The 57,042-nt window shown below is 62.3% G+C and carries 54 protein-coding genes (2 of these 54 cut by a window edge); 16 read left to right on the top strand and 38 right to left on the bottom strand.

Features of this window, described 5'->3' with window-relative positions; genetic code table 11:
- The 5 genes from G365_RS0101650 to G365_RS0101630 all read right to left on the bottom strand — a co-directional run.
- A protein-coding gene (locus G365_RS0101650) for a sensor histidine kinase NtrY-like (protein ID WP_019643758.1) crosses the window boundary here: on the bottom strand, positions 1-2,181 show its 5' portion. Its footprint begins 96 nt before the window's first position; the window shows 2,181 of its 2,277 coding nt (coding positions 1-2,181); the start codon lies at positions 2,179-2,181; its stop codon lies off the left edge, out of view.
- Between the two features lie 4 nt (positions 2,182-2,185).
- Positions 2,186-3,622: a nitrogen regulation protein NR(I) gene (gene ntrC / locus G365_RS0101645; RefSeq protein WP_019643757.1), complete on the bottom strand. Its 1,437-nt coding sequence runs from the start codon at positions 3,620-3,622 to the stop codon at positions 2,186-2,188.
- On the bottom strand, positions 3,619-4,764 hold the full coding sequence (locus tag G365_RS0101640) for a two-component system sensor histidine kinase NtrB (RefSeq protein ID WP_155976081.1): 1,146 nt from the start codon (positions 4,762-4,764) through the stop codon (positions 3,619-3,621). The genes ntrC and G365_RS0101640 overlap by 4 nt, the downstream gene beginning before the upstream one ends.
- Before the next feature lie 14 nt (positions 4,765-4,778).
- Positions 4,779-5,792: a tRNA dihydrouridine synthase DusB gene (gene dusB / locus G365_RS19860; RefSeq protein ID WP_019643755.1), complete on the bottom strand. Its 1,014-nt coding sequence runs from the start codon at positions 5,790-5,792 to the stop codon at positions 4,779-4,781.
- A 120-nt stretch (positions 5,793-5,912) separates the two neighbouring features.
- Positions 5,913-6,719 (bottom strand): cytochrome C assembly family protein, encoded by an 807-nt coding sequence (locus G365_RS0101630; protein WP_019643754.1) that lies wholly within the window; start codon positions 6,717-6,719, stop codon positions 5,913-5,915.
- A 294-nt stretch (positions 6,720-7,013) separates the two neighbouring features.
- Between G365_RS0101630 and G365_RS0101625 the strand changes: the two genes are divergently transcribed.
- Positions 7,014-8,171 (top strand): bifunctional 2-C-methyl-D-erythritol 4-phosphate cytidylyltransferase/2-C-methyl-D-erythritol 2,4-cyclodiphosphate synthase, encoded by a 1,158-nt coding sequence (locus tag G365_RS0101625; RefSeq protein WP_026345008.1) that lies wholly within the window; start codon positions 7,014-7,016, stop codon positions 8,169-8,171.
- A gap of 138 nt (positions 8,172-8,309) precedes the next feature.
- On the opposite strand, the gene clpB is transcribed toward G365_RS0101625, so the two are convergent.
- Positions 8,310-10,937 (bottom strand): ATP-dependent chaperone ClpB, encoded by a 2,628-nt coding sequence (clpB, locus tag G365_RS19855; RefSeq protein ID WP_019643752.1) that lies wholly within the window; start codon positions 10,935-10,937, stop codon positions 8,310-8,312.
- Between the two features lie 229 nt (positions 10,938-11,166).
- Here clpB and G365_RS0101615 point away from each other — a divergent pair, with 229 nt between their 5' ends.
- On the top strand, positions 11,167-11,940 hold the full coding sequence (locus tag G365_RS0101615; protein WP_019643751.1) for an MOSC domain-containing protein: 774 nt from the start codon (positions 11,167-11,169) through the stop codon (positions 11,938-11,940).
- 80 nt (positions 11,941-12,020) lie between these two features.
- Here the strand turns inward: G365_RS0101615 and G365_RS22565 are convergent, their stop codons facing one another.
- The 10 genes from G365_RS22565 to G365_RS0101565 form a co-directional block, all read right to left on the bottom strand.
- Entirely contained in the window at positions 12,021-13,262 is a 1,242-nt protein-coding gene (locus G365_RS22565) for a DUF4167 domain-containing protein (protein ID WP_019643750.1), read from the bottom strand.
- A 361-nt stretch (positions 13,263-13,623) separates the two neighbouring features.
- Positions 13,624-14,475: a peptide chain release factor N(5)-glutamine methyltransferase gene (gene prmC, locus G365_RS0101605; protein ID WP_019643749.1), complete on the bottom strand. Its 852-nt coding sequence runs from the start codon at positions 14,473-14,475 to the stop codon at positions 13,624-13,626.
- Positions 14,475-15,530 carry a peptide chain release factor 1 gene (gene prfA, locus G365_RS0101600; protein ID WP_019643748.1) on the bottom strand — a complete coding sequence of 352 codons (1,056 nt, stop codon included), beginning with the start codon at positions 15,528-15,530 and terminating at the stop codon, positions 14,475-14,477. Before prfA ends, prmC begins: the two co-directional genes overlap by 1 nt.
- A gap of 6 nt (positions 15,531-15,536) precedes the next feature.
- A complete protein-coding gene (hemA, locus tag G365_RS0101595) occupies positions 15,537-16,850 on the bottom strand; it encodes a glutamyl-tRNA reductase (RefSeq protein WP_019643747.1) in 1,314 nt (437 codons plus the stop codon).
- 21 nt (positions 16,851-16,871) lie between these two features.
- On the bottom strand, positions 16,872-18,113 hold the full coding sequence (gene hisS / locus G365_RS0101590; protein ID WP_026345007.1) for a histidine--tRNA ligase: 1,242 nt from the start codon (positions 18,111-18,113) through the stop codon (positions 16,872-16,874).
- A gap of 39 nt (positions 18,114-18,152) precedes the next feature.
- A complete protein-coding gene (gene ispG / locus G365_RS0101585; protein ID WP_019643745.1) occupies positions 18,153-19,298 on the bottom strand; it encodes a flavodoxin-dependent (E)-4-hydroxy-3-methylbut-2-enyl-diphosphate synthase in 1,146 nt (381 codons plus the stop codon).
- Between the two features lie 135 nt (positions 19,299-19,433).
- Positions 19,434-20,963: a helix-turn-helix domain-containing protein gene (locus G365_RS22560; protein ID WP_019643744.1), complete on the bottom strand. Its 1,530-nt coding sequence runs from the start codon at positions 20,961-20,963 to the stop codon at positions 19,434-19,436.
- Positions 20,964-21,127: 164 nt separating this feature from the next.
- A complete protein-coding gene (gene ptsP / locus G365_RS0101575; RefSeq protein ID WP_019643743.1) occupies positions 21,128-23,389 on the bottom strand; it encodes a phosphoenolpyruvate--protein phosphotransferase in 2,262 nt (753 codons plus the stop codon).
- Between the two features lie 52 nt (positions 23,390-23,441).
- A complete protein-coding gene (locus tag G365_RS0101570) occupies positions 23,442-24,458 on the bottom strand; it encodes an NAD(P)H-dependent flavin oxidoreductase (protein ID WP_019643742.1) in 1,017 nt (338 codons plus the stop codon).
- A 49-nt stretch (positions 24,459-24,507) separates the two neighbouring features.
- Positions 24,508-25,728 (bottom strand): aspartate kinase, encoded by a 1,221-nt coding sequence (locus G365_RS0101565; RefSeq protein ID WP_026345006.1) that lies wholly within the window; start codon positions 25,726-25,728, stop codon positions 24,508-24,510.
- Positions 25,729-25,869: 141 nt separating this feature from the next.
- On the opposite strand from G365_RS0101565, the gene ubiG reads away from it, so the two are divergent.
- The gene (ubiG, locus tag G365_RS0101560) at positions 25,870-26,616 is read left to right on the top strand and encodes a bifunctional 2-polyprenyl-6-hydroxyphenol methylase/3-demethylubiquinol 3-O-methyltransferase UbiG (RefSeq protein WP_407635432.1); all 747 of its coding nucleotides are present in this window, start codon (positions 25,870-25,872) and stop codon (positions 26,614-26,616) included.
- An 87-nt stretch (positions 26,617-26,703) separates the two neighbouring features.
- Here ubiG and G365_RS0101555 read toward each other — a convergent pair whose 3' ends face one another.
- The 14 genes from G365_RS0101555 to G365_RS23725 form a co-directional block, all read right to left on the bottom strand.
- The gene (locus tag G365_RS0101555; protein WP_019643739.1) at positions 26,704-27,528 is read right to left on the bottom strand and encodes a carbon-nitrogen hydrolase family protein; all 825 of its coding nucleotides are present in this window, start codon (positions 27,526-27,528) and stop codon (positions 26,704-26,706) included.
- Positions 27,529-27,531: 3 nt separating this feature from the next.
- Complete coding sequence (gene grxC, locus G365_RS0101550; protein ID WP_019643738.1) at positions 27,532-27,786, bottom strand: glutaredoxin 3; 255 nt, start codon at positions 27,784-27,786, stop codon at positions 27,532-27,534.
- A 90-nt stretch (positions 27,787-27,876) separates the two neighbouring features.
- On the bottom strand, positions 27,877-28,551 hold the full coding sequence (locus tag G365_RS0101545; RefSeq protein ID WP_245554675.1) for a ComF family protein: 675 nt from the start codon (positions 28,549-28,551) through the stop codon (positions 27,877-27,879).
- A 57-nt stretch (positions 28,552-28,608) separates the two neighbouring features.
- On the bottom strand, positions 28,609-29,073 hold the full coding sequence (locus G365_RS0101540) for a MarR family winged helix-turn-helix transcriptional regulator (RefSeq protein WP_019643736.1): 465 nt from the start codon (positions 29,071-29,073) through the stop codon (positions 28,609-28,611).
- A gap of 88 nt (positions 29,074-29,161) precedes the next feature.
- Positions 29,162-29,854, bottom strand: coding sequence for a RadC family protein (radC, locus tag G365_RS0101535; RefSeq protein ID WP_019643735.1), 693 nt, complete (start codon positions 29,852-29,854; stop codon positions 29,162-29,164).
- Between the two features lie 19 nt (positions 29,855-29,873).
- Positions 29,874-30,674, bottom strand: coding sequence for a type I methionyl aminopeptidase (map, locus tag G365_RS0101530; RefSeq protein ID WP_019643734.1), 801 nt, complete (start codon positions 30,672-30,674; stop codon positions 29,874-29,876).
- Positions 30,675-30,711: 37 nt separating this feature from the next.
- Positions 30,712-31,431, bottom strand: coding sequence for a DNA/RNA nuclease SfsA (sfsA, locus tag G365_RS0101525; protein WP_019643733.1), 720 nt, complete (start codon positions 31,429-31,431; stop codon positions 30,712-30,714).
- 18 nt (positions 31,432-31,449) lie between these two features.
- Entirely contained in the window at positions 31,450-32,361 is a 912-nt protein-coding gene (locus G365_RS0101520) for a methyltransferase domain-containing protein (protein WP_019643732.1), read from the bottom strand.
- Between the two features lie 121 nt (positions 32,362-32,482).
- Positions 32,483-32,716, bottom strand: a complete 234-nt coding sequence (locus G365_RS0101515) for a BolA family protein (RefSeq protein ID WP_026345005.1) — start codon at positions 32,714-32,716, stop codon at positions 32,483-32,485.
- A 230-nt stretch (positions 32,717-32,946) separates the two neighbouring features.
- Complete coding sequence (gene purL / locus G365_RS0101510) at positions 32,947-35,145, bottom strand: phosphoribosylformylglycinamidine synthase subunit PurL (RefSeq protein ID WP_019643730.1); 2,199 nt, start codon at positions 35,143-35,145, stop codon at positions 32,947-32,949.
- Positions 35,145-35,837: a phosphoribosylformylglycinamidine synthase subunit PurQ gene (gene purQ / locus G365_RS0101505; protein ID WP_019643729.1), complete on the bottom strand. Its 693-nt coding sequence runs from the start codon at positions 35,835-35,837 to the stop codon at positions 35,145-35,147. The genes purL and purQ overlap by 1 nt, the downstream gene beginning before the upstream one ends.
- A 97-nt stretch (positions 35,838-35,934) precedes the next feature.
- Positions 35,935-36,177, bottom strand: a complete 243-nt coding sequence (purS, locus tag G365_RS0101500; RefSeq protein WP_019643728.1) for a phosphoribosylformylglycinamidine synthase subunit PurS — start codon at positions 36,175-36,177, stop codon at positions 35,935-35,937.
- A gap of 101 nt (positions 36,178-36,278) precedes the next feature.
- Positions 36,279-37,046 (bottom strand): phosphoribosylaminoimidazolesuccinocarboxamide synthase, encoded by a 768-nt coding sequence (purC, locus tag G365_RS0101495; protein ID WP_019643727.1) that lies wholly within the window; start codon positions 37,044-37,046, stop codon positions 36,279-36,281.
- A 224-nt stretch (positions 37,047-37,270) separates the two neighbouring features.
- On the bottom strand, positions 37,271-37,684 hold the full coding sequence (locus G365_RS23725) for a helix-turn-helix domain-containing protein (protein ID WP_019643726.1): 414 nt from the start codon (positions 37,682-37,684) through the stop codon (positions 37,271-37,273).
- A 277-nt stretch (positions 37,685-37,961) separates the two neighbouring features.
- Here G365_RS23725 and G365_RS0101485 point away from each other — a divergent pair, with 277 nt between their 5' ends.
- Positions 37,962-38,186, top strand: coding sequence for a hypothetical protein (locus G365_RS0101485; protein ID WP_019643725.1), 225 nt, complete (start codon positions 37,962-37,964; stop codon positions 38,184-38,186).
- Positions 38,187-38,220: 34 nt separating this feature from the next.
- Here the strand turns inward: G365_RS0101485 and G365_RS0101480 are convergent, their stop codons facing one another.
- Positions 38,221-38,985 carry an NRDE family protein gene (locus G365_RS0101480; RefSeq protein ID WP_019643724.1) on the bottom strand — a complete coding sequence of 255 codons (765 nt, stop codon included), beginning with the start codon at positions 38,983-38,985 and terminating at the stop codon, positions 38,221-38,223.
- A gap of 159 nt (positions 38,986-39,144) precedes the next feature.
- Between G365_RS0101480 and G365_RS0101475 the strand changes: the two genes are divergently transcribed.
- Positions 39,145-39,471 carry a DUF1476 domain-containing protein gene (locus G365_RS0101475; RefSeq protein WP_019643723.1) on the top strand — a complete coding sequence of 109 codons (327 nt, stop codon included), beginning with the start codon at positions 39,145-39,147 and terminating at the stop codon, positions 39,469-39,471.
- A 143-nt stretch (positions 39,472-39,614) separates the two neighbouring features.
- On the opposite strand, the gene purB is transcribed toward G365_RS0101475, so the two are convergent.
- A complete protein-coding gene (purB, locus tag G365_RS0101470; protein ID WP_019643722.1) occupies positions 39,615-40,928 on the bottom strand; it encodes an adenylosuccinate lyase in 1,314 nt (437 codons plus the stop codon).
- 160 nt (positions 40,929-41,088) lie between these two features.
- Here purB and G365_RS0101465 point away from each other — a divergent pair, with 160 nt between their 5' ends.
- Positions 41,089-41,460: a pilus assembly protein N-terminal domain-containing protein gene (locus G365_RS0101465; RefSeq protein ID WP_019643721.1), complete on the top strand. Its 372-nt coding sequence runs from the start codon at positions 41,089-41,091 to the stop codon at positions 41,458-41,460.
- 45 nt (positions 41,461-41,505) lie between these two features.
- Here the strand turns inward: G365_RS0101465 and G365_RS0101460 are convergent, their stop codons facing one another.
- Together G365_RS0101460 and G365_RS0101455 are read right to left on the bottom strand one after the other, a co-directional pair.
- Complete coding sequence (locus G365_RS0101460) at positions 41,506-42,966, bottom strand: TrkH family potassium uptake protein (RefSeq protein ID WP_019643720.1); 1,461 nt, start codon at positions 42,964-42,966, stop codon at positions 41,506-41,508.
- Positions 42,967-43,127: 161 nt separating this feature from the next.
- The gene (locus G365_RS0101455) at positions 43,128-43,649 is read right to left on the bottom strand and encodes a DUF1178 family protein (protein WP_019643719.1); all 522 of its coding nucleotides are present in this window, start codon (positions 43,647-43,649) and stop codon (positions 43,128-43,130) included.
- Between the two features lie 78 nt (positions 43,650-43,727).
- Between G365_RS0101455 and G365_RS19825 the strand changes: the two genes are divergently transcribed.
- From G365_RS19825 to grxD, 3 genes are all read left to right on the top strand, one after another.
- Complete coding sequence (locus tag G365_RS19825) at positions 43,728-44,351, top strand: class I SAM-dependent methyltransferase (RefSeq protein WP_019643718.1); 624 nt, start codon at positions 43,728-43,730, stop codon at positions 44,349-44,351.
- 135 nt (positions 44,352-44,486) lie between these two features.
- A complete protein-coding gene (gene rarD / locus G365_RS0101445; RefSeq protein ID WP_081628395.1) occupies positions 44,487-45,410 on the top strand; it encodes an EamA family transporter RarD in 924 nt (307 codons plus the stop codon).
- 125 nt (positions 45,411-45,535) lie between these two features.
- Positions 45,536-45,871 (top strand): Grx4 family monothiol glutaredoxin, encoded by a 336-nt coding sequence (grxD, locus tag G365_RS0101440; protein WP_019643716.1) that lies wholly within the window; start codon positions 45,536-45,538, stop codon positions 45,869-45,871.
- Between the two features lie 92 nt (positions 45,872-45,963).
- Here grxD and G365_RS0101435 read toward each other — a convergent pair whose 3' ends face one another.
- Positions 45,964-46,668: a Crp/Fnr family transcriptional regulator gene (locus G365_RS0101435; protein WP_019643715.1), complete on the bottom strand. Its 705-nt coding sequence runs from the start codon at positions 46,666-46,668 to the stop codon at positions 45,964-45,966.
- 154 nt (positions 46,669-46,822) lie between these two features.
- Between G365_RS0101435 and G365_RS0101430 the strand changes: the two genes are divergently transcribed.
- Positions 46,823-47,662, top strand: a complete 840-nt coding sequence (locus G365_RS0101430; protein WP_026345003.1) for a sterol desaturase family protein — start codon at positions 46,823-46,825, stop codon at positions 47,660-47,662.
- Here G365_RS0101430 and G365_RS0101425 read toward each other — a convergent pair.
- A complete protein-coding gene (locus G365_RS0101425) occupies positions 47,659-47,997 on the bottom strand; it encodes a P-II family nitrogen regulator (protein WP_019643713.1) in 339 nt (112 codons plus the stop codon). The genes G365_RS0101430 and G365_RS0101425 overlap by 4 nt on opposite strands.
- 188 nt (positions 47,998-48,185) lie before the next feature.
- Positions 48,186-49,097 (bottom strand): RNA polymerase sigma factor RpoH, encoded by a 912-nt coding sequence (gene rpoH / locus G365_RS19820; RefSeq protein WP_043741068.1) that lies wholly within the window; start codon positions 49,095-49,097, stop codon positions 48,186-48,188.
- A 646-nt stretch (positions 49,098-49,743) separates the two neighbouring features.
- On the opposite strand from rpoH, the gene G365_RS0101415 reads away from it, so the two are divergent.
- The 4 genes from G365_RS0101415 (at position 49,744) to malQ (ending at position 55,113) form a co-directional block, all read left to right on the top strand.
- Positions 49,744-50,148 (top strand): c-type cytochrome, encoded by a 405-nt coding sequence (locus tag G365_RS0101415; protein WP_019643711.1) that lies wholly within the window; start codon positions 49,744-49,746, stop codon positions 50,146-50,148.
- 82 nt (positions 50,149-50,230) lie between these two features.
- Positions 50,231-50,710, top strand: coding sequence for a DUF2934 domain-containing protein (locus G365_RS24270; protein ID WP_081628394.1), 480 nt, complete (start codon positions 50,231-50,233; stop codon positions 50,708-50,710).
- Positions 50,711-50,752: 42 nt separating this feature from the next.
- Positions 50,753-52,906 (top strand): glycogen debranching protein GlgX, encoded by a 2,154-nt coding sequence (glgX, locus tag G365_RS0101405; RefSeq protein ID WP_019643709.1) that lies wholly within the window; start codon positions 50,753-50,755, stop codon positions 52,904-52,906.
- Positions 52,903-55,113, top strand: coding sequence for a 4-alpha-glucanotransferase (malQ, locus tag G365_RS0101400; RefSeq protein WP_019643708.1), 2,211 nt, complete (start codon positions 52,903-52,905; stop codon positions 55,111-55,113). The genes glgX and malQ overlap by 4 nt, the downstream gene beginning before the upstream one ends.
- A gap of 73 nt (positions 55,114-55,186) precedes the next feature.
- Here malQ and G365_RS0101395 read toward each other — a convergent pair whose 3' ends face one another.
- A complete protein-coding gene (locus G365_RS0101395) occupies positions 55,187-55,432 on the bottom strand; it encodes a YfhL family 4Fe-4S dicluster ferredoxin (protein ID WP_019643707.1) in 246 nt (81 codons plus the stop codon).
- 300 nt (positions 55,433-55,732) lie between these two features.
- Here G365_RS0101395 and G365_RS19810 point away from each other — a divergent pair, with 300 nt between their 5' ends.
- Together G365_RS19810 and parA are read left to right on the top strand one after the other, a co-directional pair.
- Entirely contained in the window at positions 55,733-56,212 is a 480-nt protein-coding gene (locus G365_RS19810) for a ferritin-like domain-containing protein (protein ID WP_019643706.1), read from the top strand.
- Positions 56,213-56,425: 213 nt separating this feature from the next.
- On the top strand, positions 56,426-57,042 hold the 5' portion of the coding sequence (parA, locus tag G365_RS0101385; RefSeq protein WP_281163839.1) for a ParA family partition ATPase. The gene runs 55 nt beyond the window's last position; only the first 617 of its 672 coding nucleotides appear in the window; the start codon lies at positions 56,426-56,428; the stop codon falls past the right edge of the window.

The following is a 57,042-nucleotide window of genomic DNA, read 5'->3' as shown; positions in this document are numbered from 1 at the left end:
CCCTTCCGCATCTTCAAGTATCAGATCAGCCCCATGGTCTTCCATAACTTTCTTGACGATCGCCAGCCCAAGACCGGTCCCCTTGGCACGGGTGGTGACATAGGGTTCGGTCAGACGGTTGCGGTTTTCCTTCGGCAGCCCCTTGCCGTTATCGGTGATGGAAATGCGGATCTGGCGCATCCCCTGGGCTTCCTGCCGCTCTTCCTGCAGGACAACGGCAATTCGCCCCGGCTCTGCCGGGTCCTCGCGGCCATCAATGGCCTCCACCGCATTTTTCAGCAGATTGGTGAACGCCTGCACCAGCAGACGGCCATCACAGGAAAGGTACACCGGACTGACCGGCTGATCGAGACTGAACGTGATTGCCGGATAGGCCGTGCGCTGTAAAAACACCGACTGATACAGCAGTTCATTCAGGTTCTCCCGCCGCATCACCGGCTGGGGCATCCGCGAAAACGACGAAAACTCATCGACCATCCGCCCGATATCACCGACGTGGCGGATAATCGTCTGGGTACACAGCGAAAACGTCTCCGGGTCCTCGGCAATCTGACGCAGGTACTTGCGCTGGAGCCGTTCCGCCGAAAGCTGGATCGGGGTCAGCGGATTTTTGATTTCGTGGGCAATGCGCCGCGCCACATCGGCCCAGGCGGCGGTACGCTGGGCGGCCTGCAGGGCGGTGATGTCATCAAAGGTGAAAACCGTGCCGATCACCTCTCCCGACAGACTTTCCCCCGCCGCGCGCACCAGCAGGGTGCTTTTATTGCCATCCCGGGTCAGTTCCATCTGGGTCTGGGCCGTCAGATCTTCGCGCCGCCCGGCCTGCTCCAGCAACTCGACAAATTCCGGCAGGCAGTCTGACAGCGGGCAACCGATCAGCGCTTCCGGCTCGACATGCAGAAGCTGCGCCGCAGACCGGTTGACCAGCGTGACAGTTCCATCCGGCGCGGTGGAGATCACCCCCGCCGTCACCCCGGCCAGTACCGTTTCGGTGAAGCGGTTCCGTTCATCCAGCGCCCGGTTGGTGTTCAGCAGATCCTGCTGCTGCGATGAAATCTGACGGGTCATGCGGTTAAAGGCCCGTGACAGCGCCGCCACCTCGTCGGTGGCGGTGATTTCAGACACCCGGACAGACAGGTCGCCGGTGCGCATCCGCTCTGATGCATCAATCAGCTCGCCGATCGGGCGGGTCAGACGGGTGGCGATGCTCAGGCCGACCCACACCGCCGCAAACAGCAGCAGCAGGGCCACCACCACGAAAATCAGGGAAAACTTGATGACCAGATCAGACCGGCCGGTCTGAAGCGAGTGATAGTCCTTCACCGCCCGGTTGGTACGGGAAATATGCTGGATGACAGAGGGGTCAACAAACCGCCCGACATACAGATACAGCTCGGGGAAAGTATCAAGCTTCATCAGCGCGCGGACACGGTCATCGTTCTCGCTGGTCAGCACCGCGACTTCACCGTTCTGCGCCCGCTCCATCGCCCAGAACGGCACATCCTCAAACTGCAGGGAGAACGTATACCCGGCACGGGACTGCACTTTGCCCGAGGTGTCGAAGACCACAATCTCCGTCAGGCCGCGCAGGTTGGCCTGACTGGCCAGAAACCGTTCAAGATTCTGCTGCGACAGCGAAAGGCGGGCCCAGTTGCGCTGCAGATCGTTGGCCACCACCAGCGCCTGCCCGGCGATCTGCTGCTGGTGTTCCCGCAGATAAGACTGTGCCACGGCCTGCGATTCCGACAGGGCCGTGCGGACCCGTTCGCCAAACCATGACTGGATGGAGATATCAAAAAACAGCGCCGAAAAGACAGCCATCAGAATCGCCGGTGTGACCGCCACCGCACTGAACAGGCCGACAAAGCGCAGGTGCAGCCGCGTTCCGGCCCCGCCGCTGCGGCGGTCAAGCCACAGGCGGATCAGCCGCCGCGCCACCACCGCCGCCAGCACCAGCAGCAGCACCAGATCAAGATTGATCAACACCAGCAGGGCGTTGGAATCCGGGTTAGACGGGGCCCACACCCCGGTCATCACCCCATAGGTGGCGATGCCCGACAGCAGCGCGGCCAGTGTCAGCGCAATCGCCAGCTTCCGGCCCAGATGCACACGCCGTCCCCATACCCCGATGCGCATCAGCACACGGGGGGACTTCATCAACTGGCCGAGCGCCTGCAGCATCTGTTTATTTCAGGCCCTTCAGCCCGGAAATTTCGAGGTCCTTGATCTTCTTCCGCAATGTGTTGCGATTCAAGCCCAAAACCTGCGCCGCCCGGATCTGGTTCCCCCGTGTCGCCTCCAGCGTCAGGGCGATCAGCGGGCGTTCCATCTCCCGCAGGATGCGGTCATACAGGCCGCTGGGCGGCAGACTGCCCGGATGGGCATCAAAATAAGCACGCAGGTGACGCTCGATCGTTTCCGACAGGCCCTCGTTGACGTCGCCCTGCTGCGGGGGCGGCGCTTCCAGATTGACCAGCTCCATCTCCACCGCATCCAGCGGAATCACTTCTTCCACATGCAGGGCCGCCAGACGCCGGATCAGATTTTCCAGCTCGCGGACGTTGCCGGGCCAGCGGTGGCGCTTCAGACGCTCCATCGCCGCACTGTCCATCGCCTTCAGCGGCAATCCTTCCTCCGCCACCCGGCTGAGGAAGTGACGGGCCAGCTCGGGGATGTCCTCTGACCGCTCGCGCAGCGGCGGCAGGCGGATCGGCACCACGTTCAGGCGGTAATAAAGATCTTCACGGAACAGACCCTGCCGGATCAGCTGGGTCAAATCCCGGTGGGTGGCGGCAACAATACGCACGTTGGTCTTGATGGCAGACCGCCCGCCGACCGTGGTGTATTCCCCCTGCTGCAGCACACGCAGCAGGCGGGTCTGCGCCTCAATCGGCATATCCCCGATTTCGTCAAGGAACAGCGTACCGCCCTCAGCCTGCTCAAAACGGCCCTGCGCCCGGGCCGTGGCCCCGGTGAAGGCCCCGCGCTCATGGCCAAACAGTTCTGACTCGATCAGCTCGCGCGGAATGGCCGCCATGTTGAGAGCGACAAACGGCCCGTTGCGGCGCTTGCCGTATTCGTGCAGGGCGCGGGCGACCAGCTCCTTCCCGGTCCCGGACTCCCCGGTGATCATCACCGTCAGATCGGTGTTCATCAGGCGGGCCAGCGTCCGGTAAATATCCTGCATCGCCGTTGAGCGGCCGATCAGCGGCAGGCGTTCCTCATCCTCTGCCGTTGCTGCCGATGACGGCGCCGATTTCGGCAGCGACAGGCCCCGGCGGACCACCGCCACCAGCTCCTGCAGATCAAAGGGCTTGGGCAGATATTCAAACGCACCGCGCTCGTTGGCTTTAACCGCCGTCAGCAGGGTATTCTGCGCGCTCATCACGATCACCCGCAGATCCGGGCGCAGCTTTTTAATCCGCGGCAGAAGGTCCAGCCCGTTTTCATCGGGCATCACCACATCGGTGATCACCAGATCGCCATCGCCGTCGCTGACCCAGCGCCACAGGGTCGCCGCGTTGCCGGTGGTGCGCACGTCATATCCGGCGCGGGTCAGGGCCTGCGTCAGAACGGTCCGGATCCCGTGGTCGTCATCGGCAACGAGAATGGTGCTGCTCATCGGGGGGCATTTCCAGTGGATGTGGAGGCGGCTGCCCAGTCGGGCGCGGGGCGGCTGCGCACAATCGGCAGCATCACCTTAAACACGGTACGGCGGGGCATGCTCTCGAACTCAACGATACCGCCATGATCGTTGATCAGCTTGGCCACCAGCGGCAGCCCAAGGCCGGAACCTTTCGGCTTACTGGTGATAAACGGGTCAAACAGGTTTTCCCGCAGGTCTTCGGGGATGCCGCTGCCGTTATCCTGCACCGCCACCACCAGCGGCAGGCTCATCATGGTGCGGGCCCCCGGCAGGGCAACACGGACCCCGTGCTGATAGGCGGTGCTGATCACCACCTCCCCCCCTTCATCCGGGCAGGCTTCGGCAGCGTTTTTAACCAGATTCAGAAACACCTGAATCAGCTGGTCGCGGTTGCCTGACACCGGCGGCAGCGACGGGTCGTAACGCTCAATAAAGCGGACCGACCGGCCAAAGCCATTCTCGGCCACCCGGCGCACATGCTCCAGCACTTCATGAATGTTCACCGGGGTCCGCTCCAGCGGACGCTCATCAGAGAACACCTCCATCCGGTCAACCAGCTTGACGATGCGGTCGGTTTCATCGCGGATCAGTTTGGTCAGGGTCTTATCCTCGTCCCCGACCACCATTTCCAGCAGCTGCGCCGCCCCCCGGATGCCCGACAGCGGGTTTTTGATCTCATGTGCCAGCATTGCCGCCATCGCGGTGACGGACCGCGCTGCCCCACGGTGTACCAGTTGCTGACCGATCTTCATCGCCAGCGTATGTTCGACGATTGACAGCACCACCCAGCCGGAACGGTCCACCATCGGCGAAACCTGCAGCGTCACTTCCCGCTGCCCGGTCCGCAGGGAATCCAGAACCGCACCATGCTGCGAGACCGGACTGCGGGTTTCCAGCGACTGCCGCACCAGGGCGCAGACGATAGAATCGGGGGGTAAAAGCTCGTCAAGGCGGCGATCCCGCAGCATCGGGGCGCTGGCCTCGAACAGCTGCTCCGCCGACAGATTGGCATCGCGGATGACATTAGCGTCATCAATCACCAGAATGGCGTTGGGCAGGGTGGACAACACCGCCCCCAGATCGGCCCCGCTGCGGGGCTGTGGTGATCTGTCACTCATGTTCCCGCCCCCCATCAGGCTGCCTGCTTCCGGTCATCGTCATCCCCACTGCGGGCAGACAGGAACGCAACGATCTTGCGGCGGGCCGTCTCAGCACAGTCTTCGGTCTGGAACGTCTCGCGGAACTCCTTACTGCCCGCCAGACCGTGAATCCCCCAGGCCACATGCTTACGGGCAACCCGCAGGCCCTTTTCCCGGCCGTAATGGGTCAGGATCTCGTCAAAATGCTCCAGCAATATCTCAAGGCGCTCGGCCACGCCGGGCTCCTGCGGTGCGGTGCCATGCCGCAGAAAGGCCCCGATCTGCCCCAGAAGCCACGGCCGCCCCTGCGCACCGCGCCCGATCATCACCGCATCAGCCCCGGACTGTGCCAGCGCCTGACAGGCACTGTCGGTATCGAGGATATCGCCGTTAACGGTCACGGGCAGCGAGATCGCCTGCTTCACCGCCCGCACCTGCGCCCAGTCTGCCGTGCCGGTATACATCTGGCAGCGGGTCCGTCCATGCACGGTCACCATCTGCATCCCGCTGTTTTCGGCAATGCGGGCCAGCGCGGGGGCGTTCAGGTGATCAGCATCCCAGCCCAGGCGCATCTTGACGGTTACCGGCACCGACACGGCCCTGGCCACCGCTTCCATAATCCGTCCGGCAAGGATCTCATCCTTCATCAGCGCAGAACCGGCATACCCCTTGACCACCTTTTTGACCGGACAGCCCATATTGATGTCAATCAGGGCCGCGCCACGGTCAGCATTCATCTTTGCCGCTTCAGCCATCACATCCGGCTCATTTCCCGCCAGCTGGACTGCCATCGGGAATTCGTCATCGCAGGGTGTGCTCATCCGCAGGGTATCGGCATGGGCCCGGATCATCTGACTGCTGGCGATCATCTCTGAATACACCAGTCCGGCCCCGAAACGACGCGCCAGCCGCCGGAACGGCCGGTCCGTCACCCCCGACATGGGGGCCATCAGGGCAGGATGTTCGATCACCAACGGACCGATATGCAGGGCGGACAAAAGGGGCATGGCCGAAAACAGTATCCGTCAGAAGGCTGAGGCCTGCATGATAATTAGGCAGGCCTGTCAGGAGCAATCAAAAACGGTCTGACGCGCCCAAAAAAACGGCATCCCCGTCATATTCTGTGATTATGCGCGGTTCAGGAGAACTTCGCTGACAAATTTCACCCCTGGATAAGCAAGGGTGAGCAGAAGATACGCAAATAAGACCATTCGCGCCGCCATCTGCCCCCGGGTGCCGACAAGCCGTTTTGCCGCCAGCAACGCACCGATCACCACAAAGGCCAGAATGCTGAGGGTGGTTTTATGATCCAGCGCCAGCAGCCGGTGCCGCTCCATCCATTCCACCGCCATCCCTGACAGCAGGCCAATGCCCAGAACCACCTCAGAATGAATCAGCATGGAGGTGGACAGATGCTCGCTGTCGGCCACCGACGGCAACTGACGGCTGAATGCGTTCGGGCGCTTCTGCTTCAGGGCCCGTTCCTGCAGAAAGGCCGCGCAGGCCGCGACAGCCGAAAAGGTCAGGAAGGCATAGGTCATCACCCCGACGGCGATATGCAGCACCACCCAGCCGGTGGGAAATTCCACGGCCAGCGGCTTGCCGACCGCATGCTGCCACACCGTGGCAAACAGCCCCAGCAGCAGCAGATAGGGGGCCAGCAGCGGCATCAGCCGCCAGCCCTGCCGCAGCAGCACAGCCCCGATCAGGAACATCCCCCAGGTGATGGCAATCACCACCCACAGGGCAGGCGCCAGCCCGCTGACCCATCCGGCCCGCAACACAAAGGCACTCTGCGCTGCGCTGCCCCCCAACGCCAGAAGCAGGCTGGCCCAAAACGCATGCCCCCGTTTCGCCCCGGGGCGAAACGTCAGCAGGACGGCGGGGATCAGGGTGGCAAGCGCCGTCAGGGAATGGAGTGTTTCTGCGGACATGGCGCGATCATACCCAGTTCCCACATAAAGACAACAACCTGACGACACCCCTTCCAAGTCCGGGCTTACGCCCGGATGGCCCAGTTCCCGCATAAAGACAACAACCTGACGACACCCCTTCCAAGTCCGGGCTTACGCCCGGATGGCCCAGTTCCCGCATAAAGACAACAGCCCGCCGATACTGCCGGGTCACTCCCCGCACAGACCCCGATGCGGAACACCGGCCTTGCCCGCCCCGGCGAAGGCGCTAAAGTGGCGACCTTCATCCCCGCCTTTTTCACCGGATGCCCCACCATGAAAGTTGCCGTTGTCGTTGTTGCCGCCGGGCGTGGCTCCCGCTTCGGATCGACCATCCCGAAGCAGTATCTGCCCCTGAACGGTCAACCCCTGCTGCGTCACAGTCTGGCCACCTTCTGCGCCCATCCGGCCGTGCGCGGAGTGGTGACGGTGATCCATCCCGACGATCGCGCCCTGTATGATGCCGCCGCCGACGGGCTCACGGTTCTTCCCCCGGTCCATGGCGGGGCCGAACGGCAGGACAGTGTCAGGATGGGACTGGAAGCCCTTGATGGAAAAGGCTTCGATGCTGTCCTGATCCACGATGCGGCCCGCCCCTTTGTCAGCCGCCGGGTGATCGACAGCCTGCTGAACGCCCTGCTGACTGATGCCGGGGCAATCCCCGGTCTGCCGGTGGTCGATACCGTCAAAAAGGTCAATGCCGACCGCCGCATCCTGTCTACACAGCCCCGCGACGGTCTGTGGCGGGCACAGACCCCGCAGGCCTTCCGGTTTACCGAGATCCTTGATGCCCACCGCCGCTTTGCGGACCGCGCGCTGACAGACGATGCCGCCGTTCTGGAAGCCGCAGGCGGTTCCGTCGTCATGGTGGAAGGTGATGCCACAACCCTGAAAGTCACAACCCGCGATGACCTGTCCGGCCTTGGTCAGTCCCCTCAGACCCTGCTGGAACCCCGGACCGGCAGCGGCTTTGACGTGCATGCGTTTTGTGAAGGAACCTTCGTAACTCTTTGCGGTATAGAAGTTCCACACACCCACGGCCTTGCCGGACATTCCGACGCCGACGTCGGCATTCATGCGCTGGCCGATGCCCTGTACGGGGCGATCGGGGCCGGCGATATCGGCAAGCATTTTCCCCCCACGGACATGCGCTGGAAAGGCGCCCCGTCCGATATTTTCCTCCGCCATGCCGCCACCCTGATCTCGGCCTGCGGCGGGCGGATCAGCAACGTCGATCTGACCCTGATCTGCGAAACCCCCAAGGTTGGCCCGCACCGGCTGGCGATGGTACAGCGCCTTGCCGAAATCATGGGTATTTCCGCCGCCCGGGTCAGCGTTAAAGCCACCACCACCGAACAGCTCGGCTTCACCGGCAGAAAAGAAGGCATCGCCTGTCAGGCCACCGCCACGGTTATGCTGCCGCCCTGCGACTGACGGCCCTGCCTTGTCTGAAAAAACGGGAGCAGAGACAAAGCCCTGCTCCCGTTTTTTCATCGTCTGCTGTTCAGTCGGTCTGTCAGAAAGTGCCCGCAGAAAAAGCAGGCAAAGGTTTTGCCGCGGACAGAGACTGACTTAATGAACGGCCCGGGTCGGTGGGGTCGGTGCTGCATCCAGATCGACCACAACCGGGGTACCGTTGATGGTCAGCCGCCCATCCTGCGCACTGACATGAATGGTTCCCCCATCGCGGATCGCCCCTTCCAGCAGCAGCATCGCCAGCGGATTTTCCAGATGGCGCTGGATCACACGCTTGAGCGGGCGCGCCCCGTAAACCGGGTCATACCCCTTATCCGCCAGCCAGTGCAGGCCTTTTTCGTCGATTTCCAGCTCCATCTTACGGTCAACCAGCCGCTGACGCAGACGGGCAAGCTGAATATCAACGATGCCGGACATATGGCTTCGGCCAAGACGATGGAACAGCAGCACCTCATCCAGACGGTTCAGGAATTCCGGCCGGAACGAGGCCCGCACCACCTCCATTACCTCCCCCCGCACCGCAGAGGAATCCTGTCCTTCCGGCTGGTGGGCCAGAATATCAGCCCCAAGATTAGACGTCAGGATGATCAGCGTATTGCGGAAATCAACCGTATGCCCCTGCCCGTCGGTCAGGCGGCCATCATCCAGCACCTGCAACAACACGTTGAAAACATCCGGGTGCGCTTTTTCCACCTCGTCAAACAGCACAACCTGATAGGGCCGCCGCCGTACCGCTTCTGACAGGGTGCCTCCTTCCTCATAACCGACATAACCGGGAGGGGCCCCGATCAGGCGGGAAACAGCATGTTTTTCCATAAACTCCGACATATCAATGCGGACCATGGCCGTTTCATCATCGAACAGGAACGCGGCAAGCGCCTTGGTCAGTTCGGTTTTGCCGACACCGGTCGGCCCGAGGAACAGGAAGGAGCCGATCGGGCGGTTGGGATCCCCCAATCCGGCCCGCGACCGCCGGACGGCATTGGCCACCGCAGTCACCGCCTCCGACTGGCCGATCACCCGGCGCGCCAGCGCCTCTTCCATCCGCAGCAGCTTATCGCGTTCACCTTCCAGCATTTTATCCACCGGAATACCGGTCCAGCGGGAGACAACCGCCGCGATCAGCTCCGGCGTTACGGTTTCCTGCACCAGCCCGCCCTTGCCCTGCCGGTTTTCAGCGATATCCAGCTTCCGTTGCAGAGCCGGAATAACGGCATACTGCAATTCCCCGGCGCGCTCATACTGGCTGTTGCGCAGGGCCTGATCCAGTTCCTGACGGGCCTGATCAAGGCTTTCCTTCAACCGGGTTGCCCCGGCCAGAACGTCTTTCTCCGCCTTCCAGCGGGCCGTCAGGGCGGTGGATTTTTCTTCCAGCTCAGCAAGCTCTTTCTCCAGCTTTTCCAGCCGGTCGCGGGAGGCTTCGTCCGTTTCCCGCTTCAGGGCCTCACGCTCGATCTTCAGCTGGATCACCCGACGGTCGAGTTCATCCAGATCCTCGGGCTTGGAGTCCACCTCCATCCGCAGGCGGCTGGCGGCCTCATCGACAAGGTCAATCGCCTTGTCCGGCAGAAAACGGTCTGCGATGTAACGGTTAGACAGCGTCGCGGCGGAAACCAGCGCCGCGTCGGCAATCCGCACCCCATGATGCAGTTCGTACTTTTCCTTAATCCCGCGCAGGATCGAGACCGTATCCTCGACGCTTGGCTCATTAACGAACACCGGCTGAAACCGGCGCGCCAGAGCGGCATCTTTTTCAACATGCTTGCGGTATTCGTCCAGCGTGGTCGCCCCGACGCAGTGCAGCTCGCCACGGGCGAGAGCCGGTTTGATCAGATTGGCGGCATCCATCGCGCCGTCGCCCTTCCCGGCCCCGACCAGCGTGTGCATCTCGTCAATAAACAGAACGATGCCGCCTTCGGCTGCCGTCACTTCGTTCAGCACCGCCTTCAGGCGTTCCTCGAACTCACCACGGAACTTAGCACCGGCAATCAACGCCCCCAGATCCAGCACCATCAGGGTTTTGCCGACCAGCGATTCCGGGACGTCACCATTGACGATGCGCAGGGCCAGACCTTCCACCACGGCAGTCTTACCGACACCGGGCTCCCCGATCAGCACCGGGTTGTTCTTGGTCCGGCGCGACAGCACCTGAATCGCCCGCCGGATCTCTTCATCACGGCCAATCACCGGATCCAGCTTGCCATCCCGGGCCGCCTGCGTCAGATCGCGGGCATACTTTTTCAGGGCATCATACTGCCCCTCGGCCCCGGCGGAATCCGCCGTGCGGCCCTTGCGCATCTCTTTAATCGCAGCGTTCAGGCCGTTGACGGTGACACCGGCCTGTTTCATCGCCGTACCGGCGTCGGTGCCGGGGTAAGAGGCCAGCGCCAGCAGCAGATATTCAGCGGTGACAAAGCTGTCCCCGGCTTTTTCCGCCATGTCCTGCGCCATAACCAGCACCCGCGACAGCGCCTGCGCATAATACATCTGACTGGCACCTTCCACCTTCGGCAGGCGGTTGACGGTGTCATCATTCTTCTGGCGCAGGGTATCGACCGAGGCCCCGGCTTTGCCCAGCAGGCCAGAGGCCACCCCTTCACGGTCATCCAGCAGGGCCTTCAGCAGATGTTCGGGCGTAACCTGCTGGTGGCCTTCGCGCAGGGCAATGGTCTGCGCCGCCTGAATGAACCCTTTGGCCCGGTCAGTGAAAGTCTCAAAGTTCATAATCTGATGTCCTCGGAATGAGCGACAGGGAAAGGGGGCCCCGTCAGCGGCAGCCCCGGTTTTCTATCAACTGTGGCATTATACCACAGACATCGACATAAGCGGTCCCCCTTAACCTGCAAGGGGTATTTGCAGAATTTCGCAGGCTTGCCGAAAATGGCATTTTTTCCTGTCTGGAATCGGTGTAAGCCGTTGACTTGTGCTGCGGCGCGGAAAATGATCGGTCATCATGAAGACTGTCACGCACCTCTATCGCCACCCCGTCAAGGGGCTGAGCCCGGAAGCCCTCTCCGTCGCCACCCTGCGCCCCGGTCAGGGGCTGGTCGGCGACCGACGTTTTGCCATCGCCCACGGATCGACACCGATTGATGCGGGCGTACCGGAATGGCTGGCCAAGAAAAACTTTCTGATGCTGGCGAAAAACCCACGTCTGGCAGCCCTGACCACCCGGTGGGATGAGGCAACCACCACCCTGACCATCGAGCGTGATGGCCGCAAGGTGGCCTCGGCCAATATCGGCAGCCCCATCGGGCGGACCCGGCTGTCTGATTTTCTGGCGGCCTATCTCAAGGATGAGGTCCGCGGCACCCCCAAGGTGATCGACGGCGGCGACAGTGTGGTCTTTTCCGACCATGACGAGCCGGTGGTGGCCCTGCTGAATTCCGCCAGTCTGGCAGATCTGGAACGGGTCGCCGGACGCCCGCTGGACATGCGCCGTTTCCGGGGTAACATCATCATCAACGGCCCGGCGGCCTGGGATGAATTCAACTGGATCGGCCGCGATATCAGCATCGGCTCCACCCGCCTGTGGGTGAAGGAAAAGATCGGTCGCTGCTCCGCCACCAGCGTTGACCTCGACAGCGGGGCCGTTGACATCAACGTTCCGCTGACCCTGAAGAAGGGATTTGGTCATAGCTGCTTTGGCGTTTATGCCCGTGTGCTGGAAGGGGGAGACATCCGCCTGGGTGATCCGGTGGAAGTCCACGGATCTGTCGAACGCTAAAGGCCTTTTCCCGGACAAAGAACCGGCTGGCCCAATACAAAGCGGGCCGGAGAATATCTCCGGCCCGTTTCGTTTTTCACTCAGCCTTCAGTGCTGTCGGCGTTGTCGGCTGCGGCAGCGGTCCGGCGCCGACGCGGCTTTTTGGCCGGTTCCCCAGCCTCAGCCTCTGCAACCGGGGCCGGAGCGGCCTCAGCAGCCGGAGCGTCTTCGGCAGCAGGGGCCGCAGCAGCGGTGCGGCGGCGGCGCGGTGCCTTGGCCGGGGCAGCTTCAGCCTCTGCGGCCGGGGCCGGGGCGGCCTCAGCAGCCGGGGCCGCTTCCTTGACCACATCTTTGGCTTTTGCGCGAGTTTCCTTGACCGGGGCCGGTGCGGCGTCAACCACAGCCACCGGGGCCTCGACGACCGGACTGGCGACCACCGGGGCAGATACCACAGCATCGGCAACCGGGGCGGCAGCCACCGGCATCTCAGTCACAGGCACGGCGTCGGTGACACCCTCGGTGCCCTCAGCCGGCTGCTGGTCGCGGCGGTTGCGGTTGCGGTCGCGGCGGCGTTCGAAATCACGGCTATCGCCCCGCTCGCCCCGGTCACGGGTGTTGTCGCGGTCACGGGTATCGCGGTTACCATCACGGTCGCGGTTATCCCGGCGGCCATCGCGGTTGTCGCCGCCTTCGCCGCGCTGGCGGTTGCGATCCCGGCGGTCACCCCGGTTATCGCGGTCGCCGCCCTGACGGTCCCCACCCTGACGGTCGTTATTCTGACGGTCACCACGGTCGCGGTATTCGCCCCGGTTCCCCCGGTTGTCCCGGCGATAGCCTTCATCGGCTTCATAGCCGTCAGCATCACCATAAGACCCGTCATCGCTGACAGTATGGGACTGACCTGCCGCCATCAACGAGGCCGTGGCCGCGCCGATCGGCTCCACCACCGCTTCTTCGTTTTCATCGTAGAAGTCATCCGGGCTATCGCCCAGCTGGGCCTGATCGACCAGATGAATCACCCGCTGCGGGTTGTTCTGGTTCATCGCCACGATGATGCGATAGTAGTGCTCGGCGTGCTGCAGGTAGTTTTCCATCAGAACGCGGTCGCCCTGCGCTGCCGCATCGCGGGCCAGCGCCTGATATTTCTCGACCACCTGATGGGCGTTGCCACGCACCCGGATCCCCGGACCGTTGCTGTCGTAAACCTGATTGCGGGACGGACCGCGCCCCTTTTGGGGCGGATTGTTGTTGTTACGGCCGCGCATGCGGCCTTTATTGTTCGGGCCTGACTTCATGACTCCGTCAACATTATGCAGGCGGTCGCCAAAACTGACGGACCGCATTAACACAGCCGTTCCCCGCCGGTTTCCTCGCGGAATCCTGAACCTGCTGCATTCCACAGCAGGGGGCGATCTCACAGGGAGATGATTACGTGACGCCGCAGCAGGGGCTTTGTGTCCTGAAGCCGTCCCGGCAGAAAACGGATGATCCGCCTGCCCAGAACACCCATCCGATCATGACATCTCTGTCATTGGGGTTATCTGTCTGTATGGAGTTGGCTTGGGTGCGCGCCCCTGTCGGTTTTGGCGCCGCATTTCGCTACCCTAAGCGGCTGCGCACGCGGTTCCAAGCTCTTTTTGCATCCACGGTTCTTTTTTTTAGCAGGCAGACTTTCCCGCCACACCGCAGGATGCCGCCCGCAGGCTATTCCCGTTCCAGCAGGCCGGAAACACAGCGGTCAACCCCGCCCAGATCGGCCCGGACGCGGATATGACTGAACCCCGCCAGCGCCAGCAGATCAGCCACCGCCGCCGCCTGCCCGATCCCGACCTCAAGGGCGAGAAGACCGCCCGGCGACAGCAGGGATTTCGCCTGCGGAATCAGCACCCTGTAACACCCCAGACCATCATGGTCATCGCCTACCAGCGCTGTCAGCGGATCATGATTCCGCACCTCGGGGGCCAAAGCGGCGATATCGGCTGCCGGAATATAGGGCGGATTAGAGACAATCACATCAAACGGCCCGCTGATCCCGGCAGCCCAGCTTGCCTGCACAAAGGTCGCCCGCTGCGCCAGACCACAGCGCACCGCGTTACGCGCCGCCAGCCCCACCGCCTCTTCCATCAGGTCGGTCCCGACCCCCTGCGCCTGCGGATATTCACTCAGCAATGCCAGCAGAATAGCCCCGGTGCCGGTACCAAGATCGAGGATACGGCCCGGTGGAGTGACGCAGCGGTCCAGCACGTCCTCGACCACCGTCTCGGTATCCGGGCGGGGATCAAGGGTAGAGGTCCCGACCTCCAGATCCAGCGTCCAGAAACCGCGCACGCCGAGGATACGGCTGACCGGCTCCCGCGCCTCCCGGCGTCGGGCGTACTCATCAAGCCGCAGCCGGGCAAGCTCTGACAGCGGCAGATCGGGGCGCAGCAGAATATCCTGCGGGCGGATCCCCGCCACGGCGGCCACCAGCAACCGCGCATCCAGACGGGCGGTGTCTATTCCGGCAGCGGCAAAGCGTGGGGTCAGGGCCGCAACCGCGGCTGCCACGGTTTCCATCAGTCCAGTTCCGCCAGACGGCTGGCCTGATCCTCGGCGGTCAGGGCATCGACAAATTCATCCAGACCGTCGCCCTGCATCACCCGTTCAATGGTGTAGCTGGTCAGGCCGATCCGGTGATCCGTCACCCGCCCCTGCGGAAAATTATAGGTCCTGATCCGTTCGGAACGGTCGCCGGAACCGACCTGTGACCGGCGGTCCGCCGCCCGTTCGTCATCCAGCCGCCGCCGCTGCTCGTCATACAGTTTGGCCCGCAGCATCGCCATCGCCTTGGCGCGGTTTTTGATCTGGCTCCGCTCTTCCTGACAGGCAACCACCACCCCAGTGGGAATATGGGTGATCCGGACGGCGGAATCGGTGGTGTTGACGTGCTGCCCCCCGGCCCCCTGCGAGCGGTAGGTATCAATCCGCAGGTCATTTTCGTTGATCTGCACATCAACATCCTGTGCCTCCGGCAGCACCGCCACCGTCGCCGCCGAGGTATGAATACGCCCGCCGGACTCCGTCTCCGGTACCCGCTGCACCCGGTGGACCCCGGATTCATACTTCAGGCGGCCGAACACATTGCGCCCGCTGATCTGGGCCACCGCTTCCTTATAGCCACCCAGCCCGGTTTCGTTGACGTCCATCACCTCAAAGCGCCAGCCCTTGACGGCGGCATAGCGTTCGTACATCCGCAGCAGGCTGGCGGCAAACAGGGCGGCTTCCTCACCGCCGGTTCCGGCCCGCACTTCCAGAATGGCGTTGCGTTCATCGGCCTCATCCTTCGGCAACAGGGCCAGACGCACCGCCTGCTCCATCTCCGGGATCAGCTTTTTCAGCCGGTGGAACTCTTCCTCGGCCAGATCCTTCATCTCGGGATCAGCCATCAGGGCACCGGCCTCGGCAAAATCGGCCTGAACCTTCCGGAAGGCGCGGATCTGCTCCACGACCGGATCAAGCTCCGCCAGTTCCTTAGACAGCCGGGGGATGTCGGCCTTCGGATCATGGGCCAGAAGGTCACTCAGTTCGTCATGCCGGGCCAGAACCCGGCTTAGTTTTTCATCCAGAGACACGGGGTGTCATCCTTCGTCATTCTTTTCGGACGGGGCAGAACCGCCCCGCTGTTTTAAAGAGCCCGATGGCTGAAACAGCCGCAGCAGCAGGGCTTCGGCCTGTGCCGCCTGCGCCCGCTCCGCCTCGGTGCCTGCCGCCAGATGGCGCAGCACCTCTGACGGGCCGTGCAGCAGGCGGGCCACCAGCAGATGCGTTGCCTTTTCCGCATCCGGGTGGCCATCGTGCAAAATACGCTGGCGTTCGGCCTCAAACAGCCGGTGAAGGGCCGCAATGGCCGGAACCGCCGCCCGTTCAGCCTGCGCCTTCAGAAAGGCCTCAACCTCTGCCGTGACAATTTCCCATGCCGCCGAGGTCGCGGCCTCCCGCCGGGACAAGCCCTGATGCGCCACCCGCTCCAGATCTTCCAGATCATAGAGAAAAGCGTTGGAAATACGGTTGACCGCCGGTTCAACATCCCCCGGGACCCCGACATCAAGAAACAGGATCGGTTTTTGCCGCCGTTGCTTCAGGGCGGCGGTCACCGCCTCAGCCGTCACCGCCGGGGTGCGGCTGCCGATAGAGGTCACCACCACATCAGCCTCGGCAATCAGCCGGGAAATCTGATCAAAAGGCACGCCCTGACCATTCAGGGTCCGGGCCATCTGCTCCGCCCGCACCGGGCGGCGGGCCGTGACCATCAGCCGTTCCAGCCCGGCGGCCTGCAGGGCTTCCACCGTCAGCGGGCCGATATCAGCCCCACCGGCCAGCAGAAGCGAGCACCGCTTCAGGTCACCGAACAGATCGCGGGCAGTCTGCACCGCAGAAGAGGTGACGGAGACCGGCCCTTCGGCAATCGTGGTTTCGTTCCGCACCCGCTTGGCCGCCGAAAACGCGGCCTGAACACAGGTGTCAAGGTCACCGCCCAGCACCCCCGCATCACGGGCCATCCGGTGGGCGGCCTTGACCTGCCCCAGCACATGAGGCTCCCCCACGATCATGCTGTCCAGCGACGCCGCCACCGCAAACAGGTGACGCAGGGCATCCACCCCGCTCAGGGCATAGACCTGAGCGGCCATCTCAGCCTCGGTACGGCCGGCACGGACGGCAAAGAAACGGGTCATTGCGGCCAGCACTGCCGCGCTGTCATCGCCACAGCCGATCAGCTCCACCCGGTCACAGGTGGACAGCAACATCACATCGGTCAGGCCAAGGGCCCGCGCCTCCGACAGGGCCTGCGGCATCACCGGGTCATCCACCGCCAGCGCGTCCCGCAGGGACAGGGCGCTGGACCGGTGGTTGAGACCAAGGATACAGAGTCGGGTGGCGGCGCGGTGGGTCATCCCTCCGGCCCCTGCCCGATCCTAGCGGAACCGGGCGAGGTCCGTTTCCAGAGCCGCCAGCGGCACCAGAACCTGCTCGCCGCTGTCAAGATCACGGACTGCCGCCGCATTCTGCTTCAGCTCATCCTCGCCCAGGATCACCGCAACGCGGGCGTTGACGGTGTTGGCACGCTTCATCCGCTTTTTCATATTGCCGGAATAGGCGATATCCACCGCATATCCGGCCCGGCGCAGACGGGCGGATACGGCGTCAGCCTCTGCCTCTGCCGTATCCCCCATCGGGATGACCGCCACCGGGCGGGCCTTGCCCGGCGCATCGGCCAGCAGCAGGGCCAGACGCTCGATGCCGCCGGCCCAGCCGACGCCGGGGGTGGACGGGCCGCCCATGGCCTCGATCAGACCGTCATAGCGACCGCCGGCCAGAACCGTCCCCTGCGCGCCAAGGGCGGTCGTCACGAACTCAAAAGCAGTGTGACAATAGTAATCAAGCCCGCGCACCAGCTTGGGGTTGATGACATAAGGAATGCCATGCGCCGTCAGCCCGGACTGTACCGCATCGAAGAACGCGCGCGACTCAGCGTTCAGGCTCTCCTCCATCTTCGGGGCCCCGGCGATCAGACGGCGGTCGCCTTCGTCCTTAGAATCGAGAATGCGCAGGGGGTTCTTTTCCAGCCGCACCTTGCTGTCTTCTGACAGATCATTGCGGTACGGGGTCAGGAACTCCACCAGACGGTCACGGTAGGCGGCACGGCTGGCGGTATCCCCCAGCGTATTCAGCTCCAGCGTCACCTGCCCCTTCAGGCCAAGGGCGTCAAGAATGTGCGCGGCCAGCACCAGCACTTCCACGTCCGCTTTCGGGGTGTCGGCACCGATCAGTTCCACCCCGATCTGGTGGAACTGGCGCTGACGGCCCTTCTGTGGCCGCTCGTAACGGAACATCGGACCGGCATAAAATGCCTTGAACGGCACCTGCTGCTGCAGGCCGTTGGAAACAAAGGCACGGCAGACGCCCGCTGTCCCTTCAGGGCGCAGGCAGAGGTTATCGCCTGACCGTTCAAAGGCGTACATTTCCTTCGAAACGATGTCAGAGGTTTCACCGATGGTGCGGGTAAACACTTCGGTGAATTCAAAGATGGGGGTAATGACCTCTTCAAAGCCGTACAGACCGGCAATACCTTTTGCCCGTTCGATCACGGCGTGATGGCGGCGCATGTCTTCGAACAGGAGGTCATGCGTGCCACGAACAGGTTGCAGGGAAGCCACGATCCGTACTCCGTTATGTAAGAAACAGGAAAAATGATGTTATTCCGCCGCTCCGGCGGTGTCAGCCGCTTTTGCAGCCTCGGCCTTGGCAGCCTCAACCGCCGCAGCCTTTTTTTCGATCAGCTCAACCAGATGATCAACCATCTGTTCGGTGCTGATCTGGTGATCCTGCCGTCCGGCCATATAGACCATGTGGGTGCCATTGCCACCGCCGGTCAGGCCGATATCGGTTTCCCGCGCCTCCCCCGGGCCGTTGACGATGCAACCGATGATCGACAGCGTGATCGGGGTCTGGATATGGGCAACCCGGTCTTCAACCATCGCGACAGTCTTGATCACGTCAAACCCTTGCCGGGCACACGACGGGCAGGATACCACCCGCACGCCGCGATGGCGCAGATCCAGCGATTTGAGGATATCGAAACCGACCTTAACTTCCTCTTCCGGCGGTGCCGACAGCGACACGCGGATGGTATCGCCAATCCCTGACCACAGCAGCATACCAAGCCCGATAGAGGATTTGACCGTCCCGCCACGCAGCCCCCCGGCCTCAGTGATGCCGAGGTGGAGCGGATAATCACAGGCTTCCGCCAGTTCCTGATAAGCGGCAACGGCCAGAAACACATCTGAGGCCTTGACGCTGATCTTGAAATTGAAGAAGTCGTTGTCTTCAAGAATACGGATGTGCCGACGGGCACTTTCCACCATCGCCGCCGGGTTCGGCTCCCCGAACTGTTCCAGCAGGTCACGCTCCAGCGATCCGGCATTCACGCCGATCCGCATCGAACAGTTGTAATCCTTGGCGGCCTTGATGACCTCGCGCACCCGCTGCTCCGACCCGATGTTGCCGGGGTTGATGCGCAGGCAGGCGGCCCCGGCCTCGGCGGCCTCAATAGCACGTTTATAATGGAAGTGGATGTCGGCCACGATCGGCACCGGGGATTCCCGGACGATCTCTTTCAGGGCTGCGGTTGACTCCTCATCCGGGCAGGAGACCCGGACGATATCAGCCCCGGCTTCGGCAGCCTTCAGGATTTGGGCCAACGTCCCCCTGACATCATGGGTCAGGGTATTGGTCATGGTCTGCACCGAAATCGGCGCACCGCCACCGACCGGAACCGAGCCCACAAAAATCTGGCGCGACTTACGGCGAAGGATCTGACGGTATTCGGGAGCGCTGCTCATGACGGGCCTGCTTATGAACACGAGAGGGGAGCCATCCCCGGAAGGTCACCGGTCAGACCGGCAGACAACAACGGGGACAGGGCCTATATAGCCTGTCCCCGCCGCCGACGGAACCCCGGAGAAGGCCCGGTCCGGTTACTGGCTGCCCGTCGCCGCGCCGGACTTCAGGGCATCGGGCTGTAACGGGATGCCCTTGCGCACTTCACCGGTCTTACCCAGTGTCGGCAGGGCTTTGCCGTCGACCACGATATCAAGACCACCGGCATTGCCGGTCATCAGCTCCAGCCCGCCCTGATTGGGGACCATATAGGTGTCCCCCTTGCGCAACAGACGGCTCATCAGCAGGCCATCGGAATTGCGGACCTGCACCCAGGAATCCGCACGGGCCTTCAGCACCACCCGGGCACTGCTGTTTTCTTCGCCAAAGACCCGGCCCTGTGCTGACTGCCCGTCAGCGGCCCCATCCGTTCCCTGACGCTCCACCGGGGCGGTCACCGGCTCAACCCGGGCCGGAGTTGCCGGGGGCGTCGTCGCCGAAGCCGTCGGCTGGCTGGGAAGAGCCGTCAGCGGCGAAGCCGGGGTCGTCGGTTTGGCAGCCGTCGCCGGAGCGGCGGCAGGAGTGGCCGCCGGTGCGGTTGGCTGACCCGGCTTTGCCGGTGCTGCAGCCGGTGCCGCCGGGGTGCCTGCCGGAGCGGATGGTGTCGCAGGCTTCGCTGCCGGGCCCACAGCAGGGGCGGACTGAGGCGCGGGAGCCGCAGCCGTCACCGCAGCAGCCGGGGCATGCGCTGCCGGGGCAGGCTTACCCGGGGCCGGGGACGCGGGGGTCGAGGGCACGGGGGCTGACGTCGCCGACGCCACTGTTCCCGCAGCCGGGACTGACGGCAGCGCCGCAGTCGGCGCGGGCAGCGGCGCAACTGCTGCCGGGGCCGGGGTGTCGTCATGATCTTCGGCCGGGGGCTCAATATCAGCCTCAGCCGTGCTGATCGGCTCCTGCGCAGGTTCGCTGTGCGGCTGCGGCTTTGCCGGGGGTACAGGCGGCGGCGCGGAGGGAGCCACCGGAGCCGGAGACGGCGGCACCACTGCCGGAGCAGCAGCCACCGGAGATGACGGGGCCGCAGATGAAGCCGCCGGTGCCGGGCTGGCAGGCGATGCGGCCTGCGGCGCAATCACCGGCTCGCGCTTCAAAGCCTCTTCGCTATCCGGGGTGCTGCGCATCAGGGCGGCGATCCGGTCCGGGATATCCTGCACCACATCGGCCAGCGGCTTATCCGGGCTGCCGACAAAGTGCCAGACCCCATAAACCACACCCAGCATCGCCACACCGGCCAGCAGCAGGGACCGGGACGGCAGACCGCTTTCCGCCGCCGGAATCGGAAAAGCCAGCTCGTTGCTCATTTTTCCGATAGCGCCCTCTTCCTTGAAGCGGCGCGCGATCTCCAGACCGTCAAGGCCAAGATATTCGGCATAGGCGCGGACGAAGCCGGTGGCATAGGCCGCTCCCGGCAGATCCTGATACCGGCCTTCCTCAATCGCTTCCAGAAACTGGTACCGGATCCGCAGGCGTTCCGCCACATCCCGAAGGTTCTGGCGGGTTTCCTCACGGGCAGCCTTCAGCAGACGGCCGACTTCTCCGGTTTTTCCTGTCATCTGGTTTTCAGCGGTCATTATAATGATCCCGGTGCTGAGCCCGCTTTCAGGCCCGTTCAACTTGCGTCGGCCACGCTAACAAATGCCCCCGGTCCCCGCAAGACTTACCGCCCTGCCAGCCGGGTATCGGCCATGACAGCATTATGATCTGAAACAGAAATCACATACGGTTCCACCGCCCGTCAGCCGAGGCGGATGCCCATATCAACCGCATAATTGCGCAGGCGCGACCGCAGGGAATGCGGTGCGGTTTCCAGCTGCCCGATCACATACTCCCGCACCCGCCCGAGATCAGCCGAGCGGAGAGCCACCTTGACCGGCCCGACGCCAGAGGCCGACATCGACAGGGTTTTGACCCCCAGGGCGGCCAGCGTCACGGCTTCTAACGGGCGACCGGCCATCTCCCCACAGACCGAGCAGCTGACACCCGCCGCAGTACAGGCGTCAATAATCTGCTTCAGCACGCTCAGGGCTGCCGGAGACAGCACGTCATACCGTTCCGACATCCGTGGATTACCCCGGTCACAGGCGAACAGAAACTGCATCAGGTCATTTGACCCGATCGACAGGAAATCAATTTCCGGCAGCAGGGCGGTCAGCTGCCACACCAGCGCCGGAACCTCCAGCATGGTCCCGACTTTCAGGCTCTGCGGCACAAAGCCACCGGCAGCCTGCTCCTCCAGCTCCATTTTCAGGATCTTTTTGGCCTGACGCAGCTCATCGACCTCGGCAACCATCGGGAACATCACCCGCAGTTCCCGCCCGGCGGCGGCCTGAATCAGCGCCCGCAGCTGCTCCCGCAGGATCGCAGGCCGGTCAAGCGTAATGCGGATCGACCGCCACCCCATCGCCGGATTGTCTTCCGGCGTGCCGTGCCAATATGGCAGCACCTTATCCGACCCGACATCAAGGGTACGGAAGACCACCGGACGACCGTCGGCGTGATCAAGAATTTTTGAATACAATGCCCGCTGCGACGTGACATCAGGCAGGGACGGGCGGGCCATGAACGGCAGCTCGGTCCGGTACAGACCAATCCCGCTGGCCCCGGTGTCATCCAGATGCGGCAGATCAATCATCAACCCGGCGTTCAGCATCAGTGACACTTCCGTGCCATCAAGTGAAACCGCAGGCACGTTGCGAAGCTGGGCGTACTCTTCCTGCTTCCGGCGGTACACCTTCAGCGATTTGGTGAACTGCCGCCGCACATCTTCCGACGGCCGGACGAAAACCTGACCATGGGTGCCGTCGATGATCACCGGATCCCAGGATTCCACGATCGAGAAAATATTCTCGACGCGGGCAACCACCGGGATCCCCAATGCCTTCGCCACGATCACCGCATGCATGGTGCGGGACCCCTCTTCCATCACCAGACCGCGCAGTTTGGTGCGGTCATAGTCGAGAAGTTCGGTCGGCCCCAGATTGCGGCAGATCAGAATGGCGTCTTCCGGCAGATCACGGCTGCCACCCTGCCCGTCCTCACCAACCAGATGGCCAAGCAGACGGTTTGCCAGATCTTCCAGATCATGCAGGCGTTCCCGCAGATAGGGGTCTGTCACCTGCTGCATGCGCACACGGGTATCGTCATGCACCTTCACCACCGCCGCTTCGGCTGTCAGACCGGTGCGGATAGCGTCGGAAATCTTATTCATCCAGCCGGTGTCCTGCGCGAACATCCGGTAGGCATGCAGCACATCCAGAAAATCAGTATCGCTGGCATCGTCGGCTGCCAGCATGGCATCAACCTGCGTCCGCAGCGCTGACAGCGCCGTCTTCAGGCGCTCCAGTTCCTGTTCCGGGTCTTCCGCGACCAGCTTTTTGATACGGATCTGCGGCTGGTGCAGCACCACAACCCCGATGCCGACCCCCGGGGCCAGACCGGCCCCTTCCAGACGCAGCGGCAGCAGGCCGATCCCATCCGCCGGAATCAGTTCGTCACGGCTGACCACCTCCGCCGTCGCCATCAGCTCCGCCAGCACCATCGAAATGGTTTCCAGCGTTTCGACCTCGACGTCGGAATAGACCCGTTCCTCACGGTTCTGCACCACCAGAACGCCGATCACACGCGACCCGCGCACCACCGGCACCCCGACGAAGGAATGGAACAGCTCTTCGCCGGTTTCCGGGCGATAGGCAAAGGACGGGTGCGACCACGCATCCGCCATCGCCACAGCCCGGCCATGGGCGGCAACATCCCCCACCAGACCTTCACCGACCCGCAGGCGGGTCTGGTGAACGGCGGTCTGCTTCAGACCTTCGGTGGAGAACAGCTCCAGCACTTCCCCGGCGCGCATGACATAGATCGAGCACACGTCGGCCCGGAATGAGTCAGCGATGGCATGGGTGACCTTATCCAGCCGGGTCTGTGTATCCCCGGATCCGGCCATGACATCCCGCAGGCGGGCCAGCAGGCGGCGTGCGACATCGGCGTCTGTGGTCATTCTGCCCGCCTCCTTTCCGGCGAAGGGTCAGCGCTGATAACGAAGGCGAACGTCAGGAAGCCGCCCGCACCTGCAGCGCAGTAACCGCCTGATCGACCAGCTCTTTAATAATGTCCACTGTAGGCTGTTCCTGGGTCACAAGTCCAACACTCTGACCGGCCATCACAGAGCCGCTTTCGACATCACCGTCGATCACGGCACGGCGCAGCGCCCCGGCCCAGAAGTGTTCGATCTCCAGCTGGGCTTCCTTCTGATCCAGCTCGCCTTTGTTAAAGCGCTCGATCACCGCCCGCTGGGTTTCCATGAACAGGTCGGTCCCCTTGTTGACCAGCGCCCGGACCGGAATCACCGGGAACCGCGCATCAAGCTGCACGGTCGGCATCGCATCGCGGGCGTTGGCCTTCAGGAAGGCTTTCTTGAAGTTTTCGTGGGCAATACATTCGCTTGCGCACACAAAACGGGTCCCCAGCTGGACCCCGGCAGCCCCCATTTCCAGATAGGAAACGATTGCTTCACCGCGACCGATCCCCCCGGCAACAAAGACCGGAACATCACGGATCACCGGCAGGATTTCCTGCGCCAGAACACTGGTCGCCACCGGGCCGATATGCCCGCCCGCTTCCGAGCCTTCAATCACCAGCGCATCAGCGCCGGAGCGGATCAGCTTCTTCGCCAGCACCACGGCCGGGGCAAAACAGATCACCTTGGCGCCGCCATCCTTGGCCCGCTTGATCGACGCACCGCTGGGCAGACCACCGGCCAGCACCACGTGCGATACCTTGTTGGCAAGGCAGACATCAATCAGCGCATCAAGCTGCGGATGCATGGTGATCAGGTTGACACCGAACGGCTTGCCGGTCAGGGCCTGCGTGCCCTTAATCTCAGCATCCAGCAGATCGGGCGACATGGACCCACAGGCGATAACCCCGAAGCCCCCGGCGTTGGATATTGCCGCCACCAGATGGCGTTCCGAGACCCAGGACATCGCGCCGCCGAGAATAGCGACCTCCGTCCCCAGAAAATCGCGGCCCCGGCTCCACAGCGAGGAGAGTTGCGCCTGTGCGTCCATGCTTGCCCTCTTTAGCAAGGTTTATTGTCTTTTTATCTTGATCAGGCTGTTACGCCGCATCCAGCCCATAGGCGGTATGCAGGGCGCGGACGGCCAGCTCGGTATATTCTTCGGCGATCAGCACCGACACCTTGATTTCGGAGGTGGAGATCACCTGAATGTTGATCCCCTTGGCCGACAGGGCGCGGAACATGGTCTGCGCCACACCGGCATGGCTGCGCATACCGACGCCGATCACCGACACCTTGACCACATTGGCATCGGCCCACAGGTCTTCATAGCCCAGCTCGCCCTTCTTCTCGGTCAGCACCTTAACGGCACGGTCGAGGTCACCCTTGGAGACGGTGAAGGTCATATCGGTGGCGCCGCCGCCGTGCGAAACATTCTGCACGATCATATCGACGTTGATATTGGCATCGGTCAGCGGACCGAAAATGGCAGCCGCCACACCCGGACGGTCCGCGACCTTCACCAGGGTGATCTTGGCTTCGTCACGGGAATAGGCGATACCGCTGACGAGTTCCTGTTCCACGATTTCTTCCTCATCGCAAATGATGGTGCCGGGGGCGTCAGAGAAGCTGGAGCGGACCTGCACCCGCACACCATGCTTCATCGCCATTTCTACCGAACGGACCTGCAGGACCTTGGCGCCCAGCGACGCACTTTCCAGCATTTCCTCGTAGGTGATTTTTTCAAGCTTGCGGGCCTTGGCGACAATCCGCGGGTCGGTGGTATAGACCCCGTCCACATCGGTGTAGATGTCGCAGATGTCGGCCTTCAGGGCAGCAGCCAGCGCCACCGCCGAGGTATCGGAACCGCCACGGCCCAGCGTGGTGACGCGGTTATCCGGGCCGATGCCCTGGAACCCGGCAACCACCGCCACCTGACCGTCCTGCATGCGGCGGACCAGATCATCGGTTTCGATCTCGGTGATACGGGCCTTGGAATGGGCACCGTCAGTGCGGATCGGGATCTGCCAGCCCATCCACGAGCGGGCATTCACCCCCTGCTCCTGCAGCGCCAGCGCCAGCAGGCCGATAGTCACCTGTTCGCCGGTGGCAACCACCGCGTCGTATTCACGCGCATCATGCAGCGGTGCGATTTCGCGGCAGTAGGCGACCAGCTTATTCGTCTCGCCCGACATGGCCGACACAACCACGGCCACTTCGTTGCCTGCGTCCACCTCGGCTTTGACACGGCGGGCAACGTTTTTGATACGGTCGATGTCACCGACCGACGTGCCGCCGAACTTCATTACAATGCGGGCCATGGGAAGCGATCCCTTCAACAGATCAAAAATCATGCACCATCGGTTGCCGTAACCGGCGGGCGGGTATACATACTCTGTCACCCTGCCTGACGCAAGGATTGCCCGGCGCATTCTGTGTCAAAAGTATAATGAAAGGAGTAGCTGATGGCCGATGTCCGAACCACCGCTTCAGCGGAAGAAGTGGCCAAATTTGAAGCCATGGCGGACTCCTGGTGGGACCCCAACGGGAAATTCAAGCCGCTTCATAATTTTAACCCGGTCCGCCTGCAGTTCATCCGCGATGCCGCCGCGCTGCGCTTTGGCCGCGACGCCACCGCCGACCAGCCGTTCGCGGGGCTTTCTCTGGTTGATATCGGCTGTGGCGGCGGCCTGCTGTCAGAGCCGATGCGCCGTCTGGGCTTTGCCGTCACCGGCATTGACGCCACCGCGAAGAACATCGGCACCGCCTCGGTCCACGCCGAAAAAGTCGGGCTGGATATCGATTACCGCGCCTGTCTGGCCGAGGACCTTGCCGCCGCCGGCGAAAAGTTCGATGTCGTGCTGTGCATGGAAGTGGTCGAGCATGTCGCCGATGTCGATCTGTTCCTGACCACCTGCGCCCGGCTGGTCAAACCCGGCGGAATGCTGGTCGGGGCGACGATGAACCGCACCATGAAGTCTCTGGTGATGGCCAAGATTGGGGCTGAATACATCCTCCGCTGGCTGCCGCGCGGCACCCATGACTGGAAAAAGTTCCTGAAGCCCAGCGAATTTGCCGCCGGCCTGCGTGCCGGGGGGCTGGAAGTGGACAGCCTGAAGGGCCTGACCTTCAATCCGCTGGAAAACAGCTGGTCTCTGACCGGCGACCTGACGGTCAACTACCTTCTGACCGCCTCACCGGCGGCATAAAGGACACCCCCCACCCATCAAAAAGCCGCCCCGGTCAGACTGGGGCGGCTTTTTGTCTGTAACGAGAGAATTTGGCCGCAGAGCCCGTCAGCAGACCGGGCGGTCGTGCTGAAGGCTGGGCACCTTGCCACGGACCTCGGCGACCCTCGCGGCATCAATCCGGGCCATGATCAATCCGGGCTCAGTTCCCGCATCGGCCAGCACCTCGCCCCACGGATCAACGATCAGGGCATGGCCATAGGTTTTCCGGTCATTGATATGGGTGCCGGTCTGCGCCGGACTGATGACGTAGCAGCCCGTCTCAATCGCCCGGGCACGCTGAAGAATGTGCCAGTGCGCCTCACCGGTCACTTTGGTGAAGGCGGCGGGAATAGTCAGGAAGTCAGCACCGGCCTTCGCCATCGCCCGGAACAGATAGGGGAAACGGATGTCATAACACACCGCCAGCCCCAGACGGCCCCACGGCAGGTCCACCACCGCCATGCTCTCGCCGGGGCGGAATGTCGCGGACTCCCGGTAGCTTTCGCCATTGTCCAGATCAACGTCAAACATATGGATCTTATCGTAGGAGGCGACGACCTCCCCCGCCGGATTGATCACATACGTGCGGTTGGCAACCCGGTCACCACCATCCACCCGGATCGCCAGCGTGCCGCAGTGCAGCCACAGATCCAGCTCCTGCGCCAACACGCGGAACCGGGCCAGAGCGGGGTGATCCTCCTCGCCATAGGCTTTGGCAAGAATGTTGGCCTTCCCCCACTCCATCATCACGACGTTTTCAGGCATGAACACCATGTCGGCGCCCTGCCCCTTGGCCAGACGGATCAGCCGCTCCGCTTCAGCGATATTGGCCGCCATGTCATTCAGAGCATTAACCTGAATGCAGGCTGCGGTAAAAGCACCGGTCCCCATGTCTCAGGCCCCCAGAAGCGGATCAAGCCCGCCTTTGGCATCCAGCGCATGCAGATCATCGCAGCCACCGATATGCTTGCCATCAATAAAAATCTGCGGAACGGAGGTGCGCCCGGCGCGCTGCTCCATCTCCGCCTTGCGGGCGGCATCGTGCAGCACGTCAATCTCGGTATAGGCAGCCCCCTTGCGGTCAAGCAGGGCCTTGGCACGGATGCAGTAGGGGCAGTGTGACCAGGTGTAAATTTCGATCGCGGCCATCATCAATCCTGTCGGTCGGGGAGTTCAGAACCAAAAGAATCCGCTGACTTTAGTGGCTTTCCCGGCGCAGGGGAAGGTGAAAGCCGGGCCCTACCGCCCCTTCAGCACCCGGGCCAGCGTCAGCACCGAGACGTCCGCCGCTCCGGCCCTCAGGAGAGCATTGGTGCAGGCTGTCAGGGTCGCCCCGGTGGTCAGCACATCATCCAGCAGTACAATCCGCTTCCCCGCCACCCGATCCGGCGCCGTGACCGCAAAGGCGGTGCGGACATTCCCCAGCCGCTGCCCCCGTCGCAGATGCCCCTGCGGACGGGTATTCCGCACCCGCTTCAACACCAGAACATCAGCCTTTACCCCGGTGCGGCCAGACAGATGCCGTGCCAGCAGGGCCGCCTGATTATAGCGCCGCAGAAACAGGCGACGCCAATGCAGCGGCACCGGCACCAGCAGATCAGCCTCTGCCAGCAGATCTGCCCCGGCCCGGTGCAGCCATGCCGCCAGCACCGGGGCCATGTGCGTAGAATCCGCGTGCTTGAAGCGCAGGATAAGATCGCGGCTGTCGGGGGAGTAAACAAAGGCAGACCGCGCCCGCCGCCAGACCGGCGGTGCGGCAAGACAGACCCCGCAGGTCAGGCCCGGTTGCGGTACGGCAACCCCGCACGACGGGCAGCCGCTGCCGGCCAGAAACTCTATGGTCGGATAACAGGCCGCACACAGGCCGGGGGCCCCGCCCACCGTCACCCCGCAGCGGATACACCGGTGGGGCATCAGAAGCCCCAGCACAAAGCGCAGAAGCGGCCTGACCCGGGGCATCATCGGCAGATGTCAGCGTCGCCCGTAACGGATGAAGTCGGTCCAGCAGCGCTCAACCGTCTCCAGATCGCGCATGGCTTCCGTCAGCTTGGTTTCCGGCAGGCCAAGGGCTGCCATTTCCGTGCTGAGGTACTTCTGCAGCTCCCGCATCCGGGCGCACAGATCCATCCCTTTTTCAGTCAGCCCGACGCGGATGGCCCGGCGGTCATGGGAACAGCGTTCCTGCCCGATATAGCCCAGATCGGTCAGCTTCTTGATGTTATAAGAGACGTTGGAGCCATGATAATAGCCACGGTCCTTCAGATCGCGGATCACCACTTCTTCGGTCCCGATATTGGCCAGAAGCAGGGCCTGCACGGCATTGATTTCTTCAATCCCAAGGCGGCGCAACTCCGTCCGCAGCACGTCAAGGTAGTGCCTGTGCAGCCGTTCAATGATCTGCACCACGCCAAAAGTCGTATCACTCAAGCCCGACATTTATCCCACAACCCCACTGCATTCCCAAAAATCTGCCTTGCAGGGTATTACTCCCCACACAGCAGCCCGACAAGAAAATTCGTCAAATTTACAGTAAACCATCGGACTTGAACGAGGTATACCCGGTTGGCGACAGGATGACATGGTCATGCACCACCACACCAAGCGGCAAAGCGGCATCGCGGATCTGACGGGTCATCGCAATATCGCCCTTTGACGGCTGCGGGTCGCCACTGGGGTGATTGTGAACCAGAATGATCGCACTTGCTGCCAGATCCAACGCCCGTTTTACGACTTCCCGCGGATAGACCGGAGTGTGGTCGATCGTTCCCTTCTGCTGTAACTCATCGGCAATCAGGCGATTTTTACGGTCAAGGAACAGCAGCCGGAAGCATTCCTTCTCCCGGAAGGCCATCGTCGCATGCAGATAATCCAGAAGACGGTCCCACGACCCGAGAACCGGGCGGCCGACCACCTCTTCCCGCAGCATCCATTGGGCGGCAGCGGCGGCGGCCTTCAGGGCAATCGCCCCGGATTCCCCGGTCATCGGGATCAGCTGATCGGGTTCCGCCGACAGCACCGCCCCCACCGACCCAAAGCGGGCCAAAAGCTGCTTGGCCAGCGGCTTGACATCCTTACGCGGTATCCCGAGAAACAGCAGAAGCTCGAGATACTCATAATCCTGCAGCCCTTCCGGCGCTTCAGCCCGGACGGATGCCAGAAAACGTTCTTTCAGGCGTTGCCGGTGACCGGCATGAAGGGGAACAGGCGCGTCAGACATCAGCGGAACCCGTCAGACTTCAGGCATACGGCGGGCAGTGCCAGCCCTTCGGCGACAGGGTGAAAATCTCGCAGCCCTCTTCGGTGATGCCGATCGTGTGCTCAAACTGGGCGGACAGCGAACGGTCCTTGGTGACAGCGGTCCAGCCATCGGACAACACCTTCGTGCCCGGCTTACCGGCATTGATCATCGGCTCAATGGTGAAAATCATCCCCGGCTTCAGCTCCAGCCCCTCGCCGGGGCGGCCGACGTGCAGCACACTCGGCTCACAGTGGAAGACCTGACCGACACCATGGCCGCAAAACTCTTCGACCACCGAGAAACGGTTGTCTTCAGCATACGTCTGAATGGCGTGACCGATATCCCCCAGTGTCGCGCCCGGCTTTGCCACCTCGATACCGCGCATCAGACATTCATAGGTGACGTCCACCAGCTTACGGGCTTTCACCCCCGGATTACCAACGTAATACATACGGCTGGAATCCCCGTACCAGCCGTTGACGATCGGGGTCACGTCGATGTTGATGATATCGCCGTCTTCCAGCTTTTTATCGCCGGGGATACCGTGACAGACCACATGATTGACCGAGGTGCAGACGGAGCGCGGAAACCCCCGGTACCCGAACGGCCCGTTCGGCAGCTTGCGTTCGCTGGTCCAGCCGACCACCAGATCATCAATCGCCGCCGTGGTGATGCCGGGCACGACAAAGGGGGTCAGGTAGTCCAGCAGTTCGGCGGCGACACGCCCGGCTTCCCGCATGGCGGCAAAGCCTTCGGGTCCATGCAGGATAATCTCGGAGCGGCGGGAAGATCGGGTCATCGGGAGTCAGCTTTCAGCAGATCGAACAGAATACGGATTAAACGGTAACCGGCAGCGGGGCTGCAACCTCAATCCCCAGCGGGCTCAGGGTGCAGGTGTAGCAGATCGCCTCCACCCCGGCAGCGCGGGCACGGCGCAGGGCATCGGCATAAGTGGGATCAATGTCTTCAGCAACGGCAAACCGCGCCAGACCCGACGCCGGGCGCTGCACCATATACAGCATCACCGCACGTTTGCCTTCCGCCACCATGTCGGAGAGTTCCTGCAGATGCTTGGCGCCGCGTTCGGTGACAGCATCGGGGAACAGGGCAACGCCCTGCCCGCCTTCCATCCCGCGGAACAGCGTGACGTTTTTAACCTCGACATAACAGTCAGGGCGGCCATCGGCGGTCAGGAACACATCGATACGGCTGTTCTTGCCGTATTTCACTTCCCGCTTCAGGCCGGTGTACCCGGTCAGTTCGGCGATCTGTCCGGCTTGAATGGCCTCTGCCGCCAGCGCATTGGGGTGGCTGGTGTTCACGCCGATCAGGGCACCGTCCACCTCAACCATTTCCCAGGTGTACTTCAGCTTGCGTTCCGGGTTGCTGGCCGGGGACAGCCAGACCCGCGACCCCGGCGTCGAACAGCCAAGCATCGAGCCGGAATTGGCGGTATGGGCGGTGACCACGGTGCCATCATCAAGCGTCACATCGGCCATAAAGCGCTTGTACCGCTTGATCAGGGTCCCGGAGATCAGATCAGTTGAGAATTGCATGCAAGTAGACTACCTGTTTCAGGGGGCGCCGTCGAGAGGACTGGCCGGGTTAACCCCGCAAACCTGCGCCCCGAGGGCATCGGCCAGACTGTGGGTGGCGCTGCCGGGCTTTTTCGGCTGCGGCTGGTTCTCCGCCGGGGCCCATCCCAGCATCCACAGCACCTGAAATGTCGCGGTGATCCGCCCGTCCGCTCCGGCGTGACGCTCATGGTACAGCTGTGCCGCCCGCAGCAGGGTATCGCGGCGGGAAAACGTCTTCCGCCGTTCCAGCACCGCATTGTTTTCCCCCATGCCCCGCAGGTCCTGCATCAGCTTGAGCGCCGAGCCATAGGTGACGGTGATGCGGTCAGTATCAACCACCGGCAGGGCAAACCCGGCCCGCTGCAACAACATCCCCAGATCACGCACATCGGTCAGCGGCGAGGTTCGCGGTGACAGCCCGCCCTCAACCTCGACCTCAGCGTCAACCAGACACTCGCGCAGCTCTTTCAGCGTTTCACCGCCGAGCATTGCCCCGATAAACAGGCCATCGGGTTTAAGTGCCTGCCGGATCTGCACCAGCGCCCCGGGAAGATCGTTCACCCAGTGCAGCGCCAGCGATGACACCACAAGATCCAGCGACCCGGCGGCAAAGGGCAGCGCCTCTTCATCGCAGGCCAGTGCAGCCCCGCGAGACCGTGCGGCAAAGGCCGGGGCCAGATCGGTCGAGATCAGGGTTTCAATCCCATGCCGTCCGCGCAGACGCGGGGCCAGCAGTCCGCCATGACTGCCCAGATCGACAGCCAGCGGAAAGCTGCGGGTGATATCCTCCAGCCGCTCGGTCAGGCGGTCGCCGACTTCCTCGGCCAGAAAAGAAAAATCCTGAAAGGCCGCTGCGGCGCGGGCCTGATGCCGGGCGACCGCCCGACGGTCAAAGACCTGATGAACCAAAGCCCCTGCTTCCTTATTGCCCCGCAACCACCGGACGGGCTGTTGCCTGCATCATATCTACCTCAATGGGCCTGCTTCACGGGGGCGGACAGGCTGTGCCCCACCCCCGTGAGATGTCGGATCAGGCCGGGGCCTGCGTCTGCAGGGCCAGCGCGTGCAGCTCCCCACCCATTTTGCCCTTCAGGGCGGCATACACCATCTGATGCTGCTGCACACGGTTCTTGCCGATGAATTCCTTCGAAATCACCAGTGCCGCATAATGGTCACCGTCGCCCCGCAGGTCTTCGATGGTCACATCAGCATCCGGCAGCGCTTCCTTGATCATCTTTTCGATATCGGCGGCATCCATAGCCATGGTCTGTCTCCCTCTGAAGCGCATTTGGTCATGTGCGGTTTGATAACCGCTTCTAAGAATACACTGTTTTCCACACCGAACGGCAGCAGGAAATGCACCGGCACCAAAACGGCAGATGCCCCGCCCGATGGCCGGTGCGGAACGCACAGGAGATAGCCATCAGACAGGGCATCAGCAAGGGGTAATCCCACCCGGCCCTACCCTATGGCAGGGCCGGGGCGACGGCAGGATCAGCCGCCGTGGGACATATACTCAGGCAGCCAGGCTTCATTGGCATCCCGCAGCGCCTTGACAGGCACGGCGACACCGCCGTTGACCGACAGGGTATTGCCGCCGGTGACACCGATCTTCAGCGCCGGAACCCCGGCAGCCGCAGCCTGTGCCAGCACCGCATCAGCCTTGGCAGCATCAACGGCAACCACATAGCGGGCCTGATCTTCGCCAAACAGGGCTGCATGCAGCGGGCCGCCGAAATCGACGGTCAGCGCCGCACCGATACCCGACGACATGGCCATTTCCGCGACAGCAACCAGCAGGCCGCCATCGGCAAGATCATGGACGGTGTCGGTATCGCCAGCGGTGATCACGCCCCGGACGAAGTCACCGACCTTGCGTTCCAGCGCCAGATCGACAGGCGGCGGAGCCCCCTCTTCCCGACCGGCGATTTCACGCAGATACAGCGACTGACCCAGCCAGCCCTGACGGTCGCCCTGACCGAACAGCACCAGCACCTGACCTTCAGCCTTGAACGGAATGCTGGCGGTCTTGTCGAGATCATCAACCAGACCGACGCCACCGATGGCCGGGGTCGGCAGAATCGCCTGACCGGCGGTTTCGTTGTACAGCGACACGTTGCCCGACACGACCGGGTAATCAAGCGCGATACAGGCTTCCCCGATCCCCTGACAGGAACCGACGAACTGGCCCATGATCTCCGGCTTTTCCGGGTTGCCGAAGTTCATGTTATCGGTGATCGCCAGCGGGCGGCCACCGACGGCGGTGATGTTACGCCACGTCTCGGCCACGGCCTGCTTGCCGCCCTCAACCGGGTCAGCCTTCACATAGCGCGGGGTGCAGTCGGTGGTCACGGCAAGGCCACGGTTGGACTTGTGCAGACGCACCACACTGGCATCGCCACCGGGGCGGCCAACGGTATCGCCCATCACCATGTGATCGTACTGTTCCCAGATCCAGCGACGGCTGGCGAGATCCGGCGAGGCGATCAGACGGGCCAGAGCCTCGTTCCACGCCAGTTCGGTGACGTCAGACGGCTGCACTTCCGGCGCCTTCGGGGTCGGAACCCACGGGCGGTCATATTCCGGGCTGGCGGCGGCCAGCGGATCAATCGGCAGATCGCCGACCACTTCGCCGTGCCACTTCAGCACCATCCGGCCGGTATCGGTCAGGGTGCCGATAACGGCGAAGTCCAGTTCCCACTTTTCGAAGATGGCGCGGGCCATGTCTTCCTTGCCGGGCACCAGCACCATCAGCATGCGTTCCTGCGACTCCGAGAGCATCAGCTCATACGGGGTCATGCCGGTTTCACGCATCGGCACCTTGTCCAGCTCCAGCTCCACGCCCATGCCGCCCTTCGACGCCATTTCGAAGGAGGAAGAGGTCAGACCGGCGGCACCCATATCCTGAATGGCAACGATGGCATCGGTGGCCATCAGTTCCATGCAGGCTTCGATCAGCAGCTTTTCGGTGAACGGGTCGCCAACCTGCACGGTCGGGCGCTTTTCCTCGGAATCGGCATTGAATTCCGCCGAAGCCATGGTGGCCCCGTGAATACCGTCACGGCCGGTCTTCGAGCCGACATAAACCACCGGGTTGCCGATACCGGCAGCGGCGGAATAGAAAATCTTATCCTGCTGGGCGACACCGACGGTCATGGCGTTGACCAGGATGTTGCCATTGTACGACGAATGGAAGTTCACTTCCCCGCCGACGGTCGGCACGCCGACGCAGTTGCCGTAACCGCCGATGCCCGACACCACGCCGGAAACCAGATGGCGGGTCTTGGCATGGTCCGGCGAGCCGAAACGCAGGGCGTTCAGGTTGGCGACCGGGCGGGCCCCCATGGTGAACACGTCACGCAGGATACCGCCGACGCCGGTGGCCGCGCCCTGATAGGGCTCGATGAACGACGGGTGGTTATGGCTTTCCATCTTGAAGATGGCAGCAAGGTTTTCCCCGATGTCGATGACACCGGCGTTTTCACCCGGGCCGCAGATAACCCACGGTGCCTTGGTCGGCAGGGTCTTCAGCCACTTCTTCGACGACTTGTAGGAGCAGTGCTCCGACCACATCACCGAGAAGATGCCCAGTTCGGTCAGGTTCGGCTCGCGGCCCATGATGTCGAGCACGAGCTTGTATTCATCGGCGGTCAGCCCGTGCTGAGCGACGATTTCAGGGGTGATCTTGCTCATTACGACAGGGCCTCCACCAGAGCGTCAAACATCGGCTTGCCGTCCGCGCCGCCAAGCTTCGGCTCGATCAGGCGTTCCGGGTGCGGCATCATGCCCAGCACGGTGCCTTTTTCGTTGACGATCCCGGCGATGTTGTTGCGGCTGCCGTTGATGTTGGTGGCATCCGACACCGTGCCATCGGCAGCGGCATACCGGAAGGCGACCTGCCCGTTGCCCTCAATCCGCTTCAGCAGCTCATCATCGGCAAAGAAATTGCCGTCATGGTGGGCCACCGGGAAGCGCACCACCTGCCCCTTGGTGTACGGGCCGGTGAAGGCGGTATCGGTGTTCTCGACCTTCAGATGCACATCGCGGCAGATAAACTTCAGATCGCGGTTGCGCATCAGCGCCCCCGGCAGCAGACCGGCTTCGGTCAGGATCTGGAAGCCGTTGCAGACGCCCAGAACGCGCACACCCTTTTCGGCCATGCGCTTCACTTCACGCATCACCGGGCTGTGGGCGGCCATGGCGCCGGACCGCAGGTAATCCCCATAGGAGAACCCGCCGGGGACGGCAATCAGGTCAAGATCCTGCGGCACTTCGGTTTCCCGGTGCCACAGCATGATCGGGGCTTTGCCCGAACTTTTTTCCAGGGCCACTGCGAGATCACGGTCGCAGTTGGAGCCCGGGAAGACAATGACGGCGGCTTTCATGTCACGTCTCGCTTCAATATCAGTGGATTGAGAAGTCAGCGCAGGGGGTCGGCGAGCCACGGATACCCTCCGGCTCCGCCTCCGGCATCCGCGCCGATCAGCCCTCGATGGAGATGGCGTAGTTCTCGATCACGGTATTGGCGAGCAGTTCCTTGCACATCCGCTCAACGGCTTCGCGGGCCTTGGCGGCGTCGGTTTCCGCCAGATCCAGTTCGATGTACTTGCCCTGGCGCACGTCATCGACGCCAGAGAAACCGAGCGAACCCAGAGCATGCTGGATCGCCTTGCCCTGCGGGTCGAGAACGCCGTTCTTCAGAGTGACGTGTACCTTGGCCTTCACGGGAATATCCTCTCGTCAGGAAAGATAAAGGGGGGAGGGAAAACAGGGATAATAAGGATAACAATAGGCGAAGGGGCCGCGCACGGCGGCCCCTGTCGTCTTTACTGCATGGTCGCCGGACCCGGCATATCACGCGGTCCGCCTTCCGGCATGATGCCAAGGCGGCGGGCCACTTCCTGATAAGCCTCTTCCACACCGCCCATATCGCGGCGGAAGCGGTCCTTATCCATCTTCTCGTTGGTCTTGGTGTCCCACAGGCGGCAGTTATCCGGGCTGATTTCGTCAGCCAGAATGATCTGCACTTCACCGTTTTCGTGCTGCACCCGGCCGAACTCCAGCTTGAAGTCAACCAGCTTCAGACCGATGCCGAGGAACAGGCCGGACAGATAATCATTCACGCGCAGGCTGAGGGACAGGATCTCGTCGAGTTCCTGAATGGTGGCCCAGCCGAAAGCGGTGACATGCTCTTCCGACACCAGCGGATCGCCGAGCTCATCGTTCTTATAGTAGTATTCAACGATAGAGCGCGGAAGCTGGGTGCCTTCCGGAATGCCGAAACGCTTGGAGATCGAACCGGCGGCGACATTGCGGATCACCACCTCGATGGGGATGATCTCGACTTCGCGCACCAGCTGTTCCCGCATGTTCAGACGGCGGATGAAGTGGGTCGGAACGCCGATTTCACCGAGCTTCTGGAACAGGTATTCGGTGATGCGGTTGTTCAGCACCCCTTTCCCGGTGATGGTGCCCTTCTTCTGGTTATTGAAGGCAGTGGCATCATCCTTGAAGTACTGAACGATGGTCCCCGGCTCCGGCCCTTCGAACAGGATCTTGGCCTTGCCTTCGTAAATCTGCTTGCGACGTCCCATGGAGCGGTGTCCGGCTGTGGTCCCGGCTGCGGCACACCCCGCCGCGACCGGAGGAACTGAGGGGAAAGACAGCTACGACGCCCCCTCCGGCAGCCGGAGGAAACCACGCGCTGTCTCCTGATTCGAGTGGGGTATAGCAGGTGTCAGCCCGCCCGACAATCGTTGCAACGTGCTTTGTGACAGAAGAACAGCCATTCGGTCCCGGAATGGCTCCCCAGCCGCCCTCAGGCGCCCCCTTCCGGCGCGGCGGGTGTTTCCCCGCTTTTTGCGGCAGACCGTCTGCCCGCCGACTTTCCCCGCGCCTTCGGCACCTTCACCGGGGCCTCAGCCGCAGCGGGCCCGGCGGCACTGTCAGGCACAACCGATTCGATTGCAGCCGGGGCCTCCGCCTCGTCTCCGGCGCTCTCTTTCTCCGCCTCATCCTTCGGCGGCCCCTTATAGTCTTTCACGCCCTGCAACAGGGCGTAGCAGGCAAGCCGGACATACTTGGGAACCTCAACCTTCTCGCCGTCACGCTCGCCTTTTTCGTAATACTGCACGACCCGGCGCTTCAGGCCCAGGGCCTCGGCGGCATCTTTCTGCGACAGGTCCATCACTTTACGCCAGCGACGGAAATCTTTCGGCGACATTGTACCCATCACGCTGCTCCGGTCATAAAATGAGTGTCTCCTGCGGGCAGTTTGCCCCGAAAAGGCATTGTGCGCCAATGCCATACTCTGTGCAGATAGCATCGTGCAGGGATGATGGCGCCACACTAGGCGCACTTAGTGCATAATGTCTATTGAATTCTGCGCACGGTATGCGCATATTAAGAGCGTACAGAGTGCGCAAAATCAATACGGCACAGCGCCCTGAGCATCCCCGCCAACAAGCAACAATCAAAATAAACAACAAGAACAATGAAGGAGACCTGACATGGTCCGCACCCCGATCACTGCCCTGACCCTCACCGGCATTCCCCACAGCACTGTTTTCGGCCCGGTCAGCGCCCTTGATGGCACACCGGCGCTGGTCTACCGCTGCACCACCGCCGACGGCGTTTTCTGGCTGACCGACGTTGTCGGCGTCAGCCGCCTGCAACTGCGCGCGCCGGAAACGACAGTGGAAGTTCTGGTGGTCGGGCGCGCCGGGCGCGCCTGATCCCGACACCAGCCACCAACCACCGGGGCCGCCGTTATCCGATGGCAGGAACCGCCGCCCACTCCGCCTGATCAGGCGGCCCCGCCGCATACAGCCATACCGCCGGAACAGCCGCGCCAACCGCAGGCAAAGCCAGCAGGCTGGAGGAGACGGTCCCAAAACCGTTTGGCCGCAGAAAACACAACGCAGCCCGGGGGTCATTCTCCGGTCCTCCGCTGTCACGGCTGGCCAGCAACGCCTTCCATTCCGCCCAGTCGCCTGCATCCGGGTCCGGCTCCGCTGCCGCCCGGAATGCAGGCAGCGCGCGGCGCAGGCGCGGGTCAGCGGCCACATCGTTCAGGTCGAACCCGGTGATCATCGACAGGCCTTCCGGCAGCGGCACGGCCTCGATGATGCCATCCGGCCTGTCGGCGTGGCGTAGCCACCACGCATCGGTATTATCCGCCACAATCATATTGAAGGGACGGTACGCCCGGCCATCCAGCTCTGCCAGCGCCGCCACCGCATCCGCCGCGTCGGCATGATCCAACGCCTCCAGCACCAGTTCGCCCCGCGACCGCTTGTCCGAGGCTGGTCCCAGTGTGCCGAAACGGTTGAGAATGGCCGCCGTCACACCGTGATCATTCAGCCCCATCCACGATCCGCCGGCCAACAGATCCTGTCCTGCCGTCACCTCCGGCCTGTCAGGCCAGTGCCGCCCCGGCAGCAGGGCCGGGCGGTCACGCATCTCGTCGCGGTTTGCCCCGATCAGCACCGGCCAGCGGTGCCCCGGACGACGCAGAATGGCAACTGTACACATGATCTTCCCTCCCCCCTTTACAACCCCTCCGGCCCGGCCCGCCCAAAACCTTCCGACGGTATAAAAAGGAGTACCGGTCCGGCGGCCCAAAGGGTATAACGGTGCGGTTTTTAGCCGGAAAACCGGTATCATATAGTTTAATCCGAGGAAACGCGCACCATGGCTGACGCCTTCCACGATCGCGAACAGGCTTTCGAAGCCAAGTTCAAGCTGGATCAGGAACTGGAATTCCGGGCCCGGGCCCGCCGAAATAAACTGCTTGGCCTGTGGGCGGCGGAAACCATGGGCGTTGCTGACGCCGATGCCTATGCCCGTGGCGTTGTCGCCGCCGATCTGGAAGAGCCCGGCGATGATGATGTGATCCGTAAAGTCATGAAAGACCTGACGGATAAGGGCGTGGAGATGACCGAGGGCCGTCTGCGCATCAAGCTTGAAAAGCTGATGACCATCGCCCGCGAGCAGGTCTACGGCGACGCCGCCCGTTGATCTGCCAGCGGGATCAGACGACAGAAAAGGGCCAGTCCCCACCCGGGGCTGGCCCTTTCTCTTTTGCGTCCGGCCTGACCTGTGCCGGAGAGGAAGGGAAAGCGGGCGCCGCCTTCCCTACCCCCCAGATGCCAGAAAAAGGCTTACGCCTCGCCGAAAACGCGACGGAAAATGGTATCAACATGCTTGGTGTGGTAGCCGAGATCAAACAGCTCGGTCAGCTCCGGCACCGGGATGCGGGCGGTGACTTCGTCATCCTGCTTCAGGATCGACAGCAGATCGCCCTGCCCTTCCCACACCTTCATCGCATTACGCTGCACCAGACGATAGGAATCTTCGCGGCTGACACCGGCCTGTGTCAGGGCCAGCAGCACGCGCTGGCTGAACACCAGACCGCCCATCTGGTTGAGATTCCGGTCAATCGCATCCGGGTAGATCACCAGATTGGCGATCACGTTGGTCAGGCGGGCCAGAGCAAAATCAAGGGTGATGGTCGCATCGGGGCCGATCATCCGTTCCACCGAGGAATGGCTGATGTCACGCTCATGCCACAGAGCGACGTTCTCCATGGCCGGAACCACGGCAGAGCGGACAATACGGGCCAGACCGGTCAGGTTTTCGGTCAGCACCGGGTTGCGCTTGTGCGGCATCGCCGAGCTGCCCTTCTGCCCCTTGGAGAAGAACTCCTCGGCCTCGCGCACTTCGGTACGCTGCAGGTGACGGATCTCGGTGGCGGCACGCTCGATGGAAGAGGCAATCACCCCCAGCGCCGCAAAATATTCAGCATGACGGTCACGCGGGATCACCTGCGTCGACAGCGGTTCCGGCTTCAGACCCAGCTTCTCAGCGACATATTCTTCAACGAACGGGTCGATGTTGGCAAAGGTGCCGACCGCGCCGGAAATAGCGCAGGTGGCAATATTCTCGCGGGCCCGGACCAGACGCTCCCGGCCACGCTGGAACTCAGCATGGAACCCGGCAAACTTCAGCCCCATCGTCACCGGCTCTGCATGGATGCCGTGGCTGCGGCCCATGCAGACGGTCAGCTTGTGTTCCATCGCCCGGGTCTTCAGGGCTGCCAGCAGGGCGTCCATATCCTTCAGCAGCAGGTCCGCTGCCTGCACCATCTGCACTGCCAGACAGGTATCCAGCACGTCAGAGGAGGTCATGCCCTGATGGACGAAACGGGCGTCGTCGCCGACATGCTCGGCCAGTTCAGTGGTGAAGGCGATGACGTCATGCTTGGTGACGGCTTCGATCTCATCAATCCGGGCGATCCGCTCCGCCGTGTAGGGCTTGTTCCCCCGGTCCCACACCGCCTTGGCGGCACTTTCCGGGATCACCCCCAGCTTGGCCTGCGCGTCACAGGCATAGGCTTCAATCTCAAACCAGATCTTGAACTTGTTAGCCGCATCCCAGATGGCAACCATTTCGGGGCGGGAGTAACGAGGAATCATGTCTGCTATCCTGTCTGCTGTGACCTGCCGGAGGGGAAACTGTGGGCCTTATAGGCCAAGACGGCGGTTTTCTCAACGCGGGCGTGGTTGCTGTTGCCGTGTTTTTAACATTTACCGATGATACTGCCCCGACAATCCGGCTGAAAAAAGGTTTCCGTTCATGGTCCGCGCGGCTCGCACCACAGCATCATGCCTCTGCCTGTCCCTGCTGCTGTCTCCTCTGACCGGGGCCTCGGCGCAGGAATTTATGATGCCGTGGGAAAAAGCGAAAAAGGAAGAACCCATCATCAACCCCGAACTGCGGGAAGATATGGAGGTGGTGGTCGGCACCATCGAGGTGGTGCGCCTGACCCAGCCGGGGCTGGCGGTGATCTCATCGCACCCGGAAGTGGCCGATGTCTATCTGCAGGGGGCCAACCGGCTGTTCATTATCGGCAAGAATATCGGCATCACCGAAATCACCGTCGCGGACAAAACAATGACCCCGGTGTGGAACAGCCAGCTGAGCGTTGTGGTCGAGAAAACCCACTGACCGGCATCGGGCTTTCCTGAAAATGTTCTGGCCGGACGCCGTCGCTCAGGCCTTCCAGAAGCGGGCCGACAGCAGCACCAGAATGGAGAAAAACTCCAGACGCCCCAGCAGCATGCCGATCGACAGGGCCCACTTGGCCGCGTCAGGCAGGCTCTGGAAGTTTCCGGCCGGGCCAATAATATGCCCCAGACCGGGGCCGACGTTGCCGACAGCGGTGGCGGCACCGCTGACCGCCGTTACCCAGTCAAGCCCGACAGAGGCCAGAAACAGGGTAATCGCCCCGACAGTGCCGATATAAACGAAGAAGAACAGCATCACAGAGGCTGATACGTCTTCAGTGATCCGCCGTTCACCGAAGCGGGCGACCTCGACCGCATTCGGGCTGATCAGCCGGTGGATATGAGAGCGGTACAGCCGCCACGCGATCTGAAAACGAAAGATCTTGATACCGCCAGCCGTAGACCCGGTACAGGCCCCGACGAAGGTCAGCGCAAAAGCGCAGGCGACGGCAAAGTTACCCCACAGGGTATAATCCGTACTGGCAAACCCGGTCGTGGTGATGATCGTCACCACCATGAAGGCAACATGGGTAAGGGTGGTAAACACATCCCCCGCCCCGCGGTACAGCTGCTCTGCCGTCAGCAGAACCGTCGCAAAAAGTGCGAACACCAGAAATCCCCGCACCTGCGTCTCGTTAAAGGCAGAAAGCCCCCCGCCCCGCAAAGCCCGGATGAACAGGGTGATCGGCAGCCCCCCGGCAATCATGAAGATGGTAATGATCCAGTTGATGGTCAGGCTGTTAAAATGCCCCACCGATGCGTCTGAAGTCGAAAAGCCACCGGTTGAGATGGTCGCCATCGCATGGTTAACAGCTTCAAAGAAGGTCATACCTGCCAGTTGCAGGGCCACCGCGCAGGAAGCCGTCAGCGCGACATAGATCAGGACCAGCGACAGCGTAAACTGGCTGACCCGCGCCACCACCTTGTCGTTGGTGTCAGAACTTTCCATCTTAAACAGCTGCATCCCGCCGACCCGCAGGAACGGCAGCAGGGAAATCGCCATCACCACAATCCCGATACCGCCCAGCCAATGCAGCAGCGACCGCCACAGCAGAATCCCCGGGGGGGCCACATCAAGCCCGGTAATAACCGTGGAGCCGGTGGTGGTCAGTCCGGAAACTGCCTCGAACAACGCATCGGTATAGCTGAGAGACAGCCGGGAAAACGTGAACGGCATGGCGGAGAAGGCCGAAATCCCCACCCATGACAGCGCGGTCAGCAGAAAGGCCTGACGGCGGTTGAGCGTCAGATGACGTTCAAAATTGGTGAAAACCAGCAGCAGCCCGGTCAGAGTGGTGAAGCCGCTGGCAATGAAAAACCCCATCCAGTCGGCATCCCCCGACCAGGCATCGACAAAGCCGGGCACGAACATGAACACCCCAAGGATCGCCAGAAGCTCTCCCAGCACAAACAGCACCGGCTTCAGGGTGAATGCGGGTTGATTCATGATAATGCCTGCTGACGGTGCCGCCGCACCGTCCTCCCCGGTTGATACAACAGCGGGGCTTCTCCCCGCGCTTCAGGCAAGCAGCCAGCCCCTGTGAAATCCCCCGATTTCAGCCGGATCGCCTGAAAAAACACAATGACATCCCTACCGCACGATCCCCGTCAGGCATCGTCCTTCAGGACCGGAAGGCTATAGATTTCAACCCCTTCCTCTTCCAGGGCTGTCTGCTCTTCCGGTGTAGCTTCGCCATAGATAGCACGCGCCTCACTGTCACCGTAGTGAATCTTACGGGCCTCATCGGCGAAGGTATTGCCAACATAATCAAAATTCTGCTCAACGTAGGTGCGCACCGCCCGCATCACCTGCCGTACCGCTGCCGGGTCCGGCGGTGCAGGTACGGGGGCAGACGGATCAGCGGCGGCAGGCACGGCGGCAGCCGCAGCCACCTGCCCGACCATCGCGGCGGCCGTGGCGGCTGCACTGCGGCGGCGGGCTTCCTCGCGGTCATCATGGCCTTTTTTACGGGCCAGACGCGGGGCCATCAGCGCCTTGGCAACCCGCGCGCTGCCACATTCCGGGCACTGCAATACCCCTTGCTCCGCCATGCGGTCATAGGCCGCACTGTCACGGAACCAGCTTTCAAAGGTATGGTCATGCTCGCACTGCAGCTCGTACTTAATCATCTGCCGCCGTCGTTCTCCGTAACCCCTCGCGCCTGCCCTCTGGCAGAAAGCCCATGCATTTAACCATCATGAGGAACCATGACAAGCCAAAGTCAGCATCAGCCTGCCATCCTGCCCGCATCAGAATGGATTTTACGCTTTGCTCCGCTGGTCCCTGCCGGGGCGCGGGTGCTGGATGTGGCCTGTGGCAGCGGGCGGCATGGACGCCTCTTCCTGAACAGCGGCTGTGACGTCACCCTGATTGACCGCGACCTGTCCGGGGTGGCTGACCTGGCAGATACCGCGACGCTGATCGCACACGATCTGGAAAGCGGCCCGGACGGGGCTGATCATTCATGGCCGTTCTCCCCAGAGAACCCGTCAGTGAGCCCTAAAGGCCACTTTGACGCGGTGATCGTCACCAACTATCTGCATCGCCCGCTCTTCCCCCATCTATGCGCCGCCCTGCACCCGGATGGCCTTTTGCTGTACGAGACCTTCGCCCATGGCAACGAACGCTTCGGGCGCCCCCGCAACCCAGACCACCTGCTTGCGCCGGGAGAACTTCTGGCCCTGACCGCCCCCCTGCACGTCATTGCCTATGAAACCGGGCTGGTGGTCCGTGGCGGGGAAAGCCGGGTCATTGCGCGGATCATCGCCCGAAAGGGGGAGGGGGTCTCTGCGCTACCTTTCTTAAGTCAATCTACGCATCAAATGAGCTAAATCAAATGCATTGAGATATTTTCTTAAAGTCTTAGATGAAGTGCGGATCATCGTGAAAAATGGAAAAGGCTTGGAGAACCACTGCCCTTACGGTAGCTGTGGTTTCCTCCTCTCGCCCCTTTTGGATGACTCCCCATGTCTCCTGCCCCTTCCCCCTCCGTGCGGGCTGGTCTGATCGCCGCACTGGGTGCCTATTGCCTGTGGGGTGGCTCCGGCCTGTTCTTCCGGACGCTGGCCACCCTGCCCCCCGACGAAATCATCAGCCACCGCATTCTGTGGAGTGTGCTGGCGATGCTGCCCTTCATGATGCGGGGGGATCGTCCGGCGCAGGTCCTGACCATTCTCCGCTCGCCCCGCCTGCTGGGAATCTTCACCGCATCGGCGGTGATGGTTTCCGTTAATTGGCTTATTTTTGTTTATGCCATAAACTCCCATCAGGCCATCTACGGCAGCCTTGGATACTACATTTTCCCTCTGGTCACGCTGGCCCTTGGCGCAGTTTTTCTAAATGAACGCTTTTCGCGCCAACAGGGCCTTGCCGTTCTGCTGGTCTGCGCCGGGGTCGGTGTGATGGTTGCCGGGCTAGGCAACCTCCCGTGGATCAGCCTGTCTCTGGCCCTGACCTTTGGCATCTACGGCCTGATCCGTAAAACCGCCCCGGCAGACAGTCTGACCGGCCTGTTTGTCGAAACCCTGCTGCTGACGCCCTTCGCCATCGGCTGGCTGATCTGGAAAGAAAGCCTCGGCAACGGCTTTTTCAGCAGTCTGCTGCTGCCGGGGGCCGACTGGCACCTGCTGGTTCTGGTGATGATCGGCTGCCCCCTGTGGACGGCCCTGCCGCTGTACCTGTTCGGGATCGGTGCCCGCAGCCTGCGCCTGTCCACCCTGGGTCTGATGCAGTACATGAGTCCGACAGTCCAGCTTGCCGTCGCCATCCTGATTTTCAGGGAGCCCTTCACCACCACCCATCTCATCACCTTCGGGCTGATCTGGGCCGGTGTGGTGATCTACTCGTTGCCGATGCTGCGCCGCACCCCGGCAAGCGCAAAGCCGTCTTGATCCGGGTCAAGGTGCCCGCCCTGCGGTAAAGCTATTGACGGCAGCGCATTTGCCCCGCATATCCTCACCCAACCGTTCCCGATCCGGACGATTGCCGTCCGGCCCCATACGAAAGGCGACAGACAATGTCGGATAATCCGCTCTTCCAGCAGATTCAGGCTGAAATTGACGCCAACCCGGTGCTGCTGTTCATGAAGGGCAGCGCCATGTTTCCGCAGTGCGGCTTTTCCGCTGCTGTGGTGCAGGTGCTCAACCATTTCGGCGTGAAGTACAAGACCGTCAACATTCTTGAGAATGACGAATTCCGTCAGGGCCTGAAGGAATTCTCCTCGTGGCCGACCTTCCCGCAGCTCTACGTCAAAGGCGAATTCGTCGGCGGCTGCGACATCGTCCGCGAAATGGCGGCCAGCGGTGATCTGGCAAAGCTGTTCGAAGACAAGGGCGTGGAGATGGGCCAGTAAGCCCTGCCTTCAGACCTAACCGTCCTGACGGACAGACAAAAACCCCTGCCATGTCCGGCAGGGGTTTTTGCATGCCTGAAGATAATGCGCGATTATTCGCCGCGCACGCTCTCCACAATCTCTTCCAGCTTCTCTGCATCCAGAATCACCAGCGCGTCGCGGTCCCGGCGGACCAGACCCTGACGGGCCAGATCATTCAGCACCCGGGCGACAGTTTCACGGGTGGTTGAGACACGGCTGGCGATATCCCCATGCACCGGGATCGGGGACAGAACGGCACTGCCGTCATCGGCAATCCCGGCTGCCCGGGCCTGCCGCAGCAGTTCTGCATGAACGCGGTTGTTGGCCCCCAGCGTTGACAGATCAATGATCCGGTCCGTCGAGGTCCGGACCATGGAGGCCAGCCGCTTCAGCAGCAGATGCATCATCCCTTCGTGAGTGGTCACCAGCCGCATGAAGACTTCCGCCGGCAGCACCGCCACCTGCGTTTCGACCAGTGCCATCACGCTGGCTGAACGCGGGTGCCCGTCAATCGCCGCCAGCTCACCGAAGTAGTATCCTGCCCCGAGATCGTCGAGCGTCAGCTCCTTACCCGACAGGGAATAGATGACGATCCGCACCGAGCCCTTGATCACCAGATAAACGTCCCGGTTCTGACTTTGCCGGTCGATGATCTGTTCCTGCGGCGCATAGCGTCGCCACCGGCACTGACGGGCCAGAGTCGCACGTTCCTCCGCAGACAGTGGGGCCAGAAGATCTATGCCATCAAGGCTGTTCTGCACAATCTCGTCGGCCACGTTCTGAAGACTCCCCGCTGCCAAGCCTCGTAGTCCCCCTGTGGTCGCACAGGTCCGCCCTCATCGCAACCAATTATGTTTCATGCCATGGCGTTACCATGCGCATGGCTCACTTTTTCTTGCTGAAGCAGACAAACTGCCGTTCACTGAAATAATGACTGACAGCATCCTCCAGACACTGATGGCCCTGCGCATCCCGGTCTTTGCCGGGCTGCTGCTGGCAGTTATGACTGCCGAGCGGATCCGGCCATACCGCACCGGCCCGATGCAGCGGCGAACCCGCTGGACGGCAGCCCTGCTTCTTGGCCTGACCGGCAGCCTGTGCGGCCTGACCGCCGGGCGCATCGCCACCGCCTTCGCCCCGGTTGCCGCAGCCGCATGGGCCGAACAGGCAGGTTATGGGATTCTGGCCGGTGCCCCACTGCCCGCATGGGGCAAAGTGCTGCTGTCACTGCTGCTGCTTGACGGGCTGATCTGGGCGCAACATCTGGTGTTTCACCGCGTTCCGGTCCTGTGGCGGCTGCACCGCGTCCATCACAGCGATACCGAGATGGACGTCACCACCGCGATCCGCTTTCATCCGCTGGAACTGCTGCTGTCCCTGATGCTGAAAAGCGCAGCGGCAGTGATACTGGGCATCCCGCCTGCCGCCATGGCCCTGTTTGAAATCCTGCTGAGTTCAAGCGCTCTGCTGACCCATGCCAATCTGCGCCTTCCGGCCCGGATTGACGCGCTGCTGCGCCGGGTCGTCATCACCCCCAGCCTGCACCGTATCCATCACTCGCCCACCCGGCAGGAAACGGACAGCAATTATGGCTTCTGCCTGTCAATCTGGGACCGGCTGGCGGGCAGCCTGCGCACCGTACCGCTGAGTGATCCCACCGTCATGGAACTCGGTCTGCACGACTTCCGTGAGCGGCAGGAACAGACAGCAACCCGCCTTCTGCTCCAGCCGTTTCGGAAGCCCGATGCCGTGGTGAGAAAAATGGATTAAAGAGCCTCGCTGTCCTGCTCCCCGGTCCGGATCCGCACCGCCCGGCCAACATCCATCACAAAAATCTTACCGTCGCCGATTTTGCCGGAGCGTGCGGTTGACTGAATGGTTTCCACCACCTTATCAGCCAGCTCATCATCGACCACGATCTCAAGGCGGACCTTGGGCAGAAAATTCACGACGTATTCAGCGCCACGATAAATCTCGGTCTGACCGCGCTGGCGGCCATAGCCCTTCACTTCGCTGACCGTCATCCCCTGAATACCGATCCCGCCAAGCGCCTCACGCACATCTTCAAGCTTAAAGGGTTTGATGATTGCCATCACCAGCTTCATGGTTATTTCCTCCCCATACCGCGTTACAGGCAACGCCCGGTCGCAGAACTATCCAATCCAGAGACCATAAAGTCCAGATTTTCGCCATATCGGTTCACCCTGTGACATCAGGGCAAAAAAAGGCCGATGCCACAGCGTAGCACCGGCCCGGAACAGTCAGACAGGGATCAGAAAACAGGGGCAACCTGTCAGACAGGGGCGCACTCGATCCGGCGGCCCCGGCCCTCCAGCGCTTCGGCTGCTTTGCGCACCGCCGACTGCAACTTTGAGAACGCACGGTTTTCAATCTGCCGTACCCGTTCGCGCGAGATACCGTACTGCCGCCCCAGATCTTCCAGCGTGATCGGCGAGGTGCGCAGCCGCCGCTGGGTGATGATGTGACGCTCACGGTCATTCAGCTGCTGCATGGCATCGCGCAGCAGGACGGTACCAAGCTGACGCTCCTGACGCCCGGCCAGCACTTCTTCCTGATCGGCGCGGTCATCAACCAGCAGATCCATCCGCTGCATGTCACCATCTTCGCCCACCGCCACATTCAGCGAGGTGTCCTGACGGGACAGGCGCTGATTCATGCTGTAGACCTCATCAACCGGCACAGACAGCTCTTCCGCAATCCAGTCAGCCTGCTCCTTGGTCAGGTTCGTCTCATCATAGACACCAAGCTGGGCCTTCAGGCGGCGCAGATTGAAGAACAGCTTCTTCTGGGCGGCAACAGTGCCCACCTTCACCAGCGACCACGAGTTCAGCACATATTCGTTAATCGAGGCCTTGATCCACCACATCGCATAGGTGGCAAGCCGGAAGCCCTTTTCAGGCTCAAACTTGTTCACCGCCCGCAACAGGCCGACGTTGCCTTCAGAAATCAGGTCTGTCATCGGCAGACCATAGAAGCGGTACCCCATGGCAATCCGCGCCACCAGACGAAGGTGGCTGGTCACCAGACGGTCCCCCGCCCCCTGATCGCCGTGGTCACGGTACCGGTGTGCCAGATCCTGCTCTTCCTCCGGGCTTAACAGGGGAAAGCGCTTGATCTGATCCATGTACCGGGTCAGCCCACCTTCTGCGGCAATCAAGGGAATGCTCACACCAGATCTCGCCATGGGATAACCCTCCGTATCAATCAGTTCATGAACCTGATACGCCGACTAAGGCCGACCGGTTCACCGCCGAATTCATGATACCTGTTTAGCGACATGAACCTGAATGCTGCCTGAATGGATTTTTCAGGATTTATCAAAGGGAAAAAATTTCGCGAAACCAATATCAAAAATTCGCGAACACCCCTTTATCCGGCAAGACCGATGCCTGCCATCCCCGACTGAAGACTGCCCGACTGATTAAAGAATAAATATCTGACAAAAGCAGTCAAGTTTATCCCCCCCCACCTCACGCACCCGTGCCCCATCCCGAACGCCTTCAGAATGCCGCAATCATCCACGACACTCACCTGACCCTGAACCGTCGCGGGAAACCCCTGACATCTATCGGAAACCCATGACTTTCAGGTCTCGCCTAAACCGGCGGAAGCCCGGCCTGAGCCTTGTAAGCAAGCACAAGGACGGGTATAGTCCGGGGCAGCCTATGGCACCATTCACCACCCCTCCTTCGGGTAGGGTGGCTGTATTCGCAGGGAAGCCGGGACGCGGCCGGGAGAGGGCCGCCCCCGTCGTCATATGACGAATATCGTCCGTCCGAGGCGGCAGCCCCGCCCGGCCGGGACGCAACCAAGGTATTGAGGAGATTGGGATGAACGTGAAACTCTTCGCCGTTGGCGTCGTTGCTGCCATCACCCTGTCGGGTGCCGCTTTTGCCGGCGATGCCGCCAAGGGTGCCGATGTCGCCAAGAAGAGCTGTGGCACCTGCCACACCTTTGAACAGGGCGGAGCCAAGAAGATCGGCCCGAACCTGTTCGGCATCACCACCCGTGGCCCGGGCAAGGCCGAGGGCTTTAACTATTCCCCGTCCTATAAGGCTGCCGCCGCTAAGGGCTTCGCCTGGGACGCCGCGACCCTTGACCAGTACATCACCGATCCGACCGCCTTCCTGAAGGATAAGACCGGCGACGCCGCCGCCCGGTCGAACATGACCTTCAAGCTGGCCAAGCCGGAAGACCGCGCTGACGTCATTGCCTATCTGGCAACCCTGAAGTAAGCCCGTTTTACAGGCTTATGTTCAGATTAAGACCGCCCCGGCCCCGCGCCGGGGCGGTTTTCTTTTGGCCCCGCGCCTTCGGATGGATGACAACCGCAAGACATCTGCACCTTTCTGCACCGCAATGCAGCGACACCGTAAGTTTGATGTGGGAATTATCGGCAGCTTCGGTATCCTGAAGCCCGAGACAAGACTCCCTGCTTACCCCTTGTTCCAGTGTCTGACCGACGGCACCCGTTCCGGGGTGCCGCACAACCAGAAAAGGGTACCAGCCATGGCAGACCTCTCCCACGACCAGATCCGCGAACGTGCTTATTTTCTTTGGCAGCAGGATGGCCAACCGGAAGGTGGCAACGACTGGCATTACTGGCTGCTGGCAGAACAGCAGATAACCGGGGCTCCCCATACCCCGGCGCAGGCCGATGCCGCCGTGCCGCCGCCGGAAGCCCCGCTGCCGCCGCCTGTCGTCAAGAAGGCAGGAAAAACCACCAAACCTGCGGCGGAACCGAAAAAGGCCCCGGCCAAACGTCGCAGCCCGGCAAAAGCCGGCCCCAAGACCTGACCCCCTTTTCCGCCCGCCTTTTAGTCAGAGATCACAGCCAGAATGCGCATTGGCCCCCGCAGCCCGATTCAGCCCGGTCGCCCCTATCCGCTTGGAGCCACATGGACCGGGCGCGGGGTCAATTTCGCACTGTTTTCCGAAAATGCCGAAAAGGTGGAGCTGTGCCTGTTTGACGTCTCGGGCAAAAAGGAAACCGCGCGGCTGGCCCTGCCGGAGCGTACCGATGACGTCTGGCACGGCTACATCCCCAATCTGCGGCCCGGCCAGCTATACGGTTACCGGGTTTACGGCCCCTACGACCCACAGGGCGGCAACCGCTTCAACGCCAACAAGCTGCTGGTTGATCCCTATGCCCGCGCCCTGTCCGGGGTGTTGCAATGGCATCCGTCCTGCTACGGCTACCGCCACGGGCACCCGAAGGCCGACCTGTCGTTCGACAAGCGGGACAATGCCCGCCACGTCCCGAAAGGGGTGGTGGTCAAGACCGATTACCCATGGGGTGCGCAGCACCTGCCGGAAACCCCGTGGCACGACACCGTGGTGTACGAAGCCCATGTCCGGGGAATGACGCTGAAAAATCCGGATATCCCGGCGCAGGACCGCGGACGCTTTCTCGGCCTCAGCCATCCGGCAGTTCTGGAACATCTGGTCGGGCTGGGTGTGACAGCGGTAGAGCTTCTGCCGGTGCAGTCTTTTGCCAGCGAGCCCCACCTGTCAGAACGGGGGATGACCAACTACTGGGGCTATAACCCGCTGAGCTTTTTTGCCCCGCACCCGGCCTATGCCCAGAACCATGGTCCCGATGAATTCAAGGCGATGGTGGAACGCTTCCACGATGCCGGGATCGAGGTGATCCTTGATGTGGTCTACAACCATACCTGCGAAGGCAACCATCTGGGGCCGACCCTGTCATGGCGCGGCATTGACAACCGCAGCTACTACCACCTGACGTCAGAAGATCCGCGCTATTACCACAACCATTCCGGTTGCGGAAACACCCTGAATGTCGCTCATCCCCGTGTCTTGCAGATGGTCATGGATTCTCTGCGCTACTGGGTTGAAACGATGCACGTTGACGGCTTCCGCTTTGATCTGGCCTCAGCCGTGGCCCGGGGCCCGCGCGGGTTTGAGGCGTCAGGCGCCTTTCTGGCCGCCCTGCGGCAGGATCCGGTCCTGCAGCGGGCCAAACTGATCGCCGAGCCGTGGGATCTTGGGCCGCAGGGGTACCGTCTCGGCGGCTTCCCCACCGGCTGGCGCGAATGGAACGACGCCTACCGCAATGTGGTGCGCGGCTACTGGCGCGGCGACGACGGCCACCTCGGCCCGGTGGCAACCCGCCTGAGCGGATCATCGGATCTGTTCTGGAAGCGGTCGCCACTGGCATCTCTGAACTATATCACCTCGCACGACGGTTTCACCCTCAGCGATCTCGTCAGCTACAACGGCAAGCACAATCAGGCCAATGGCGAGAACAACGCGGACGGCACCAATTATAACCTGTCCTGGAACTGCGGCACCGAAGGCCCGTCCGATGACCCGGCAATCACCCGGCTGCGCCGCCAGCAGCGGCGTAACCTGCTGGCAACCCTGATGATCAGTCAGGGTGTGCCGATGCTGCTGATGGGGGACGAACGTGGCCGCAGTCAGCAGGGCAACAACAATGCCTACTGTCAGGATTCCGACATCAGCTGGATGGACTGGTCCCCCCTGACAGCGGAAGAGCAGCATTTTCAGGACTTTGTCCGCGATGTGATTGCCCTGCGCCGGAATCATCCGGCCCTGCGCCGCCTGACCTTCTTCACCGGAAAGCCCAAGCCGGGCGATGAGACGTCAGGCATCAAGGATGTGACATGGCTGTCCCCGCAGGGGTGGGAAATCCGTGCCGAAGAATGGAGCGTACCGCAGAACCGCTGCCTTGGCATGCATATCAACGGTGCGGAGCCGGGGGAACAGGATGACCGCCTGATCATTCTGCTGAATGCCCACAGTGATAGCATCCCCTTTACCCTGCCCGGCCCGGCCTATGGCCATCACTGGACCGTTCTGCTGGATACCGCCCGCGCCGACACCCCGACCGATGATGATGATGAACCCAGCCGCCCCTTCGGCTGGGGTGAGACATTCCCGCTGCTGGGGCGCAGTCTGGTGATTCTGGCCGACCGTACTCTCCCGCGTTCTGAAGGATACCTGCCATGACCGATTTCCCCGTCGCCACCCCTCCACCGGTTTCCGCCACCCTGCTGGCCACACTGGCTGACCGGGCCGGAATCAGCACCCGCTTCTGGGACATCTTCGGCACCGAGCATGTGGCAACCGCCGGGGCCATCCATGCCACTCTGTCGGCCATGGGTTTTGACCTGACGTCTGATGCCAGTGTCATCGCGGCACTGGACGGGCTGGAGCAGACGGACTGGGCCCCGGGCCTTGCCCCGGTAACGGTGCTGCGGGATGACAGCAGCCGCAGTGTCGCCGTGGTCTGCAAAGACAGCGACTTTCCGCTGCACTGGACCCTGACCACCGAAGACGGCACCGTGCATGTCGGCACCCTTGCCGCGCCGGGGCCGGACAACGGCGGCACCACCTGCCGCCGGGATGGCATGACCCGTCAGTGCCTGACGCTGCCGGCGACGGTTCCGGCCGGGTACCATCACCTCAGCATCCGCAGCGGAACAGCCGCCCTGTCCTCCGGCAGCGTCATCCTCGCCCCGGCCCAGTGCTGGCTGCCCCACCCGCTGCGCCAGAACCGGCGGCTGTGGGGGATCGGCTGTCAGGTCTATTCCCTGCGGGATGAAACCGACTTTGGCATGGGCGACTTCAGCCACCTGCAGGCCGCGAGCCGCAGGGCGGTTGATCTGGGGGCATCGTTTGTCGGGGTCAACCCGCTGCACGCGCTGTTTCCGGCCCGGCCACAGGATGCCAGCCCGTATTCCCCCTGTTCCCGGCTGTTCCTGAATCCGCTGTATATTGATCCGCGCACAGTCCCGGAGTTCACCGCCTGCGCTGCCGCCCGCGCGCTGCTGGACTCTGCTGAGGTGCAGGCACAGATACAGGCCGCCCGTCAGGAAGATCTGGTTGACTACCCTGCTGTCGCCGCCGTCAAAGGCCCGCTGCTGCAGGCCCTTTACGACACCTTCCGTCATAGCGCCACAGCGGAACGGCAGGCCGCCTTCGAAGACTTCAAACAGGCCGGTGGAACACGCCTGCACCTGTTTGCGGTCTTCGAGGTCCTTCAGGCGCGCTGGCCGGATAAACCGTGGATGCAGTGGCCGGAAGACTACCGCACCCCTGACAGTCAGGCCGTGACCGCCGTGGCCGAAACCGACGCTGACGCGGTCAACTACCGCAAGTGGCTGCAGTTTGAGGCAGACCGTCAGCTCGGCCTCTGCGCGGCTCTGTTCAGCGGATCAGACAATCATATCGGGCTGTACCGGGATCTGGCTGTCGGCAGCAATTCCGACGGCGCCGATGTCTGGGCAGACCAGTCAGTCTATGTCATCGGTGGCCGCTTTGGCGCCCCCCCCGATCAGCTTGGCCCGCTGGGGCAGGATTGGGGAATGCCGCCGCTGAATCCGCTGCCCCTGCGTCAGCAGGCCTATGCCCCGTTTATCGACATGGTACGGGCGAACATGCGCCATGCCGGGGCCCTGCGGATCGACCATGCCATGTCACTGCTGCGGCTGTTCTGGATTCCCCCCGGTTTCACCGCCCGGGACGGAATGTACGTCAGCTACCCCTTTGACGATCTTCTGGGCATTCTGGCGCTGGAAAGCCACCGCAACCGCTGCATGGTGATCGGCGAGGATCTCGGCACCGTCCCCGACGGTTTCCGCAGCCGGATGGAGCAGGAAGCCATTCTGTCCTACCGCGTGGTTTACTTCGAGCGGTACGAAAGCGGCCTGTTCAAGCGCCCGGACACCTATCCGCGTCTGGCTCTGTCCTGCGCCACCAGCCACGACATCGCCACCGTACAGGGCCACTGGAGCGGCTGGGATATCGCCCTGCGCCACCGGCTGGGTCTGGCCGTGCCCGGCGTCAGCCGCGACAGTGATGAGGCCCAACGCGGACAGGACCGCCACCTGCTGCTGGCAGCCCTGAACGATCAGGCGGTTCTTCCTGCCGGTACTGACCTGCCGGAGCAGGCCACGCTGACCACAGCACAGAAGCAGGCGCTGTCGGTGGCGGTTCACCGCTTCCTCGGGCGGGCCCCGTCGGCGCTGGCGCTGATCAATCTGGACGATCTGGCGCAGGAAGAGTCTCAGGTCAATGTGCCCGGTACGGTCAATGAGTACCCGAACTGGCGGCGGCGGCTGTCCCGCACCACCGATGCCATCCTCGGCGCAGCGGAAACCCGGGATCTGGTCAGCGCGGTCCAGAGTGAACGGCTGGAGAGTCTTCCCGCCTGAGGCCGCGCCCCTGCCGGTTCATCAGCCCTGATCCCCATGGGGTTCTCCCCGTGGGGATCTTCGTGCTGCGCCGTCAGCGATGCAGGCGGTCATACTTGGCCTGAAGCTGCTCCGGCGTTTCCTGATAGTCCGGGTTCGGCTCAATACAGTCCACCGGGCAGACTTCCTTGCACTGCGGCTCCCCGGTTTCACCGATACACTCGCTGCACCGCTGTGGATGGATCGTGAAGATCGGCTCGTCTTCAGTAATGGCCTCATTCGGGCATACAGACGGGCAGGCATTGCAGGCAATGCAGTCGTCATTGATCATCAACGCCATAGCAGTCCCCTTTATTCTGTCTCTCGCTGAGGGCTCAGAATCCGCGCCCCATGCTTTCCATATCATCCCCGCCGGTCAGTCCTTTCCCGGTCGGCCTGATACTCCTGCCGCCGGGCCCCCTGAACGTCTCAAGCCGGGTCCCGCTTTTGTTAATATTCAAAAACTGATATAATTTCCAGAACGCTAAATCCTTATTATAAATACTGTTTTTCATCCTTAACCGGCGGTATCACCCAGACTTGGCAAATCTTCCTCCGCCGGTTGCTCCCAAACGCCCTGACCTGTCGCGGAGCTTATTGCATGCTGCATTCAATGGCAGAATTCCTCGCCCATGCGATTGCGCTGGAAGCCCATTCAGCAGAACGGTTTGAGGCGCTGGCCAACGCGCTGGAAGCCCGCTCGGAAACAGCCGTGAGCGAACTGTTCCGGCGGATGGCGCAGTATTCCCGGCTGCATCTGGAAGAAGTCCGCACGGCGGCAGGCAGCCTTACACTGCCCGCATACCGGCAGGAGGACTATCTGTGGCCGGATGCAGAGCCGCCGGAGACGATCCCCGCTCACTGCGAACAGACCGGCATCACCCCAAAGCAGGCCCTGCTGGAAGCCCTGCGCAGCGAGGAACGCGGCGAAGCTTTTTATGCCGCCGTCGCCGCCACCACGACCGATTCCGCCGTACGGCATCTGGCTGAGGAATTTGCCGCTGAAGAGTCCGGGCACGTCTCCATGCTTTCGCAATGGCTGGTCTCCCTACCGGATCACGGGGCCCCTCCCTCCCGATAAAGAACACCGAATCTGGACTGATAAATATTTTATTTCATTACATTAAAGGAAAATCTTCACAAAAAAGATTAGAAAACACATACGCAGTATCAAGGCAAAACCCCATCCCCCTCCCACCAACATACGCAGATTGCACCCTGCCCATCCCTCTGTTCTTTCGCACTTGCAAATAACCACAGCTCCCGTAGCCTCAGCCCCGGATCTTCAGCAGTGATCAGAAACAGGCTCCGGGAGGGCTGCGGCACCATGGCGGCAAAAGTCATCACCATCGCGCAACAGAAAGGCGGAGCAGGAAAGACCACCCTGACCGCCCAGCTTGCGGTCGCACTGGCCCGGCAGGGGCTGCGCGTGGCTGCGGTGGATATTGATCCACAGGGCAGCCTGACCGCGTGGCACTCCCTCCGCCCGGACAGCGCAACCCCGCTGACGCTGTCGCAGGTCCCCGGCTGGCGGCTCGGCAATGATCTTGACCGCCTGAAGGCGAGCCATGACGTGGTGCTGATCGACAGCCCCCCGCATGCGGAGACGGAAGCCAAGACAGCCATCCGCGCCGCCGATCTGGTTTTGCTGCCGGTACAGCCCAGCCCCATGGACCTGTGGGCGATGAAACCGACGCAGGACGTTGCCCGCAAGGAAAAGACCCCGGTTCTGGTCGTCTTAAACCGGATGCCGCCGCGCGGACGCCTGTCAGAACAGGTGATGGCCCATCTGGAAACGCAGGACGCCCCGGTTGCCGCCAGCCAGCTTGGCAGCCGGGTTGCCTTCGCCAGCTCGATGATGGAAGGGCTGGGAGCGCTGGAGACCGAGCCCCGTGGCAGCGCCGCCCGCGA

Source organism: Novispirillum itersonii subsp. itersonii ATCC 12639 (assembly GCF_000381985.1).
In the GTDB taxonomy this organism is placed as follows: Bacteria; Pseudomonadota; Alphaproteobacteria; order Rhodospirillales; family Rhodospirillaceae; genus Novispirillum; species Novispirillum itersonii.
The sequence above is the reverse complement of the archived record's forward strand: the minus strand, read 5'-3'. Positions and strand labels throughout refer to the sequence as shown.

Excerpts from the sequence above, each read along its gene's own strand:
- ntrC (WP_019643757.1), bottom strand. The coding sequence starts at position 3,622 with ATGAGCAGCACCATTCTCGTTGCCGATGACGACCACGGGATCCGGACC.
- G365_RS0101640 (WP_155976081.1), bottom strand. The coding sequence starts at position 4,764 with ATGAGTGACAGATCACCACAGCCCCGCAGCGGGGCCGATCTGGGGGCG.
- dusB (WP_019643755.1), bottom strand. The coding sequence starts at position 5,792 with ATGCCCCTTTTGTCCGCCCTGCATATCGGTCCGTTGGTGATCGAACAT.
- G365_RS0101630 (WP_019643754.1), bottom strand. The coding sequence starts at position 6,719 with ATGTCCGCAGAAACACTCCATTCCCTGACGGCGCTTGCCACCCTGATC.
- G365_RS0101625 (WP_026345008.1), top strand. The coding sequence starts at position 7,014 with ATGAAAGTTGCCGTTGTCGTTGTTGCCGCCGGGCGTGGCTCCCGCTTC.
- clpB (WP_019643752.1), bottom strand. The coding sequence starts at position 10,937 with ATGAACTTTGAGACTTTCACTGACCGGGCCAAAGGGTTCATTCAGGCG.
- G365_RS0101615 (WP_019643751.1), top strand. The coding sequence starts at position 11,167 with ATGAAGACTGTCACGCACCTCTATCGCCACCCCGTCAAGGGGCTGAGC.
- G365_RS22565 (WP_019643750.1), bottom strand. The coding sequence starts at position 13,262 with ATGCGGTCCGTCAGTTTTGGCGACCGCCTGCATAATGTTGACGGAGTC.
- prmC (WP_019643749.1), bottom strand. The coding sequence starts at position 14,475 with ATGGAAACCGTGGCAGCCGCGGTTGCGGCCCTGACCCCACGCTTTGCC.
- hemA (WP_019643747.1), bottom strand. The coding sequence starts at position 16,850 with ATGACCCACCGCGCCGCCACCCGACTCTGTATCCTTGGTCTCAACCAC.
- ispG (WP_019643745.1), bottom strand. The coding sequence starts at position 19,298 with ATGAGCAGCGCTCCCGAATACCGTCAGATCCTTCGCCGTAAGTCGCGC.
- G365_RS22560 (WP_019643744.1), bottom strand. The coding sequence starts at position 20,963 with ATGACCGCTGAAAACCAGATGACAGGAAAAACCGGAGAAGTCGGCCGT.
- ptsP (WP_019643743.1), bottom strand. The coding sequence starts at position 23,389 with ATGACCACAGACGCCGATGTCGCACGCCGCCTGCTGGCCCGCCTGCGG.
- G365_RS0101570 (WP_019643742.1), bottom strand. The coding sequence starts at position 24,458 with ATGGACGCACAGGCGCAACTCTCCTCGCTGTGGAGCCGGGGCCGCGAT.
- G365_RS0101565 (WP_026345006.1), bottom strand. The coding sequence starts at position 25,728 with ATGGCCCGCATTGTAATGAAGTTCGGCGGCACGTCGGTCGGTGACATC.
- G365_RS0101555 (WP_019643739.1), bottom strand. The coding sequence starts at position 27,528 with ATGGGGACCGGTGCTTTTACCGCAGCCTGCATTCAGGTTAATGCTCTG.
- grxC (WP_019643738.1), bottom strand. The coding sequence starts at position 27,786 with ATGGCCGCGATCGAAATTTACACCTGGTCACACTGCCCCTACTGCATC.
- G365_RS0101545 (WP_245554675.1), bottom strand. The coding sequence starts at position 28,551 with ATGCCCCACCGGTGTATCCGCTGCGGGGTGACGGTGGGCGGGGCCCCC.
- G365_RS0101540 (WP_019643736.1), bottom strand. The coding sequence starts at position 29,073 with ATGTCGGGCTTGAGTGATACGACTTTTGGCGTGGTGCAGATCATTGAA.
- radC (WP_019643735.1), bottom strand. The coding sequence starts at position 29,854 with ATGTCTGACGCGCCTGTTCCCCTTCATGCCGGTCACCGGCAACGCCTG.
- map (WP_019643734.1), bottom strand. The coding sequence starts at position 30,674 with ATGACCCGATCTTCCCGCCGCTCCGAGATTATCCTGCATGGACCCGAA.
- sfsA (WP_019643733.1), bottom strand. The coding sequence starts at position 31,431 with ATGCAATTCTCAACTGATCTGATCTCCGGGACCCTGATCAAGCGGTAC.
- G365_RS0101515 (WP_026345005.1), bottom strand. The coding sequence starts at position 32,716 with ATGGCTATGGATGCCGCCGATATCGAAAAGATGATCAAGGAAGCGCTG.
- purL (WP_019643730.1), bottom strand. The coding sequence starts at position 35,145 with ATGAGCAAGATCACCCCTGAAATCGTCGCTCAGCACGGGCTGACCGCC.
- purQ (WP_019643729.1), bottom strand. The coding sequence starts at position 35,837 with ATGAAAGCCGCCGTCATTGTCTTCCCGGGCTCCAACTGCGACCGTGAT.
- purC (WP_019643727.1), bottom strand. The coding sequence starts at position 37,046 with ATGGGACGTCGCAAGCAGATTTACGAAGGCAAGGCCAAGATCCTGTTC.
- G365_RS23725 (WP_019643726.1), bottom strand. The coding sequence starts at position 37,684 with ATGGGTACAATGTCGCCGAAAGATTTCCGTCGCTGGCGTAAAGTGATG.
- G365_RS0101485 (WP_019643725.1), top strand. The coding sequence starts at position 37,962 with ATGGTCCGCACCCCGATCACTGCCCTGACCCTCACCGGCATTCCCCAC.
- G365_RS0101480 (WP_019643724.1), bottom strand. The coding sequence starts at position 38,985 with ATGTGTACAGTTGCCATTCTGCGTCGTCCGGGGCACCGCTGGCCGGTG.
- G365_RS0101475 (WP_019643723.1), top strand. The coding sequence starts at position 39,145 with ATGGCTGACGCCTTCCACGATCGCGAACAGGCTTTCGAAGCCAAGTTC.
- purB (WP_019643722.1), bottom strand. The coding sequence starts at position 40,928 with ATGATTCCTCGTTACTCCCGCCCCGAAATGGTTGCCATCTGGGATGCG.
- G365_RS0101465 (WP_019643721.1), top strand. The coding sequence starts at position 41,089 with ATGGTCCGCGCGGCTCGCACCACAGCATCATGCCTCTGCCTGTCCCTG.
- G365_RS0101460 (WP_019643720.1), bottom strand. The coding sequence starts at position 42,966 with ATGAATCAACCCGCATTCACCCTGAAGCCGGTGCTGTTTGTGCTGGGA.
- G365_RS0101455 (WP_019643719.1), bottom strand. The coding sequence starts at position 43,649 with ATGATTAAGTACGAGCTGCAGTGCGAGCATGACCATACCTTTGAAAGC.
- G365_RS19825 (WP_019643718.1), top strand. The coding sequence starts at position 43,728 with ATGACAAGCCAAAGTCAGCATCAGCCTGCCATCCTGCCCGCATCAGAA.
- rarD (WP_081628395.1), top strand. The coding sequence starts at position 44,487 with ATGTCTCCTGCCCCTTCCCCCTCCGTGCGGGCTGGTCTGATCGCCGCA.
- grxD (WP_019643716.1), top strand. The coding sequence starts at position 45,536 with ATGTCGGATAATCCGCTCTTCCAGCAGATTCAGGCTGAAATTGACGCC.
- G365_RS0101430 (WP_026345003.1), top strand. The coding sequence starts at position 46,823 with ATGACTGACAGCATCCTCCAGACACTGATGGCCCTGCGCATCCCGGTC.
- G365_RS0101425 (WP_019643713.1), bottom strand. The coding sequence starts at position 47,997 with ATGAAGCTGGTGATGGCAATCATCAAACCCTTTAAGCTTGAAGATGTG.
- rpoH (WP_043741068.1), bottom strand. The coding sequence starts at position 49,097 with ATGGCGAGATCTGGTGTGAGCATTCCCTTGATTGCCGCAGAAGGTGGG.
- G365_RS0101415 (WP_019643711.1), top strand. The coding sequence starts at position 49,744 with ATGAACGTGAAACTCTTCGCCGTTGGCGTCGTTGCTGCCATCACCCTG.
- G365_RS24270 (WP_081628394.1), top strand. The coding sequence starts at position 50,231 with ATGGATGACAACCGCAAGACATCTGCACCTTTCTGCACCGCAATGCAG.
- glgX (WP_019643709.1), top strand. The coding sequence starts at position 50,753 with ATGCGCATTGGCCCCCGCAGCCCGATTCAGCCCGGTCGCCCCTATCCG.
- malQ (WP_019643708.1), top strand. The coding sequence starts at position 52,903 with ATGACCGATTTCCCCGTCGCCACCCCTCCACCGGTTTCCGCCACCCTG.
- G365_RS0101395 (WP_019643707.1), bottom strand. The coding sequence starts at position 55,432 with ATGGCGTTGATGATCAATGACGACTGCATTGCCTGCAATGCCTGCCCG.
- G365_RS19810 (WP_019643706.1), top strand. The coding sequence starts at position 55,733 with ATGCTGCATTCAATGGCAGAATTCCTCGCCCATGCGATTGCGCTGGAA.